This window comes from Cryobacterium sp. M91 (genome assembly GCF_002929615.1).
GTDB classification, from domain to species: domain Bacteria; phylum Actinomycetota; class Actinomycetes; order Actinomycetales; family Microbacteriaceae; genus Cryobacterium; species Cryobacterium levicorallinum.
In genome coordinates, this window is sequence record NZ_PJJT01000078.1 from 1 (window position 1) to 56,505 (window position 56,505).

The following is a 56,505-nucleotide window of genomic DNA, read 5'->3' on the forward strand; positions in this document are numbered from 1 at the left end:
CTCAGTGCGAGTATTCGGCGGAAACAACTTGACCATAAAACGCTCCAATCACTAGAGCGTTGCTACGACCATATGACTTTGCCGGCGCGAAATGGCCTGAAACTCACGGCTCGGTGAGCGGCGAAACCGGAAACTCACGGCTCGGCGAGCGGATGGCCCGACCCACCTACCAGCGCGCGCCCCGTTCGACCAGGGCGGCCCGCACCCGGCGCAGAAGTTCCTGGCCACCAGTCTTCAGGTCGTCGTCGGTGATGCGCACCATGCGCCATTTCTGATCCTCGACCCGCTCGCGGCGGGTGATATCGACGCGGAATTGCCTCTGGTTACTGCGGTGTCCGTCGCCCTCGTATTCGACGCAGACTTTGAAGCGCGGCCACGCCAGATCGACCCGGGCTACGAAGACGCCACGTGCGTCGAGGATCTCGAAGTTGACGACTGGTTCTGGAATACCCGCATCCACCAAGAAGAGGCGAGTCCTGGTCTCCTGCGGAGAGTCGACCGCCGCCCGAGCAAGAGCGGCAGCCTTCCGCAGGGCACGACACCCGCGTCTCCCGATCAGGGCCGCAGCGACCGCGCGAAGCTCGTCGGGCGTGTGCCACGGATTGCGGCCGCTGCAGAGAAAATCCGCAGCGGCCACGAGCTCAATCCGGGGAAGCAGGGGGCCGAGGTCGATCCACGTCTGGATCAAACTGGTCACCGGGAATCCGTACACCCGCTGCATCGTGCCATCCACCCCCTCGTGCCCGATGATGCCCACAACCTGCGGTGCCCGCACCCCCGGTGGCACCGAGACATGCAGTCGGCGGTCGCCTTCAAGTCGGCTGGGCAACCAGAACCCATGAATCACGGCCGCCGTCGAGTGGCTGAAGACGTGGGTGGCGGGCATCCGCTTGGAATATGCTCTGGCGAGGTCGAAAGTCGACGCCGGATGCTCGCGCTCCGCCCGCAAACGACGAAACGACAGGGCTGCACGTTCAGGTGTGATGGGCATGCAGCGATCATGACGCCAATCACGATTGCACATATTAGTTTTGCACAGGCAAACCACGATCGGCCCGGCCGTGGCCCGGATCAGCCTGGCGAGCGGATGCGGCGGCCGGGTTTTTAGGTGTGGCCTGACAGGCCACGCGGGCGCGTTGCCGAGCCGTGAGTTTCGGTCATCGACCCGTGAGTCTCAGCCCGAAAATGGCAACACATCGTGTCCAAACTCACGGCTCGGTGCGCCCGGGGTCGCGAAACTCACGCCTCGGTGAGCGGATGCCTGGGGCGGCCTCGTGAGGCGGCCGCGGGCATCCGCCTGACGAACCAGCAGCTACTGGAACGCGGAGATACCGGTGATCGCGCGGCCGACGACGAGGGTGTTGACCTCGTAGCTGCCCTCGTAGGTGTGGAGGGCTTCGGCGTCGGCGAAGACGCGGGCTATGCCCCAGGAGGTGGAGATGCCGTTGCCGCCGAACACCGAACGACCCAGTGCCACGGATTCGCGCATGCGCGCGCTGGCGGAGGCCTTGGCCATCGCGGCGTGCTCCGGCCGCAGCGTTCCGGCCTGCTGCAGCTGGGCGATGCGCACCATCAGGCCGAGCGACATGGTCGCATTCTCGAGAATGCGCACCAGCTTCTCCTGCACGAGCTGGAACGACGCGATCGGCTGGCCGAACTGCCGGCGTTCAAGCGCGTAGCGCAGCGCATAGTCGTAGGCGGCGAATTGCAGGCCCACGGACTGCCAGCCGACCCAGACCCGCGAATTGGTGAGCAGCCGGTTGGTATCGCGAAAGCTCGTGGCACCGGGCAGCCGGTCGCGTTCGGCGACCACGACGTTCCGCAGGGTGATCGTGGCGTTCTGCACAATGCGCAGGGCTATCTTGTTTTCGATCTTCTCGGCAGTGAACCCGGCCAGGGTCGCGTCGACGATGAAGCCCTTGATCTGGTCGTCGGCGGTGTCGCGCGCCCAGACCAGCACATTGGCCGCGAAGGTTCCGCTGCCGATCCAGCGTTTGACGCCGTTCAGTGTCCAGGAGTCGCCGGTGCGGGTGGCGGTTGTCTCCATATTGCGTGAGACATCGGAGCCGTGGTCCGGTTCGGTGAGCGCGAACGCGCCGATCTTGCGCAGGGAAATGGCGTCGGCCAGGAACCGGTCGCGCTGGTCATCGGTGCCGAGCTGGGCGATCGCCGCTGCGAACAGGCCGCTGTGCACGCCGACAAAGGTCGAAATGGACGCATCGACGCGGGCAAGCTCGACGGTCATGAACCCGTGGAGTAAGAAATTGTCGCCGCGCGCACACAGGTCGACGAGGTTCAGGGTGGAAAGGGCGGGGATGATTTCGAACGGGAACGTCTCGTTGTTCCAGTGCTCGGCGACGACGGGTCGAATCTCGCGTTCGAACACCGCACGGGCTGTAGCTACCAGATTCTGCTCGTCCACGGTGAGGAAGTCCTGGTAGGAGAAGAAATCGGTGGTGGGGCCGGTGTAAAACTCGGGGCTGGGCGCATCCACTTCGGTATCGCCGATCTTCGGACTCTCAACGACGGTGCTCATGGCTGGTCCTCTCTGACCGGGTACCCCTGAATTCTGCGCCTGGGAGCGGAAATGCGCAATCTCTCGCAGATTAACCGTGCAATGTGCCTAATGGATATCCCGATTGTGTCCGCAAATTGCCCCGGATGCGCGAAAACTAGCGCGCGGCGGAGGTGTTCATGGTGAGCACGTCGGTGCCGTCCAGGTCGTGCAGGCCGAGCGTCACGGTCACAACGCCGAGTGTGCCGAGCGATGCGACATGGGTGCCGCCGCAGGGGATGCGCACGGTCGCGCCGGGCAGTTCGCACACCCAGTAGCGGCGGTCCGTCAACCGGTCGCCTCCCTGGTCGATGCGTACCGCGGCATCCGTCATGGTCCACGCGAGAAGGGTCGCGTTAATGGTCGCTTCGATCGCCGCGAGCGACTCGGCGAAGCCATCGACCGAGAAGCCCTTCTTGCGCAGCGATTTGCCGAGCCGGTAGGTGTCGACCGAAGCGTTCTGACCGATCAATGATTCGTCGATGGCGAGCCCGTCGAAGTCGGGGTGGCCGAGCGCGTCGGCGCGTACCTCTTTTTTCCACCGGTCGGCGAGAGCGTCGTTCAGGGCGAGGGAGGCCAAATGACACGCGGTGTGGCCGGCGCTCGTGGCGTCGCGCAGGCCCTCGTCAACCTCGACCGTGACGGTGTCGCCGGCTGAAAGCCCGGCCGCGTCGACGACGTGCACCACGACGAAGGCCCAGCCCGGGGTGCCCTTGGCCACCGGAATGTCCGCACCGATATACAGCTCGGACCCGTCGGTGGCTCCGACGATGCAGTCCTCGACCGGCCAGAACGCGGCGCCGTGGTGCAGCAAGGCCTGGTCGGGTCCCTGGTCGGGCCAGCCGGCATCGACCGGATGCACGCAGGTCGCATCGAGCAGTACGGCTGAGCGTCCATCCGCCAACCGCTCGGAGTGCAGCACGAACGCCCGCGCGTCGACGGCGCCGCTCGGGTAGAGCACGCGGGTGTCTTCGGTGGGCAGGGTCATGGCTGGTCCTTTCACAAGCGGATGTTGTCGGTCACGCCGACGAAAGAAAGGTGCCGCCACGATCGTGGCGGCACCCGTGCTTGCTAATACTGCGCCAGATGCAGCGCGTGGTACCAGGGGCGGAGAACCCACAGCACCGAGAAGATGCAGAATCTAGCTCTTGCGGGCCCGAGAAGCGGTCTCTTCAGACTTCGCCTTCTTGTCGGCCCTCTTTTCCTTGAGGGACTTGTCGGCAACCTTCTTGGTTGCGTCCTTTTTCGGTGATTTGTCAGCCATTGTGTACTCCTTCGCGCCGAGCCGTGGGGCTCCGTCTCCTCGAGAATACGCGGGTTTGCGGCATCCGTCATCTCCGCAGCCGACCGCGCTACCGCAAATCGCCAGACCTGGTCGGAGCCCTGTGCACGGCTGCCGGTCTGTCGTATGCTGTCGCTGCAACGAACCCGCTCTCCGTCGAAAGGTCATTTCATGAGCCACAGCGCCACCTACCGGGCAGTTCTGTTTGGACCCAACCCGATTGCAGCCGGAACCGAGGTCGAATTGGAATACATCGACGGTGAGTATCAGGACGTCCTGGTGCTCGAAGCGGTTGAGGACACCGAAACGATCACCCGCACTTATAAGCGCGGCCGTGAGACCGACGAGCCCATCCCGTATCGTTTCGTCGAGGAAGAGGCCGTCGACGCCGGCGAGGCGGACGTTCCCAACTGACGCAGGCATCCGTTTGACAGCGGATGCTGCAGCGCGCGCTAAATGCGCTTGGTTGCGTCGCGGCCGAGTCGCACCGGCAGGGCCATGAGTGGTCCGACGAAGCGGCGCTGCAGCCTGCGCGCCGGGCCCCAGACGATCTGCACGACATACTGCGACAGCAGCGCGCCGGCCGCGAGGGCCATCGCGATGCCGGCAGCGGTGAGCAATGCGAGCAGCCCGTTGATATCGCCCTCGGAGAGCTGGAGCAACCCTCGAAACAGGGTGAGGCCGGGCACGAGCGGCACGAGCGCCGTCACCATAATGACGAGCGGAGGGGTACGCACGATGCGCGCCGCGACCGCCGCCAGCAGGCCGACGCCGAGGGCGCTCGCCGCCGAGGCCCCGACCAGTCCGAATCCGCCGGCCAGCGCGGCCACGAACAGAAACTCGGCGAGAGCGCCGAGCACGCAGACCACCCAGACCGCCCGCCACGGTACCTGCACGGCCAGCGCAAACCCGATGACGATGACGATGGCGGCTACGAGCAGTACCGGCAGCACGCCGATAGTCACGATCGGATTCGAGTCGATCTCGAGCAGCAGCCCGAACCGGGCCAAAAACAGGGCGGATCCCGACACCCCGGTGACCAGGCCAGCCGTGATCAGGAGGGCCTCCACCAGTCGGGCGGTGCCGGTCAGGTAAAACCCCGAGAGCGTGTCATGCACGGCACCGAACGTTGTGACACCGGCGAGAAGCATGATGATGGTGGCGACGACGACGAGCGAGGGGTTGGCCGTGGGGTCGATCACCCGCACGACCGTGGCGACGAGGGGGCCGATCGCCCCGCCGACGACCGTCTGGTAGAACAGCGGAACCTGGCGGTGGTCGAGCACCGACGTGATCCAGTCGATGATCCAGGTGGCGATAAAGGCGGCGATGATCACCGTCGGCCCGCCGCCGATCAGAACGGCGGCGCCGGCACCGACCAGGCTCCAGCCGATGCGGCGCCACTGTTTGGGCACCTGCGGTTTTGAGCTGACGATGGTCGCGAGGATCTTGCGGGCCTCGGCGACCTCGATCGGCTTCTCGATAATGTCCGCGATCAGCTCCGAGGTGGCGGTGAGCTTGGAATAGTCCAGCGTGCGGTACTTCACGTTGCGGCTGCGGATGATCGACTCGTGCGTCGACGGGTCTTCCTGGGTTAGCGTGATGGTCGTGTGGGTGATATTCGCGTCGGTGCCCTTGAGCCCGTAGGCCCTGGTGAGCGCGATCATCGCGGCGGTGGCGTCTTCGGCGCCAGCGCCGGCGGTGAAGATGACTTCGGCGAGGCGCATGGTGAGGTCGAGCACGGCCCGGGTGTAACCGGAGTGGTCGAGCGTGATGGCGGTGGTCTTGCTGAAACTCATGAGGCAGGCAAATCGAGGGGTCCGAGAACGGATGCTGCGGCGGTCGCGTGCGCGGAGTCCGCGTCGGAGGGGTGGAAGTAACCCGCGAGCACGTCGCGGTAGAGCCGGGCCAGTTCGGAGGACGCGGCGTAGGCGGAGCCGCCGGCAACCTGCACGGCGGTGTCGACGACGAACTTGGCGTTCTGGGTGGCCCGGTATTTGAGCCCGGACAGCTGCGCGAACCAGGCCGGTCCGACCGCGAATAATCGCTCGTCGACCGCCCGGGCGAGGGCGTCGATCTGCGGATAGATGCCGTCCATCGCAATGACGAGGTCCCCGATCCGCCACCGCGCGACCGGATCCTGCGCGTGCGTGCGCCCTTCGTTTGTCAGCGAGGTGCGACGGTTAGCGCCCAGGGCGGCGAGTTCGAGCGCGCGCTGGCCGATTCCGGTGTACACGGCGCTGAGCAGAATTTCAAAGTTGGCGAAGATGCCGGCGATGAGCGGGTCGCCGTTCGGGCCGATCGGCAGGCGGCGCACGACCCGGTCCGGGCGGGCGAGAGCGCCATCGAGCACGGTGCTCTGGCTCTGGCTGGCGCGCATGCCGAGGGTGTCCCAGTCATCTTTCGAGCGGATGCCGGCATCCGCTCGATCGAGAAACGCCCAGACGATCGCGGGGTCAGCTGGGGCGGAGGAATCCAGGCCGAGGGTTCCGAGCCGGGTCCAGGCGGGGGAGAGCGAGGTGAACACCTTGGTGCCGGTGAACCGGTAGCCGCCATCTTGCTGGGGGAGGGCATCCGTGTGCGAGCCGAACAGCACCAGGTCGTTGCCGGGTTCGCTCACGCCAAAGGCGAAGATTTCGCCTCGCATGGCCTCTTCGAGCACGAAGTCGAGCGAGTGGTCGCCCTGCGCGTTCAGGCTGGCGGCGACACCGGTCCAAACCAGGTGCATGTTCACGGCGAGGGCGGTGGCCGGGGCGTGCGCGGCGAGCCGGGTCTGCTCGCGCACAGTCTGTTGCAGGGTGCGGCCGAGTCCGCCGAACTGCACCGGCACGAGGGCGCGCAGGTAGCCGGCAGCGACGAGCACCTCGAGATCTTCGGTGAAGAAGGCGTTGGCCCGGTCATACCCGGCTGCCCGTGAGCGGATGCCGGCCAGCAGCTGATCAGACAGCACCGGCTCGGTCGAGGGAACAAAAACGGGCGCTGCCGGAGAGGTTTCGGGCAGGGTTAAAGCAGGGAGAAACTCGGTCACAGGGACAAGCCTATGCAGCCTTACGCCGTCGCGCCAACACCCGCACGATCACGAGCGCGATTGCCCCGAAAATCGCCAGTACGACCAGCCAGGGCAGAGCAACTCCGAGGCCGATCAGCAGGCCGCCGGCGGCGGCGACGAGGGCGGTCCAACCGGCGATAATGCCGGTCCAGAAATTGTCAGGGCCGCCGGCGGCCACGGTGTCTTCCGAAACCAATTCGAGCTGCACGGTCGAGTAATCGATCTGATCGGCGAGAAAGTCGCGCTGGGACTGCAGGCTTTCGAGCTCACCCTGCCGACTCGACAATGCGTCTTCGATGCTGATCAGGTCGGTCGTGCTCGTCGCCGAGGCCATCAGTGCCAACAACCGGTCAACCGAGGTGGTCAGAGCCGTGATGCGGGCGTCGAGGTCCTGGCTCTGCTGTGTCACGTCCTGGGCGTTGAGCGAGACGAAGTTGAGCCGGCCGAGTTTCTTGAGCTCGGCCAGGGTACGGTCGAGTTCGTCGGACGGAATACGCAGGGTGAGGGTGGCGCTCGCTGGCTGGACGTCGGTGCCCGGGTTTTCGCTGCGGCTGTCGACGCGTCCGCCGGCCTGTTCGGTGATCGTGACGGCGGATTCGCTCGCCGCGACCGGATCAGTGGCTGTGATCGACATGGACCCGGTGGTGATGACGTCCCGGTTGGACGTGTTCACGTCGCCCGTGGTGCCGGTGACGACGCTGCCGTAGGGGGCTTTGTCGACCGAAAAGTCCTGTTCCGGCGCGACCGCGCCGACGTCGCCTTCCGACGAGCCTGTGCTCCCAGAAGAGTCCGTGCTCACCGAACCACTATTCGCCGTGCATCCCGCCAACAACACGGCGGTCAGAAGGACCGCGATCACTCCCCAGGTTCGTCTCATGACTCACCGTACCGAGCGGGGTGGGGGCGCTGTCTGGGGGCAGTCTGGGAGTCGGATCACAATTGGGACTCGGCGCCTACCCCCGAAGTAAGGTCAGGGAGACGGCGAGCAGCCCGACTGCACGTTCAACCCAACTGCACACACGATCAGGAGGACAACATGGGATTCGTAGACGATGCCAAGGATGCACTCGATGCCACCGGCAAAAAGATCGGCCGGGCGGTTGATGACGCCAAGGACCGCGTCGAAGACCGGGTCGACGAGGCCAAGGCTGACGTCAAGGTGAAGAAGGCCGAGGGCGAGGTCAAGCACGCCGAGGCCGAGCGCAACGCCACCGAGACCAAGAACGACTTCAAGGCCACCCTGCGCGACGATAATTAGCACATGATCTGGTGGGCGGAGCGGATGCGCCCAGCGCGTCGGTCCCGCCCACCGCTGTTGCACGTGGCAACGGATGCGGGTACCGGCCCGGTCGTCATTCTCGTGCACGGCATCGCGTCGTCCTCGATCACCTTCTACGAGGTGATCCCGCGGCTCACCCCGAATCATCGGGTGATCGCGGTGGACATTCTGGGCTTCGGGCAGTCGCCGGCACCGGACGGCTGCGAGTACCGGCTGGAGGATCATGTCGGGGCCCTGGCCGCGACCATCCGCTCATTGAAACTGCGCGAGCCGTTCGTGCTGGTCGGCCACTCCCTCGGCAGCCTGATCAGCACCCGCTACGCCGCGATGCAGCGGCAGGGCCCGGGGGCGAGCGTTTGGCGGAGGCTGACAGGCAGCGGCACGGTGTCGCGCGTGGTGCTGGTCGGGCCGCCGGTCTATGTGTCACCGAGCGATATCGGCGACCCACGAGTCAAAGCGCGAGTCAGCGCCTACCTGCGGGCCTACGATTTTCTGCGCGCCAATAAGGATTTCACACTCGCCAACGCGTCCATCATCACGCGGCTGCTCCCCAAGGGCATCTTTGAACTGACCGAGAAAACATGGACGCCGTTCATCAAGTCGATGGAGCACTGCATCGAATCGCAGACCGTGGTGAGCGATATCGCGAGCCTCGAGGTGCCGGTCGACGTGATCTACGGTGCGCTCGACGCGTTCATCGCGCAGGGCAGCATGACCATCATTGAGCGGATGCGCCACGTCACCATGCACCGGGTCGAGGCCAACGACCACATCATCCGCCGGCGCCTGGCCCGGGTGCTGGTGAACGTGATCGACAGCTGAGCTAGACGGCCGGGTAGGTCACCCCGGTGAGTTCCTCCGAGACCGACCAGAGGCGGCGGGCATCCGCTTCATCGAGGGAACGTTTGGGCAGCCTGGCGGGAGCAGGTGCGCCGGTGAGTTCACCGAACCCGCCAGGGCCGTAGTAACCGCCGCCGGCCGCCGCGGGATTCGTCGCCGCGTACAGGGCGGGAAGAATGCCTTGGTCGACCTGCTGCCACATCCAGCCGATGCGGTGTGAGGCTTCGTTGGCGGCGAGGAAGATGCGGGCCGAGGCCCCGTTGTGGGTGGGGCCGGAGATCTGCAGGTTCGTGACTGTTGCGCCCGGGTGCGCGGCGACGCTGCGCACGCCCCAGCTCCCGACGACGCTGCGCCGGTTGAGCTCGCGCGCGAACATGAGCGTGGCCAGTTTGGAGAGTCCGTAGGCGCGGTGCGCGCGGTAACGCAGACCCTGCAGGTCGGTGAAGTCGAGGTGGCCGCCGCGGGCGATGAGGCTCGACAGACTCACGACCCTGCTGGTGCCGGCCGCCCGCAGCAGCGGAAGCAGATGCGCGGTGAGCGCGAAGTGTCCGAGGTGGTTGGTGCCGAACTGCAGCTCGAAGCCGTCTTCGGTTTCGTCGCGCACCGGCGGCATCATGAGGCCAGCGTTGTTGAGCAGAATGTCGATCGGGCGGCCCTCGTTCCTGAGCTCCTCACCGAATCCGGCGATACTCGAGAGCGACGCCAGATCGAGATGACGGATGCTGACGCTCGCCTCCGGGGACTGTTCGCTCAGGAGTTTGACGGCCGCGGCGCCCTTCTCCTCGTTGCGCACGGCGAGAATGACCTCGGCGCCGGCCCGGGCGAGGCGGCCGGTCAGGCCGAAGCCGAGGCCGCTGTTAGCGCCCGTGACGACGGCCAGCTGGCCGTGCAGGTCGGGAACCTGGATGTCGGGAATGGGTTTGCTCGTGCTGGCCGGCGCGGTCTTGGTCATGGTGCTCCCGAGTAGTGGTGGTAATTCAGCCAACCCGTTTGTGCGGGGGAAGTCACGCGTCGGTCGCGAGCCCGGGCAGATTCACGGGCGGCCGCCCTCGCAGCATTCCGGGGCAGGTGCATCTCGGGAAGCGACGAGGGGGCATCCGTTCCCGGCCGCTTAACTTTGGGGCGGGTCGCCGATGCGCTCGAGGGCGTCGACGATGAGGGCCCAGAACTTCTCGTGGTCGAGGTCGACGGCCACCTGGGTGGCGCAGTCGGCCGGGGCCGGCGCACGAAAGTCGGCCACGGTCATGCCGAGCGTGAGGGTGCCCGCCAGTTCCACGTCGAGCGGAGCCTTGCGCACGGTGATGACACTCGGGTCGATCACGTAGGCGACCGCGCACGGGTCGTGCACCGGCGGGTAGTCGAAACCCTGGGTATCCTTGTAGGTTTCCGCGAAGAAGGCGAGCAGCTCGCCGACGAACCGGGCCGGCGCTGTGCCGACGGCGGCGATGCGGGTGACGATGTCGGGGGTGGCGAGGGCCTGGTGGGTGAGGTCCAGCCCGATCATGGTCAGCGGCCACGTCTCGTTGAACACGATGTGGGCGGCTTCGGGATCGATGACGATGTTGAACTCGGCTGTGGCCGACCAGTTGCCCACGTGGTAGCCGCCGCCCATAAGCACGACCTGCTTGACCCGCTCGACGATGCGCGGCTCTTTGCGGGCGGCGAGGGCGATATTGGTCAGGGCGCCGGTCGGCACGAGGGTGATTTCCCCGGGCTCGTGCGCCATGATCGTGTCGATGATGAGGTCGACGGCGTGCCGAGCGTCGAGCTCGAGGGTCGGTTCGGGCAGCACCGGGCCGTCGAGGCCTGACTCGCCGTGGATGGACGGGGCCGTTTCAATCTGCCGAACCAGCGGGCGCGGGCATCCGGCGGCAAATGGCACTCCGGTAATGCCGGCCACCCGGGCCACGGACAGGGCGTTGCGAGTGACCTTGTCGAGGGTCTGGTTGCCCATCACCGTGGTCACGGCGACGAGGTCGATGTTCGGATTGCCGTGCGCGAGGAGCAACGCGATCGCATCGTCGTGGCCGGGATCGCAGTCGAGGATGATTTTGGTGGGCACAACTCAGGGTACGTGGTCTTCCCCTTTCCGGGCCCGGGCCCGGAAACCGGGACCATGGTAGATCATGGGCCCAGTTGCCGAAGGTGGGCCCGGCGCGCGCGGGCAGCGGCAGCGACGCGAGGCGGCGCATCCGCTCGTGCATTTCTCATGGTCCGCCCAGAGCCGCTCCGATAAGCTGGGCGCGCGGCTGTAGTTCACACCCGCCCCCGTACCGAGGAGCTTGTTCGTATGACTTTGATCGAGGAATTCCTCATGCCCGGCGGCGGCACGAGCATCAACACCCTGCCCAAGGTTTCGCTGCACGACCACCTCGACGGCGGTCTGCGTCCGCAGTCCATCATCGAGCTGGCCGACTCCATCGGATTCGTGCTTCCCACAACGGATGCCGACGCGCTCGGCGAATGGTTCTCCGACCAGTCCAATGCCGGCTCGCTCGTGGAATACCTGAAGACCTTCGACGTCACGACCGCCGTCATGCAGACCCGCGAGGGCCTGACCCGGGTCGCCCGCGAATTCGTCGAAGACCTCGCCGATGACGGCGTCATCTACGGAGAGATCCGCTGGGCTCCCGAGCAGCACCTGGCTCGCGGCCTCACCCTGAACGAGGTCGTCGAGGCTGTGCAGGACGGCATCGAAGCCGGCATTGAGAACGTCGAGCAGTCGGGCCGCAGCATCCGCATCGGCCAGCTCATCACCGCCATGCGCCACGCGAACCGCGGCCTCGAGATCGCCGAACTCGCCGTGCGCTACCGCTTCGACGGCGTCGTCGGCTTCGACATCGCCGGCGCCGAGGCCGGCTTCCCGGCCGGCAACCACCGCGCGGCCTTCGACCTGCTAGCCCGCGAATTCATGCCGGTCACCGTGCATGCCGGCGAGGCCGACGGGCTTGACAGCATCCGCGGCGCCCTCTTCGACGGCCGCGCCCTGCGCCTTGGCCACGGCGTGCGCCTCGCCGAAGACGTCACGATCGAACGCCAGGACGACGACAACACCTTCGTCACCCTCGGACCGGTGGCCCAATGGGTGCGCGACCGCGAGATCACCCTCGAGCTGAGCCCGTCCTCGAACTTGCAGACCGGAGCGGTCGCCGCCTGGGGCGAAGAACTTTTCGACCACCCCTTCGACCTGCTGTACCAGCTCGGCTTCAAGGTCACCGTCAACACCGACAACCGCCTGATGAGTGACACCACCCTCTCCCAGGAACTCGCCCTGCTCTCGGATGCCTTCGGCTACGACCTCGGCGACCTCGAGACCTTCCAGCTCAACGCTGCCCACGCGGCGTTCCTGCCGCTGGAAGACCGCGAAGAACTCGTCGAAGCCATCGAAGCGGGCTTCGGCGACGCCTAGCCCCGCCAGCCAACCAAGGACGACCCCGCATAACCGAAAGACACCATGCCACTCCCGCACCTCCCGCTTGACGCCATCACCATCGGCGCGCACGCTGACGACTGGACCGCGGCCATCACGGCCGCCGGCGACGCGCTCGTACGTTCCGGCGCCGCGACATCCGCTTATACCGAACGCATGATCGCGGTGATCCACGAATTCGGCGCCTACATCGTGATCGCGCCCGGCTTGGCACTCGCGCACGCGCGGCCGGGAGCAGATGTTCTCACCGACGGACTCTGCGTCGTCACTCTGGCTGAGCCGGTCGCCTTCGGGCACCCGCACAACGACCCGGTCAGCGTGATCGTCGGCCTGGCCGTGGCCGGCGGCGACGACCACCTCCAGTTCGTCGCCGAACTCGCCAACGTGTTCAATGACCCGGCGGTGATTCCGGCGCTGGCCGGCGCGACCACCGCGGAATTCGTGCAGAGCGTCTTCTCGTGAAGATCGTCGTGATGTGCGGCGTCGGCCTCGGCACCTCGGCCATTCTGAAGGTCAACGCCGAGCGCGCGCTCGAACGGCTTGAGATCGAGGCACGCGTACAGGCAACGGATGTCGCTGGCGTGCGTTCCGCCGCGGCCGACGCCCAGGTTATCCTGACCTCCTCGGAGCTTGTCGACGCGATCGGCAAAACCAACGCCGATGTGATCGTCATCAACAACTACTTCGACGTCGACGAACTCGTCGCCAAGCTCGACATCGCGCTGGGCTCCTAGCCCCGCCGCGTTCCGGGCCGCGTTTCTTTCCGGGCCCGGGCCCGGAAAGTGGGCCCATGATAGATCATGGGCCTAGGACCGTAAGGTGGGCCCGCCGGCGAACACACCGAGCGGCACGTCGACCGCCTGGACGGCGACGCCTCGAGCAGTGGCCCGAGCGCCCGCGACGGGCCTATGCTCAGCGCATGGGCGACAGCGTGAAGCAGGGTGCACGGGCCGAACACCGCTGGCCGGCCGTACTGGGGTTGCTGGTAGCTCTCACGCTGTATGCCACCTTGCCGAGTACGTTCCTGCCCGGGCTGCGTTACACGGTCGTCGCGATCGGGCTCGCCATGCTGATCCCGCTCCTCGCCCTCAACCCCCACCGGCTGCATCGCGAAACCCGCTGGTCGAAATACCTCGCCACCGGCCAGGCGGTCTTGCTGGTCGCGGCCAACGAAGTCGCCCTCGTGCAGCTCGTGATCCAGCTCACGTCGGGCGGTAAGGATGACGGGCCGACACTGCTGCTCGCTGCCCTGCAGGTGTGGGTCACCAACGTCATCGCCTTCGCGCTGGTCTACTGGGAACTCGACCGCGGCGGCCCGGTCTCGAGGCGTCATGCCGACCGGGCCGACTTTCCGCCAGCTGATTTTCGCTTTCCCCAGGACGAAGACCACGACGCCATCGAGGAGGTCGCCGCCAGGTCGTCGCAGCGTACCGGTTGGGTCGCTTCGTTCTTCGACTATGTCTACTTCTCGCTGTCGAACTCCATGGCGTTCAGCCCGACCGACACGATGCCGCTCTCGCTCCGGGCTAAAGCGCTCATGGGGATTGAGTCGTTCGGCGGCTTCGTGCTGCTGGCCCTCGTCATCGCCCGGGCGGTCTCCCTGCTCGGCTAGCTTCCGCAGCATCCGTTCGCCGAGCCGTGAGTCTTGAGCGATTTCTCGCGCAAAATGGCCTCAAAGTCACGGCTCGGTGATTGAAACTCACGGCTCAGCGAAGCGGATGGCCGACTCGACCCGCCCAGATCCCGCCATCGACGCGAGCGGATGCCCGCACCTACTCGATCAGCGCGCGCATTCCGCGGTCGAGCTCGTCGAGGGCGGCCTGCGCCGCGGCACGGCGCTCGACCAGGGTGCCGACCGTGCTTCGGGTGTCGATATACACCTTGAGCTTGGGTTCGGTACCGCTCGGGCGCACCATGACGCGCGATCCGTCGGTCAAACGGATGCGCAACACGTCACTCGGCGGCAGGTCACCCAGCCCCCACCGAAAGTCGTCGATCTCGTCGACGCGAATGCGCCCGACATGGGTCGGCGGGGATTCCCGTAGGCGCGTCATGACCAAGGCGATCGTGGAGACTTCGGAGACCCGCATCGAGATCTGCCCCGAGGCATAGTGTCCGAACTTCTCACTGAACCGGTCAAGGTAGCCGGCGAGGGTTGTCCCTTCCGACTTGAGGTCGCTGACCAGCGAGAGCAGGGCGACCGCTGCCGAGATGCCGTCCTTGTCGCGCACGCTGTCCGGGTTGACCAGGTAGCCGAGCGCCTCTTCGAAACCGTAGACCAGGCCCGGCACCCGCGACACCCATTTGAACCCGGTGAGGGTTTCGACGAAACGCAGGCCGTAGGCATCCGCTACCGCGTGCAGAGCCGGCGATGACACGATTGAGCAGGCGAGCGCGCCCGGGTTTGAGGCGTCAGCAGTAGCCAGGGCCGCGGCGCGCCAGCCCAGAATCGCTCCGACCTCGTTGCCGCTGAGCCGGCGATAACCGCTCGCGCTTGAGAGGTCGGGAATGGCGACGGCAAGCCGGTCGGCGTCGGGATCGTTGGCAATAATGAGCTCGGCGCTCACCTCACGCGCAGTCTCGTAGGCGAGGTCCATCGCGCCGGGCTCTTCAGGGTTCGGAAAGGCGACGGTGGGAAAGGCTGCGTCGGGCGCGATCTGCGCGTCAACCAGGGTCGGCAGGTCAAAACCGGATTTTTCGAGCACGCGACGGGTGGTGTCCCAGCCGACGCCGTGCATGGCGGTGTACACCGAGTTCACCTGCGCCCGCGGTGTGTGGGCGATGCTGGCCGTTTCGGCGATGTAGGCCTGGACAACGGTTTCTTCGGCGGTCTCGTAGCTGGCGCGCGGCAGGTGCGGCACGTGCTCGTCGGCGGCGACGCGCAGAATCTCGTCCGAGATGGCCTTGTCGTCGGGGGAGACGATCTGCGCGCCATTGTTCACGCCGCCCAGGTACACCTTGTAACCGTTGTCGTTCGGCGGGTTGTGCGAGGCCGTTACCATCACGCCGCAGCTTGCGTCGAGATGCCGCACGGCGAAGGCGAGCACGGGCGTGGGCAGCAGACGCGGCAAGAGGATGGCGCGCACCCCCGCGCCCGCCATCAGCGCCGCCGTGTCGGTCGCGAAGACGTGTGAGTTCTTGCGTCCGTCGTAGCCGATGACGACTGACGGGGTCACCCCGGGCGCAGCGTGTCGCAGCAGGTAAGTGGCCAGGCCAGCGGCGGCCTGCGAGACGAGCACGCGGTTCATGCGGTTCGGTCCGGCGGAAATCTCACCGCGCAGCCCGGCCGTGCCGAAGGCGAGCCGGGTATCGAACCGGGAATGCAGATTGGACAGCGCTGCGGTGTCGCCGTCTCCGACGGCATTGATAAGAGCGCGCAACTGTGCCTGCGTCTCCGGATCTGGGTCCTGGTTGAGCCAGGCCCGCGCGGCCTGTAACACCGTCGCGGTGCGGTCGGTCAGGGTCTCCGGGGTTTCGTGGGCCACCGGCGCGGTCGCTAGGTCGTCGATCTCAGCGCCATCGTCGGTCGTGATGGTCTGAATGGCAACCGTCGCTTCCACGGTGTCATCGTCGTTGTCCGGCACAATGGTCTGAATTGCGACGGTCGGTTCTGAGCCGGCATCGTCGCTGTCCTGCACGATCGGGAGGGCGCGGGTGGGAGTCTCGGTCTCGTCGGCCGGGTCGGCGTCGGTGACGTGCGGGGAAGCCGGCGTGCCTGGCGGGGTGACTTCGACAGTCGCATCCGCTGGCGGGCCGGAGTGACGACCGCCACTACGTTCGACCGGCTGCTCGACGTTGTCGCGATCCGGGCCGCTCACAGCGCTGCCACGATCCGCGCGAGGAGCGCACTGATCACAGGTTCGGCCAGAGCACCGGCCTCGATAACCTCGCCATGGCTGAGCGGGGTCGACTGAATGCCGGCGGCGAGGTTGGTAATGAGCGAAAGACCCAGCACCTCCATGCCGGCCTGCCGAGCGGCGATGGCCTCAAGCGCGGTCGACATTCCCACGATGTGGCCGCCGATCGCCTTGGCCATCTGTACCTCGGCGGGCGTCTCGTAGTGCGGCCCGCGAAACTGGCAATACACGCCCTCGTCGATGGAAGGGTCGATGCCGCGCGCGACATTGCGCAGCCGCTTCGAGTACAAATCGGTCAGGTCAACGAAGTTTGCGCCCTCGATCGGCGAATCGAAGGTCAGGTTGATGTGGTCGCTGATCAACACCGGAGTTCCAGGCTTCCACGATTCACGGATGCCTCCGGCCCCGTTGGTCAGGATCATCGTCGTCGCTCCGGTGGCCGCTGCCGTGCGCACACTGTGCACGACCCGGCGCACGCCGTGACCCTCGTAGTAGTGCGTGCGGGCGCCGATCACGAGCGCGCGCTTGCCGCCGGGCAGCAGAATCGAGCGCAGGGTGCCAGCGTGGCCGGCCAGCGCGGGGGCGCTGAACCCGGTGATGTCGGCGGCGGCCACGGTGTGCGTGGTCTCGCCGATGAGGTCGGCCGCCTTGGCCCAGCCGCTGCCGAGCGTCAGGGCGATGTCGTGCCGGGGCACTCCCGTGATGCCGGCGATCTCCGCTGCGGCCGACCGAGCTGCCTCAAACGGGTCAGTTTCGGGCAGGTCTAACGGGTTGATCTCGTTCGTAAACATTTCACTACTCTAGAACCCCCGCCAACCAGGCGGAGATTTTGCGCGAATTCTGCTCATCGGCGCGCCGAACCGGCAGTCTGGCGACAATACGGCTCGAATTGGGCCGATTTGGCGGACGATCCACGCGCCGCGAACATACCCACGGTTTGGCGGGGGGTGCGCAGGCCACGAGAATGGAGTACATGGCCTATGAGTTCGAACGCAAGCAACGCATCGCAGTATTAGGTGGAGGGCCCGGCGGATACGAAGCGGCCATCGCCGGAGCACAGCAGGGTGCCGATGTCACCCTCATCGAAAGCGTCGGTGTCGGCGGCTCCGCCGTGATAACGGATGTTGTCCCCTCCAAATCCCTCATCGCCACCGCCGAGGCGTCCAACTCCATCGGAGAAGCTACCGACCTCGGTGTGCAGTTCTTCGTACGCGGCGACACCGGCAAGCCCACGCGCCCCGAAGTCGCCATCAACCTGGCCGCAGTGAACAAGCGCCTCCTCGCGCTGGCGCGCCAGCAGTCCGAAGATATGAAGGCCACGCTCATTCGCGCCGGTGTGCGCTACGTGCAGGGCCACGGACGGCTCGACGGCACCACCGGTATCATCGTCGCCACCTCCGGCGACTCGACCGCGACCGACTTCGACCGCATCGACGCCGACACCCTCGTCGTCTCCGTGGGGGCCAGCCCGCGCGTGCTGTCCTCCGCACTTCCCGACGGCGAGCACATTCTCACCTGGACCCAGCTCTACAACCTCAAGGCGATCCCCGAACACCTCATCGTGGTCGGCTCCGGCGTTACCGGCGCCGAGTTCGCCTCCGCCTACCGTGCCCTCGGCGCGAAGGTCACCCTCATCTCTAGCCGCGACCAGGTACTGCCCGGGGAAGACGCCGACGCCGCCAATGTGATTGAGAACGTGTTCAAGCGCAACGGTATGACCGTGCTCTCCAAGTCGCGCGCCGGTTCGGTCAAGCGCACCAAGACCGGTGTCGTCGCTACCCTCGAAGACGGACGCACGGTCGAAGGCAGCCACTGCCTCATCGCCGTCGGGTCGATTCCGAACACCGCGAATATCGGCCTCGAGCAGGCCGGCGTGCAGATCACCGAGTCCGGGCACATTCAGACCAACCGGGTCGCCCGCACCTCCATTCCGAACATCTACGCGGCCGGGGACTGCACGACCGAGCTCCCGCTGGCATCCGTTGCCTCGATGATGGGCCGCACCGCGGTGTTCCACGCCATGGGCGACACCGTCAACCCGATTGAGATTCGCAACGTCGCCGCGAACATCTTCACGCAGCCTGAAATCGCGACGGTCGGCTACACCCAGAAGCAGATCGAAGACGGACTCGCCCAGGGCGATATCTACAAGTTGCCGCTTGCCGTGAACCCGAGGGCCAAAATGATGGGAATCAAGGACGGTTTCGTCAAGATCTTCGCCCGCACCGGCAGCGGAACCGTCATCGGTGGCGTTATCGTCGCCCCCAAGGCGAGCGAGCTCATCTTCCCGCTGGCTCTCGCGGTCGAGCACCGGCTCACGGTCGACGAGGTCGCTCGCACGTTCCCGGTCTACCCCTCGCTCACCGGTTCCATAACGGATGCCGCGCGCGCCATGCACGTCGTCCGGTAGCCCCTAAATCCCCGCGCAGTTCTCGGGGCAGCCCGCGTTCTCGACGCCCTGCCCCTGCTTTTGTGGACGGGGTTGGGGTTCCGAGGTAGGCCGCGAAAACCGGGTCATCCGCTCCTCGCTCAGACATCGCGGGTGCGTGGGAAGGGTCCGAATGCTTTTCTCGGATCCCTTCCTGAAAACCGGCATTGGTTGAGCTGAGGAGCGGTTGTCTTGTCCCCAACCCCGCCGGCAAAATCATGCGCAAGTCTGGTGTGCTGCCAGCCAATCGACGAGTGTCGAGCGGGCTACGTGGCGTCGGAGACGGTCAGCAGAACCGAACCGGAGGAGACCGTCGTGCCGACGACGGCGGCCAGGTTGCCCACGGTGCCGTCGCGGTGGGCGACGAGCGGCTGCTCCATTTTCATGGCCTCGAGCACGAGCAGCAGGTCGCCCTTGACGACAATGTCGCCCTCGGCGACCAGTAGCTTGACTATGGTCGCCTGCATCGGTGCCTTGATGGCGTCTCCGGTGGCGGTATCGACCGAGTGCAGACCGCCGCGACGCTTGGGGGCCGGGCCCACCGAGCGTGCGCTCGCGCCGCCGGGCAGCAGACGCGTCGGCAGGGTCACCTCGATGCGGCGTCCGTCCACCTCGACGACGATGCTGTGGCGTTTCTGCGGTCCGACGGCGTCTTCCATGCTGCCGGTCCACGGTTCGATGTCGTTGTCGAACTCGGTCTCGATCCAGCGGGTGAAGACGCTGAACGGCTGGCCGTCGGTCGGAGCGAAGGCCGGGTCGCGCACGACCTTGCGGTGAAAGGGCAGCACGGTCGGCAGGCCGGCAACCTCGAACTCGTCGAGGGCGCGGCGCGAACGCTCCAGGGCTTCCTCGCGAGTCGCGCCGGTGACGATGAGCTTGGCAATCAGGGAATCGAAGGAGCCGCTGATCACATCGCCGGACTGCACGCCGGTGTCGACGCGCACGCCGGGGCCGCCGGACGGCTTGAACACGTGGACCGGACCGGGCGCGGGCAGAAAACCGCGGCCGGCATCCTCTCCGTTAATGCGGAATTCAAACGAGTGAGCGGATGCGACGGGGTCGCCATAGGTAAGCTCGCCGCCCTCAGCGAGGCGGAACTGTTCGCGCACGAGGTCGATGCCGGTGACCTCTTCGGAGACGGTGTGTTCGACCTGCAGACGGGTATTGACCTCGAGGAACGAGACGGTGCCGTCCTGGCCGATGAGAAACTCGCAGGTGCCAGCGCCGAGGTAGCCGACCTCTTTGAGGATGGCCTTGGACGCTCGATACATCTCGGTCGTCTGTGCTTCGGTGAGGAAGGGCGCCGGCGCCTCTTCGACGAGCTTCTGATGCCGGCGCTGCAGCGAGCAGTCGCGGGTCGACACGACGACGACGTTGCCGTACTGGTCGGCCAGGCACTGCGTTTCGACGTGGCGGGGGGAGTCGAGGTACTTCTCGACGAAGCATTCGCCTCGACCGAAAGCCGTGATGGCCTCGCGGGTGGCGGAGTCGAACATCTCGGCGACCTCCTCGCGGGTGCGGGCGACCTTGAGGCCGCGGCCGCCGCCACCGAAGGCGGCCTTGATCGCGACGGGCAGACCGTGCACGTCGACGAAGGCGAGTACCTCGGCGGCGTCGGTGCAGGGGTTCAGGGTGCCGGGCGCCATCGGCGCGTTGACCTTTTCGGCGATCTTGCGGGCGGAAACCTTGTCGCCGAGCTGCTCGATCGCCTCGGGCGACGGCCCGATCCAGATCAGTCCGGCGCCGATCACGGCGCGGGCGAAGTCAGCGTTCTCGGCCAGAAAGCCGTAGCCGGGGTGCACGGCGTCAGCGCCGCTCCGGCGGGCGATCGACAGGATCTTGTCGATGACCAGGTAAGTTTCAGCGCCGCTGGTGCCGTCGAGACCGTACGCCTCGTCGGCGAGACGGGCGTGCAGGGAATCGCGATCCTGGTCGGCGTAGACGGCAACAGAGAGAATTCCACTGTCCTTCGCGGCACGGATGACCCGAACGGCGATCTCGCCTCGGTTGGCGATGAGGACCTTCGTTATGAGTGACACAATCACTTAGCCTATTGGGCCGCACCGCATCCATTTTGGTTCTCTCCCACAAAAAGACCGGCCAGATTCTTGCGGATGCCTACAATGACAGCGCTCCGGGGCGATTCCACAGCGTCGGCCACTCGTGCCCGAGGCCGCGCACCAGCCGTCGAAGCGTCGGCAGCGACAGTCCCACCACGGTGGACGGGTCGCCGACAATGCTCGTAATAAAGGGAGCGCCGAGGCTGTCGATCGTGAACGCTCCCGCGACATAGAGCGGTTCGCCGGTCGCGATATAGGCGTCAAGCTCGGCATCGTCGAGGTCGTCGGCGAAGGTCACTTCGGCCACCGCAACCGCACCGACCGCGTCGCTCGGCACTCCGGCTGTCAGCTCGATCAGCCAATGCCCCGAGTACAGCGTTCCGGTGCGCCCGCGCTGGCGCTCCCAGCGTTCCCGCGCCGCTTCGGCGGTATGCGGCTTGCCGTAGATGACCTCGTCCAGCACGAACACCGAATCGCCGCCCAGCAGTAGCCCGTTCAACGGCTCCGCGAGCAGAACGGATGCCGCCGCCTCAGCTTTCGCCCGCGCCAGCAGCAGCACGAGATCCCGCGGCGCGAGCGCGGCTCCGGCGGCAGCCTCGGTCTCGGCGACGACTCGTGCTTCGTCGACGTCAGGGTTGATCAGCACCGGTTCGATGCCGGCCGCCCGGAGCAGGGCCAGCCGGGCCGGAGATGTGGAGGCCAGATAGAGGCGCATGCTTGTCCTTCGCAGTTTCGGTGACTCCATTCAATCAGGCTCGATCGAGCACGAGAGGAAGGGGGGGGGTGTGGGATCATCAGGGAATGAGCAATTCGAGTCACCAGCCCCAGGCCGCCGCCAGCCTCCNCGAGTCACCAGCCCCAGGCCGCCGCCAGCCTCCCCTCCGAAACGGTCGGCAGCGAGCTCGAGCTTGACATCACCAACATCGCGCACGGCGGAATCTTCATCGCCCGCCACGAGGGTCGCGTCATTTTCGTCAGCGACACCGTGCCCGGTGAACGGGTGCGCGCGCGCCTTACCGAGGCCAACCACAAGAGCTTCTGGCGGGCTGAAACGATCGCCGTGCTCGACGCCGCACCGGAACGTCAGCCGCACATCTGGAGCGCAGCATCCGTTGATCGCGCTCCCGAAGACCGCGCGGGCGGTGCCGAATTCGGGCACATTGAGCTCGGATTTCAGCGCGAACTCAAACGCCAGGTGCTCGCCGACGCGCTCCAGCGCATGGCCGGGATCGACAGCGACGTGGTCGTCGAACCGGTCGCGGTCAGCGCCAAGGCCAGCCCCGGCGACGCGATGGACGGCACCGGATGGCGCACCCGGGTGAGCCTGCACGTGGCCGCCGACGGCACCATCGGCCCGTACGCTGCCCGCAGCCACCGCGTGATCCCGGTCGACGATCTGCCGCTCGCCGAACACGAACTCGAGCTGCGCGCCCCGCTCGACACCCTGTTTCACAACGCCGCGAAGGTTGACCTGGTCGCACCGAGCAAGGGCGATGTGCAGGTGCTCGTCTCGGCCAAGGATTCCAACGGCAAGCCCAAGCGGGTGCCGCACGGTCTGATTCACGAGGTTGTCGACGGCCGCGAGTTTGAACTCGACCGGTCCGGATTCTGGCAGGTGCACTCCATGGCCGCCGACACGCTTTACCACGCGGTGCAGAACATCATCGACCCCGATCAGTTCGACCCGCGCGCCTCCAACCTCGACCTCTACGGCGGTGTCGGCCTGCTCGCCGCGGCCGTCGGCGACAAGTTCGGCGCGTCGACCCGCATCACCTCGGTCGAAAGCGACCCGGAAGCGGTCGCCTTCGCCGCCCGCAACCTCAAGGAATGGGCGGGCGCCACCGCCGAGGCCGACCGCGTCGACCGCTATCTGCAGCGTCTGCTACGCGAGGCGGATGCCGCGGAGCGCGCCCGCCTCGCCGCCGCCACCGTCGTGCTCGACCCGCCGCGCTCCGGCGCCGGCACCGCCGTCGTCGATCAGCTGGTGGCCCTGGCACCCCGGCAAATCGTCTACGTGGCCTGCGACCCGGTGGCCCTGGCCCGCGACGTTGCGCTGTTCCAGAAGCAGGGATACCAGCTGCGCACACTCCGAGCCTTCGACCTGTTCCCCAATACCCATCACGTCGAGGCCGTCGCACTGCTCAGCAAATAGCTATCCTTAAGACGAGCCAACGAGAAGGACAGCGACACCGTGAGCCACGCACTACCTGATCCCACCCCAAGCACCCCCGAGCAGTCCGTTCGCGTCGGTATCGTCGACGACCACGAATCGGTGCGACTGGGACTGCAGGCCGCCTGCGAAAACTCCGGCTACGAGGTGCTGTTCGCTGCCGCGACCGCTCAGGCCCTTGTGGACGGCCTCGCCGGACGAGCGTGCGACGTGATCGTGCTCGACCTCTCGCTCGGCGACGGTTCGCTCGTGACCGACAATGTGCACCTCGTCGCGAGCACCGGCTCGGCCGTGCTCGTGCACAGCATCGCCGACCGGGTTGCCTCGGTGCGTGAGGCACTCGCCGCCGGCGCCGCTGGAGTCATCCCCAAGTCCTCGCCGACCACCACAGTCATGGCCGCCGTGGCATCCGTTGCCCGGGGCGACGTGCTCAACAACCTCGAGTGGGCCACCGCGATCGACGCCGACCGCGACTTCGCCAGGGCTCAGCTCGGTCGCCGTGAACGCGACGTTCTGCACTTGTACGCCTCGGGCCTGCCACTGAAGATGGTTGCCCTGCAGCTAGGCATCGCGCACTCCACGGCGCGAGAATACCTGGACCGAATCCGGGTGAAGTACGTCGAGGTCGGCCGCCCAGCGCCGACCAAGGTCGACCTGCTGCGCCGCGCCGTCGAAGACGGAATCCTGCCAGGACTCGACGCCTCCGACGGTGACCGCGGTGTCTAAACGGGCCGCCCGCCCGGGCGCCCTGGTGTCAACCGATACGGCCGCGTTCGGCGCGGTCAATCCGGCCGACTTCCAGGACGACCTGTTCGGACGGCCCCGGCACCCGCGCAATCCGATCAGTCACGCCCAGATCGAGATCGTCCTGTCCCGTTCGGTGGCCGGTGTCGCGGTGGTCTTCGCTCTCCAGACGCTGCCGTTTATGCTCGGACAGCTGGAAAGTCGCAAACCCGGTTCCGCCGTGCCCATCGGGATCGCCCTGGGCCTGTCAATTCTGGTGTTCGTGGTCGCAACGCTGGTTCGGCGCGGCATTCGCACTACGGCCGGCATTATCGCGGCCGTCTACCTCATCGCCCTCATCGTCTGGCCGCTCGTTATGCGCGACCCCACGGTCGTTCTCGACAGCAAACCGTGGCTCTGGTACTTGTGCACCGTCGCGACCTCGTGCGCGGCGATCGCGTTTCCGTTGCTCTGGGCCATCATTTACACGGTCGTCACGCCCGTCGTCTTTGGACTCGTGCGGGTGTTGCCCTCCGGCGGTGAGGCCGAAAACCTGCTCGCCGCCCTCGATACCTGCTACGCCATGCTGCTCGGCGGTGTCGTGCTCATCATCATCTACGTGCTCCGCGACGCGACCGACAAGGTCGACACCGCCCAGTCCAATGCCCTGGCAAAATACGCCGTGGCGGTGCGCCACCACGCGACCGAGATGGAACGCGTCGAGGTCGACTCGATCGTGCACGACAGCGTTCTCGCGACTCTGCTCTCGGCCGCCGGTGTGCGCAATTCCAAGGGAGCCGTGCTGGCCGCGGCGATGGCTCGCAGCGCCATCATCCGCTTGCAGGAGGCCAATGGCGAACGAACCCTCGACGATGCGACGACCGACGTGAGCCGTCTGGTCGACCGCCTTCGTGGCGCCGCCTTGAACACCGGCGCTTTCACCATCACCGAGCGGGGGGTCGACGGCCTGAGCATTCCGGAGTTCGTCGCTGAGGCCCTGTACGCGGCGAGCGTGCAAGCCATGGTCAACAGCGTGCAGCACGCCGGCCCAGCGCAAATGCGCAGCCTGACGATTTGCGGCAACGGTCAAAGCGGATGCCGCATCGAGATCAGCGACACCGGCTGCGGCTTTGATCCGACCAGCGTGGCCAGTGCCCGGCTCGGCGTGCGAGTCTCTATTCGCGACCGGATCGCCAGCGTGGGTGGCGTCGCCGTGGTGAACTCAAGCCCCGGCCAGGGCACGACCGTGGTCATCAGCTGGCCGCGGGTTGAGGTCTCCGCCGACAGCGAAACGGATGGGGGCAGCGACGCGGGGCTTCGAGTGGCGCCCGCATCGGTCGAGTATGCCGTCACCAGTCTCGACGCCGACCGGGCGGGTGATCGCTGATGACCAGCGTTGTCAGGGTGTCGCGCACGCTCACCCTCGTCGTAGCGGCTCTGTTCTCGGGCTATCACGTGATTCTCGGGCTGTATTCGATCCAAGAGCCGGCGTCGTCGGTGCCGATCCTGGTCGCCATGGGCCTGTATGTGGGGGCGACAATGGCGAGCCTCTGGCCGAGCAGCCCGATGCGCATGTCGTTGCCGCTGGCGCTGTTCAACGTCGCGGTCAGCGTGGCACTCCCACTGATCGTGGGCAGCCAGCTTGATGGCTCTTCGGGTAATCTCGGCTACGCCACCTGGTACGTCGCCGCCATCGGCACGCTGATGACCATCACTGCCACCCGCAAGCGTCCCCAACTAGCCCTGCTGGGTGTGGCCGTGCTCGTCATCCACAGTGTGATCTGGGCCGGAGTCGGCGAACTCGGGGGACTGGGCGTCATCGGAAGCGTGGTCTGGGTGGTCGCAGCCGCGGTGCTCTCCCGTGCCCTGGTCAAGGCCAGCCGGGACGCCCGCCAGTATGCCCGAGCCGAGCGCGAGTCGAGCGGATGGCACGCAGCCCAGGAGGCTCACCTCTACGAGCGCCAGGTGCGTCTCACTCAGACCATGCGCCTTGCCATGCCGATGCTGCGACGCATCAGCGAGAGCAACGGTGAGCTGACCGCAGAGGAACAGCAGGAATGCCGGTTTCTCGAAGCGGCCATTCGCGATGAGATCCGCGGCCGCCGCCTGCTCAACCACGCGGTGCGGGAACAGGTCATGGCTGCCCGGCGTCGCGGAGCCAGCGTTACGCTCCTCGACGAGGGCGGTATCGACGATCTGGGCGGTGTGGCCCTCGACGACGTGCTGGGCACCATCGCCCTCGCCCTCGAGCAGACGAGCGCCGACAAGATCATTGTGCGTACCGCGGCCGACAGCGCGACCGTCGCGGTGACCGTGGTGGGGCTGTCGAGCCCTGACCCGGCGGTGAGTGCCCTCGGGCCGGACTCTGCGGGTGACGATGAGGTCAACCTGTGGCTGGAAATCCCCCGTCAGATCACGCCCTAATCAACCAGCTCCCTGTTCGGGACCCTGGGTACGCGAAAGGGGACCAGCCGAAGCTGGTCCCCAACCGTTTATTCGAGAAAGGACGACAACCCGAATGCCATCCGTTCTCGCCCCCAACACATTCGCTCGCTTACCCTAGTCAGCGAATGATTGGTGGTGAAACTCCAGGAGTTGCACCGAGCAATCCCCAGTCTGCACTAATCTTCAAATTCTCGCTGTCGGCATTTAGGAGGACAGACGCGAGGTCGGTTCTACCCCCGTCTGGGCCCACCTTGTGAACCGATGCCCAATTTCTAAACTGGGCCCGTGGACGGGGCCCCGTCCACGAAGAAGGTGGGGCGCCGGAGGGGGTCAGCCGGCGAAGCCGCGCCAGCGACCGGCGCCGGGGTGCACCGGCTGGCGGATGGCGCGCTGGCCCTGCTGCCAGGCGCTCCGGTGCTGTACGGGAGCCGCCCGACGCTCGTCGGATTCCTCCCGCAACAGCCCACGGATGATGGCGCTCACCGCCGACACCTCGACGTCGCTGACGTGTCCGGTGACGAAAATGAGCTCCGAGGGATCGAACTCTGAGGGCTTGGGCATTAGAGGGGGATGTTTCCGTGCTTCTTCGCGGGCAGGGTGGCCCGCTTGGTACGCAGGGCGCGCAGGGCCTTGACGACCGACACGCGGGTGGCGGCGGGCTCGATGATGCCGTCGAGCTCCCCGCGCTCCGCGGCCAGAAAAGGGCTCGCCACATTGTAGGTGTACTCGTTGGCCAGGCGGGTGCGCACAGCGGCGACGTCTTCGCCGGCCTGCTCGGCTGCCTTGATCTCAGCGCGGTAGAGAATGTTCACGGCGCCTTGGCCGCCCATGACGGCGATCTCCGCGGTCGGCCAAGCCAGGTTGGTGTCGGCACCGAGCTGCTTGGACCCCATCACGATGTACGCGCCGCCGTAGGCCTTGCGCAGAATGACGGTGACCAGCGGCACGGTGGCTTCGGCGTAGGCGTAGAGCAGCTTCGCCCCGCGACGGATGATGCCGGTCCATTCCTGGTCGGTGCCCGGTAGAAAGCCGGGCACGTCGACCAGGGTGAGGATGGGAATGGAGAACGCATCGCAGAACCGCACGAACCGTGAGGCCTTCTCACCGGCCTCGATGTTCAGCGTGCCCGCCATGGCGTTGGGTTGGTTGGCGACGATCCCGATCGACCGGCCCTCGACCCTGGCGAAGCCCACGACGATGTTCGGGGCGTACAACGGCTGCGTCTCGAGAAACTCGCCGCGGTCCACGATGTGCTCGATGACCGTTTTCACGTCGTAGGGCTGGTTGGGGGAGTCGGGGATGATCGTGTTGAGCCGACGGTCAGCATCCGTTGTCTCAAGCTCCACCTCGCTGTCGAACACGGGCAGCTCGGCCAGGTTGTTGTCGGGCAGGTAGCTCAGCAGTGCGCGGGCAAAGTCGAGCGCGTCGGGCTCATCGCTCGCGAGGTAGTGCGATACCCCGGAGACCTTGTTGTGGGTGAGGGCGCCGCCGAGCTCCTCCATGCCGACGTCTTCACCGGTGACGGTTTTGATCACGTCGGGGCCGGTGACGAACATCTGGCTGGTCTTGTCGACCATGATCACGAAGTCGGTCAGCGCCGGAGAGTAGACCGCGCCGCCGGCGGCCGGGCCGCAGATGATCGAGATCTGCGGGATGACGCCCGAGGCTGCCGTGTTGCGGCGAAAGATTTCGCCGTACTTGCCGAGGGCCACAACGCCCTCCTGAATGCGCGCTCCGCCGGAGTCGAGAATGCCGATGATCGGCACCCCGGTCTTCAGGGCAAGGTCCATCACCTTGATGATCTTCTCGCCGGCGACCTCACCGAGCGAACCGCCGAAGATCGTGAAGTCCTGGGAGTACACGGCCACCTGGCGGCCGTGAATCGTGCCGGTGCCGGTGACGACGGCGTCGCCATACGGACGCTTCTTTTCCATGCCGAAGGCCACGGTGCGGTGCCGCACGAACTCGTCGAGCTCCACGAAAGAACCCTGGTCGAGCAGTAGGTCGACGCGCTCGCGGGCGGTCATCTTGCCCTTGGCGTGCTGCTTCTCGATGGCGGTGGCCCCGCTGGCGGTCACAGCCTCGTGATAGCGCAGCTTGAGGTCGGCGAGTTTTCCCGCCGTCGTATACAGGTCGGGTGCCGCGGCGGGCGTCTTGTCAGTCACCATTTCACTCTACCGGCACCCCCCGACCGCTCCTCGTTGACGATGTTCTACAACTTTGCCCCGCAACACTGGTTCTTTCCCCCTCCGTCGGGTCCCTCGGACTGCAGAAACCGGACTTCCCCGTGCATAACTCCTGCAATTTCTTCAGAAACTACCCGAAATAGGTGTTTTGAGGCCAGATTCGAGAGAATTGTAGGAGTTATGCACACGAGAGGGTAGGCACGATGGATTTTTCGCTCAGCCGCAACGAGGTGAGCCGGTTCGAATACCGTGCAGAGGCCTCCTCCACCAACGATGTGCTCAAAGATCTCGCCAGTGCTATTGGTTTATCTGAGGCGGATGCCGCAGCCTGGCCCGACCTCTCGGTGGTCGTCACCGACAACCAGACTCAGGGGCGTGGCCGGCTCGGTCGTATCTGGTTGGCCCCGACCGGCAAAGCCCTGGCCATCTCCGTACTCATTCGCCCGGAGTTACCGTCGCACAGCCTCGGCTGGTTCCCCCTCCTGGCCGGCGCCGCCATGACCCGCGCCGTGCGCACCATCGTTGAGGCCTGCACGCCGCCGGTGCACGACGTAAACCTTAAAGAGGCCGAGGATCCCCGCCACGACACGACCCTGAAGTGGCCCAACGACGTGCTCATCGACGGCTACAAGGTGTGCGGCATCCTGTGCGAACTCCTGCCCGACGGCAAGGGCATCGTCATCGGCGCCGGCCTCAACCTCTCGCTCGATGAACACAACCTGCCCACCCTCACCTCGACCTCTCTCCTGCTAGTCACCCGCACCGCGCCCGACCCGGACGCAGTACTCGCCGCCTATCTGCACGAGCTCGTCACCCTGTATCGGGCCTTCGTCGAAGCCGACGGTGACGCACAGGAGAGCGGTCTCCACGCGGAAGTGTCGAGACTCTGCGGCACCCTCGGCAGCGTCGTGCGGGTGGAACTGCCCGGCGGAGTCGACCTGGTCGGCACCGCCACCGGCATCGACGCCGAGGGACGGCTCAGAGTCGTCAACCAAGCCGATGGCGAAGAACGGTCTGTCGCCGCCGGCGATGTCACCCACCTGAGGTATTAATAGAAGTAATGAAACCGAAGAAGACAGAGACCAACGAGACCGAACCCTCCGGTTACGCCCGGGAGAGTCGGCCTGAGGAGGTCGTCGCCCGCTTGCGCCCGCACGCCCGGGTGCTCCTCTGGCCTACACTGCTGCTCTTCGCCGTGGCCGGCGCCACCGGTTACTTCGCTGGCAACCTGCCCGAACCCTGGCAGAACGCTGCCCTGCTGCCGGGCGTCATCGTGCTGGCCGTGCTGGGCTGGCTGCTGCCGCTCGCCGCCTGGCTGACCAAGCGCTACACGATTACCTCCCGGCGCATCATCTTTCGCCACGGATTCTTCGTGCGCACCCGGCAAGAACTGCTGCACAGCCGCGGCTACGACGTGAGTGTCCGGCAGAACTGGCTGCAGGCCGGGTTCCACTCGGGCACGGTGCTGATCAATTCGGGGCTGGAGCATCCGCTCATCTTGAAAGACATCCCCAACGTCGACCTGGTGCAGAGCGTGCTGCACGACCTGATGGAGCAGTCGGTGACCGTCATGGGTTCCCGTCGGCAGGAGCAGTCGGCGCACGCCGACGAGTCAGCGTTCTGGGGCCGCCGCTAGCGCAATCGCGCCACTGCGAGTGTCCGCATGGGTAACGGATGCCGACGCGCCGCTGCGACTCGGCGCAAACACCCAGTAGCGGTACAGCGTGAAGCGAAACACCGAGCCCAGAAAAAGACCCACCACATTGCCGGCGATATTGTCGGCGAGAACGCTGGTGTAGCCGAGCACATAGTGGCTGAACCACAGGCATCCGATGCCGATGCCCATACCGACCAGGCTCACCGCGAGAAACTCCAGACCCTCGCGTACCGTATGGTTTTGGCGATTCTTCCTGAAGGTCCAGTGCCGGTTACCGAGCCAGTTCACCAGAATAGCCAGCACGGTCGAGATGATCTTGGCGTAGATGGGGCCGGCGTGCACGTCGGTCGAGTCGAGCACTGTGGTGCGCAGCAGGTTGAAGACAGTGAAGTCCACCACGAAGCCGAGGGCGCCGACGGTGCCGAACTTCAGGCCCTGGCTCAGAAAATTGAGCAGGCGCTGCTTCAGTGTGATCGACATGCGTCCGTCCGCCGTTCGGTAAAGTGGAACTAGGAATGCAGTGAAGTCTCGCAGTCTACGGCGTGCGGAATTCTCCGGGCTGAGTACGAACGTGCGTTTAGCTGAACGCTTGCACAGAAAATGGTGAACAGATGGCTTTGACCGTCGGTGTGATTGGCGCGGGCCAGCTGGCCCGCATGATGATTCCCGCGGCCGTGAACCTCGGCATCGACCTCAAGGTACTCGCCGAAGCCGACGGTATGTCCGCCGACCTGGCCGCCGTCAGCGTCGGCGACTACCGCGACCTGCCCACGGTGCTGGCCTTCGCGAAGACCGTCGACGTGATCACCTTTGACCACGAGCACGTGCCGCAGGAGATTCTGCGCGAGCTCGTCAGCGCCGGCGTCAAAGTACATCCCGGCCCCGACGCGCTGCTGTACGCGCAAGACAAACTGCTCATGCGCGAGAAGCTGGCCGAGCTGGGCTTGCCCGTACCCGATTGGGCGCGCATAACGGATACCGCCGGCCTCGCCGAATTTCTGCAGGCGCACGGCGGCCGCGCCGTTGTGAAGACCGCCCGCGGCGGCTACGACGGCAAGGGCGTGCGCGTCGTCAGCCACGAACACGACGTTGACGACTGGTTTCTGGCGCTCGCCGAAGACGGCAACGGCGGCGCCCTGCTGGTCGAAGAGCTCGTGCACTTCAGCCGGGAACTCGCCCAGGTTGTCGCGCGCCGCCCGAGCGGGGAGATCGCGGTCTGGCCGGTGGTGGAGACCGTGCAGAAAGACGGTGTCTGCGCCGAGGTGATCGCGCCGGCCCCGCAGTCTGCAGGCCGCCTCGCCGACGTCGCCACCGACATCGCGGTGGCCGTGGCCAAGGGAATCGGCGTCACCGGGGTGCTCGCCGTCGAACTGTTTCAGACCACGAATGAGCGCCTCCTCATTAACGAGCTCGCCATGCGTCCGCACAACAGCGGCCACTGGTCGATTGACGGCAGCACGACGAGCCAGTTCGAGCAGCACCTGCGGGCCGTGCTCGACCTGCCGCTCGGGGCGACGGGCGCCCGTGACCCGTGGACGGTCATGGTCAACATCTTCGGCGGGCCCTCGGAAGGCTCGCTCGGCGACCGGTATCAGAGCGCCCTCGCGGAGCATCCGCTGGTGAAAGTGCACAACTACGGGAAGGCGTCACGGCCCGGCCGAAAGGTCGGCCACGTCACCGCGGGCGGCGACGATCTCGACGAAGTTGCCTACCAGGCGCGTGCCACTGCACAAATCTTTCAGTCTTGAGCAATAGGATCATCTGCGTGCCAGACAACATCGAGCCTTCCGCTGTGCCCATAAACGCTGTGCCCATTAACAGTGTGCCCGTGAACTCCAGCGCGCCGCTCGTCGGCCTGGTCATGGGCAGCGACTCCGACTTCACCGTCATGAGTGCCGCCGCGCAGACCCTGAAAGACTTCGGGGTGGCGCACGAGGTGCAGGTCGTCTCTGCGCACCGCACCCCCGAGAAGATGCTCGACTATGGTCGCAACGCGCAGGCCCGTGGCCTCAAGGTGATTATCGCCGGAGCCGGAGGAGCAGCGCACCTGCCCGGTATGCTCGCCGCCATGACCACGCTGCCCGTGGTCGGGGTTCCTGTTCCGCTCGGCCTGCTCGACGGCCTCGACTCGCTGCTGTCGATCGTGCAGATGCCGGCCGGCGTGCCGGTCGCGACCGTGTCGATCGGCGGGGCCAAGAACGCCGCGCTCATCGCGATCAAGATTCTCGCCACGAGCGATGACGCGCTGCGCGTGAAGCTCGAAGACTATTCCGTCGCACTCGCCGACCTGGTCGAGCAGAAGAACCGGGACCTCCAAGAGCGATTATGAGCAGTGTGACTGACCCGATCCGGCACCCGAATTCCGGCTCCACGCGCATCATGACGACGCGTGCGTGGTGGTTGGTCGTACTCAATTTCGTTCTGCCCGGTTCGGCGCAGGTACTCGCCGGCAATCGACGACTCGGCCGGTTCGGCCTCGGCGCCACGCTCATCCTGGTGGCCTCGGCAATCGTCGCCGGGGCTGTCTACCTGTTCTGGCCCGAGGCCGTGCTCACGGTGTTCACGAGCACGATCGGCCTCTGGGCCGCCGCCGCAGTGCTCGCGTTCTACGCGCTCACCTGGCTCGTGCTCACCGTCAACACCCTCAGCCTGATCAACCTGCTGAAAGCCGCGCCCGGCGCCCGCCTGCTGATCGCCGCCTTCTCCGCGGTCCTCATGGTCGTCGTCTGCGGCACGGCTGGCTATGGCGCGTTCGTCGCGACCTCGGCGAGCGGATTCCTCTCCTCCGTCTTCGTCGCCGGTCCGAGTGAACCGCCGGTCAATGGCCGCTACAACATCCTGCTGCTCGGCGGGGACGCCGGTGCTGACCGGGACGGCCTGCGCCCCGACAGCCTCTCCGTGGTCAGCATCGACGCCACGACCGGCCAGGCCACGACCATCAGCCTGCCGCGCAACCTCGAGGACGTGCCGTTCTCGGCCGGTTCCTCGCTCGGCGCGCTGTACCCCGAGGGATATGGTTCGATCGACGGATGCGACGTGTCGGCGTGCATGCTTAACTCCATTTTCACCGAAGCCGAGCTCAAACGTCCCGAGTACTACCCGAATGCCGTGGCCGAGGGCAGTTCCCCGGGCATTCAGGCCACCCTCGAGGCCGCGCAGGGCATCACCGGACTCACCATTCAGTACTACGTGCTGATCGACATGCAGGGGTTCTCCGACCTCATCGACGCCCTCGGCGGCGTCGACATCGACGTGCAGAACCGCGTTCCCGTGCACACCGACGAGAGCTTCAGCGAGGTTCTGTTCTGGTTCGAGCCGGGCATGCAACACATGGACGGCTACCACGCCCTCTGGTATGCCCGCTCCCGCCACGGCACGAGTGACTACGACCGCATGCAACGCCAGACCCAGATGCAGGAAGCCCTCCTCGCGCAGGCCAGCCCCGCCAACGTGCTCACCAAGTTTCAGGGCGTCGCCTCCGCCAGCAGTCGCGTCGTGAAGACCGACGTGCCGCAGGGCATGCTCGGCTACTTCGTGAACCTGGCAGCGAAGACCAAGGAACTGCCGGTCGTGTCGGTGCCCCTGATCCCCGAAAACGGTATCGACCCCGAGAACCCCGACTACGCCGCCATCACCGCAATGATCGCCGCAGCCCTGGCCCCCGCGCCCACCGCCACTCCCGCCCCGTAGCCCTGAGGCTGCTCCTGCGCGCCGTTGTGCGTGCGGATCCTGCATGTGCGTCCAAACGTTGCGCGCGCGTGGCGCGCTGCTAGCGCCAGCATCCGCTGTCCGCTCCGGCAGCTTTCGCCCGCGCGACCGCCCTTACCAATGCGCGCATTGCGAAAGCTGATGCCAACGCGCGCTAAATGACGATCACTTCGGGGCCACCAAGGTCTGACAAGACCTGGAAATCGGCGTCCTGGGTGTAGACGGTGAGCGAATGCACGAGTGCCGTGGAGGCAATCCACAGGTCGTTGACGTTGAGCCGACGTTCGCTCTCGCGAAGTTTTTGCCGCAATCGAGCCCAATGCGCGGCCACTGCCTCATCGATATTGAGCACCGTCGCGATTGACACGGTGTCAAGGGTCTGCAGTCGGGCTCCCCGTGTGTCGGCGTCCCGCGCTGCATGTACTCCGGCGTACAGCTCACCGAGCGTCACGGCGCTGACAAACTGCTCGTCTGGCAATCTGTCGAACTGTATTGCACGATTTGTCTCGAGCCCCACGAACACGCTGGTGTCAATCAGGCCCCGTGAGGGGGTCACTGGATGGGGCCCAGATCGTCCGTTGTCTCGTCGGGTTCCTCGTCGTCGTAGTATTCCGCGATCGGATCGCCGGGACGTCGCACCAGGCGTTGCATATCGGCTTTCGTGAGAAACGCCTGCTTGCCTGAACGGATCGGCACCAGCGTCGCGATTGGAACGCCGTTGCTGGTAATTGTTACTTCTTCACCCTGGCGCGCGCGCTCGATCACATCGGCGGTGTGATTGCGCAATTCTCGAACCGGAACCAAGCTCATGCGCTGAGTGTAGCCGGGAGTCGCACGCTGTAGCAAGCATCGCTCCCGCACGAAAGCGGATGCCTACGAGTGCGTCAACTGGTTCACTCGCTGCGTCGAGAGCCTGAGTATGAGGACGTGGATGCTGTCAGCCCTTTCACTCACCACTGCGCCGAAACGAAAACTTCTTGTGCCCGAAGAAGCTCAGCAGCGTCGTGACCACGAGAATCACCAGTTGGGCGAGCAGCGGCGGCACCCCGGCGACCTCAACCAGCAGCGGCAACGCCGCCGCATTGATGCCGATCGCCACCAGATACACGCTCACGAACCGGACAAAGTCCCGCAGCACGTGGCCACGCACCACAAACACGAATCGTCGGTACAGCACGAAGGCCAGGGAAATGCCAACCACGTACGAGAGAGCGAGGCTCAGCAGATAGCCGAGGTAGACATCCGCGAAGACCCAGAGTGTGAATGCCGAGAAGACCAAGTACCCGACGAGCGTGTTTGTCGCGCCGACCGCGAGAAACCGCACACGCTGGTCCTGTAGATAGCTCGCCATGGCCTACAGATCCGCGTGCAGCTGCCAGACGCGCTCGGCCGAGTCCCGCCAGCTGAACGCCCGCGAGCGGTCCTGACCGAAGACGCTCATGCGACCCCGCAGCACGCTGTCGCCGAGCACCCGGTTCACCGCGTCGACGAGCCGCGAGGGATATTCCTTCGCGTTCGATCGCTCCACTGCGACGCCGGCGTCTCCGGCCGCTTCGAGCAGTGCCGGGGCGTCGGAGTGCACGACCGGGGTGCCGAGATGGAACGCCTCAATGATCGGCAGGGCGAAGCCTTCTTCCAGGCTCGGATACACAAACACGCTGGCCCGGGCAATAACAACGGCCAGGTCGGAGTCGCTCAGCCCGGAGAGAGCGCGAACGCGCCCCGGCTCGAGCCCGGCTTCATCGGCGACCGAGGCCAGGTCGAGCTCGCCCCAGGTGTCCGGGCCGAGCACGATCAGCGGCAGGTCCGGCGCGCCCGGCAGACCGAGCGCCGTGATCAGCGCAGTGACCGCCTTGCGCGGATCGAGCGACCCCGAGGTCAGAATATACTGCGACGGCAGGCCCAGCGCCTGTAGGCGCTCTTCCACGAGGGGAATGGTCGGCAGCACGAGCCCCCGACCCACGGCGCCGCCGATCACGCGCACCCGGTCGCCGAGGTCCATGATCTCGGTCAGCTGGTTCGCCACGGCGTGGCTCGGCACGACAATGGCGTCGGCGTGCTTGCGGGCGCGCTTAAGCATGCTCTTGGTCCAGGCCACGGTTGTCGGCGTCAACGATGACGGATGCGTCCAGGCCAGCACGTCGTGCAGGGTCACCGCAATCTGGGTGCCGTCTACGGCCCGATCGTGGCGGCGCAGCGGGGCCAGTAATCCCGGCGCATGAATCAGGCCAGTGCCCGACGACGCGGTCACGCCAAGCGCCCAGGCCGTGGCCAGCTCGCGGCGGGCCAGCGTCGTCTTGAACAGGTTCGCCAGACCGGGCAGCGCGGCCTCAATGAGTTCATACTGTGCGGGCGGTGAGGACGAGACGATGCCCTCCACCGCGCATTCGGCCGGAGCGGTCGCAATTAGCGCACGCGTGAGTTCCTCGGTGTAACGCCCGACGCCACCCGGAACCGGGGCGACCATCTGGTCGACGACTACCCGCAGAGTGATCATGCTGTCTCGAAGACTCCCGCGGCGAAAGCTTCGGCCTGGGCCGACTGCCAGCTGCGCATCGGCTCAAGCCCGGCGGCCGCCCAGTTGGCGTGGCCGAGCACGGAGTACGCGGGCCTGGGCGCCGGCAGTACAAACGCCGAGCTGTCGGTCGGCAGCACGCGTTCCGGGTCAAGTCCGGCCAGGGCGAACACGTCGCGGGCCTGGTCGAACTTCGACGCCACCCCGGAGTTCGTGCCGTGGTAGATGCCGGCGGGCGCGTCGGAGTCGAGCAGCAACACGATCTGCGCGGCGAGGTCGACCGTCCAGGTGGGCTGTCCGACCTGGTCGTTGACGACGTTCAACGTGTCGCGCGTGCCAGCGGCCTTGAGCATGGTCTTGGCGAAGTTCGGACCGTTCTTGCCGTACAGCCAGGCCGTGCGCACGATGTAGCTGCGGGCGCCGTTCTCGGCGAGCGCGAAGTCTTCACCGGCGGCCTTGGTGCGACCATAGGCTGAGATCGGGCTGTGCGGCGTGTTCTCAGCGTAGGGCGTGGTCGCACTGCCGTCGAAGACGTAGTCCGTCGAGAGCTGCACGAGCTTCGCCCGCAAAGCGGATGCTGCCAGCGCGAGATTGCGCGGCCCCACCGCGTTCACGGCGTAGGCCGCGTCTTCGTTTGTTTCGGCGTCGTCGACCTTGGTGTACGCGGCGCAATTGATAATGACGTCGTGCCCGGCGACTGCGGCCGTGACCGCGTTGAGGTCGGTCACATCGAGGTCGCTCCGGCCGAGCGCCGTCACCTCGCGACCGGCCAACGCCGTCTGCAGGTCGCGCCCCAGCATGCCGGTGGCCCCGGTGATCAGATAACGGGTCATGCTAGTTCAGCGCCGCCCGAGCCTTGAGCGGTTCCCACCACTGGCGGTTGTCGCGGTACCACTGCACCACGTCGGCCAGGCCCTCTTCGAACGGAACCTCGGGCGCGTAGCCCAGTTCGGCCTGAATCTTGCTGATGTCGACCGAGTAGCGCAGGTCGTGTCCGAGACGGTCGGCGACGCGGTCGACGTACGACCAGTCCTTGCCGGTCGAGTCGAGCAGCAGCTGGGTGAGCTCCTTGTTGGTGAGTTCGGTGCCGCCGCCGATGTTGTAGATTTCGCCGGCGCGACCGCCGACGAGCACCATGGCGATGGCGCGAGTGTGGTCGTCAACGTGCAGCCAGTCGCGAATGTTGTTGCCCTCGCCGTAAAGCGGAACGTGCAGGTCGTCGATCAGGTTGCTGACGAACAGCGGAATGACCTTTTCGGGAAAGTGGTACGGGCCGTAGTTGTTCGAGCAGCGCGTGATCGACACGTTCAGGCCGTGCGTGCGGTGGTAGCTGCGGGCGAGCAGGTCACTGCCCGCCTTCGACGCTGAGTAGGGGGAGTTGGGCTCCAGCGCCCGCTCCTCGTTCCAGGAACCTTCGGCGATGGAGCCGTAGACCTCGTCGGTGGAGACGTGCACGAACCGGGCCAGCTTGTGGCGGAGAGCCGCGTCGAGCAGCTGCTGGGTGCCCAGCACGTTGGTCTCGACGAAGATGGTCGAGTCCATCACGGAGCGGTCCACGTGGCTTTCGGCGGCGAAGTGCACGACCGCATCGAGCCCGGGAAAGAGTGTGTCGAGCAGCTTGCCGTCGCGAATGTCGCCGTGCACGAAGGAGTAACGGGGCGAGTCGGCGATCGGGGCGAGATTTTCGAGGTTGCCCGAGTAAGTCAGTGCGTCGAGCACGACAACTTCGGCGCCTTCGAGGCCCGGGTACTTGTCTTCAATCGTGCGTCGAACAAAGTTGGAGCCGATAAAACCGGCGCCGCCGGTGACGAGGATCTTCATATAGGAGTAACCGTTCCGTTCGCTTCAATGGCCTCCGCGATTCTACCGGACCCCGATTGGTAGACTGCCGACCGTGCAGATTCGCGAACTCTCTATCCCCGATTCATTTGAAATCACCCCGAAGCAGTTTGGTGACGACCGGGGAGTGTTCCTCGAGTGGTATCGATTCGACAAGCTCGAAGAGAAGGTCGGGCACAGACTCGACCTCGCCCAAGCGAACACTTCCGTGTCCAAGCGCGGTTCGGTGCGCGGCATTCACTTCGCGGATGTGCCGCCGAGCCAGGCAAAGTACGTCACTGCGGTGCACGGTGCCGTTCTGGACTACATCATCGATATTCGGGTCGGGTCGCCCACGTACGGGCAGTGGGACAGCGTCTTGCTTGACGACACCGGTCGTCGCGCGGTCTATATTGCTGAAGGACTCGGGCACTGCTTCGTGGCATTGACCGACAACGCCACCGTGAGCTATCTCGTGAACAGCACCTTCAGCCCGGGCCGCGAACACGGCATCAGCCCGCTCGACGAAGAGGTCGGCCTGGTCTTTCCGCCTGAAGCCGGGGAACTGCTGCTGTCTCCCAAAGACACGGATGCCCCCACTCTCGCAGCAGCCGCTGCCGCCGGCCTGCTCCCCACCTGGGACGCCGCCCGTGCCTACTACGCCACCTTGAACGACAGGAACTAACGCTCATGCGCGGAATCATCCTCGCCGGCGGCTCAGGCACGCGCCTGTGGCCGATCACCAAAGGCATCTCCAAGCAGCTCATGCCCATTTGGGACAAGCCGATGATCTACTACCCCCTGTCGACGCTCATGATGGCGGATATTAAAGAGATCCTGATCATCACCACCCCGGAGTACAACGAGCAGTTTCGGGCGCTCCTCGGGGACGGATCTGATTTAGGCATCCGCATCGAATATGCCGTGCAGCCTTCGCCGGACGGCCTCGCCCAGGCATTCATCATCGGCGAAGAGTTCATCGGCGATCACAGTGTTGCGCTGGTCCTCGGCGACAATATCTTCCACGGCGCAGGCCTGGGGGCGTCCTTGCGTGGAAATGCTGAGATCGAGGGCGCGCGTATTTTCGCGTACCACGTCAGCAACCCCACGGCCTATGGTGTCGTCGAGTTCGATGAGTCGGGCACCGTGGTGTCGATTGAAGAGAAGCCGACGAAGCCTAAAAGTAACTACGCCGTTCCTGGTCTTTACTTCTACGATAATTCCGTTGTCGCCATCGCCAAGACGATCGAACCGAGCGCCCGCGGAGAGCTGGAAATCAGCACCATCAATGAGCACTACCTCAAACAGGGCAAATTGCAGGTGCAGGTGCTCGACCGGGGCACCGCCTGGCTCGATACCGGAACTTTCGAGTCCATGATGCAGGCATCAGAGTATGTGCGCGTCATCGAAGACCGCCAGGGGTTCAAGATCGGCTGCATCGAGGAGATTGCCTGGCGGGCCGGTTGGATCAGCGACGCCCAGTTGGCCGAGCTGGCAGCCCCGCTGGTGAAGAGCGGGTATGGCAAGTATCTCCAGGCCATTGTGCAGGCGGATTAAGACGGTGTGATCGCCGCTACCCGCGGGTAGCCCACCAGGATCGAATCGACAGGGTTCCTCGCAGTACCCACCGCACGGGCGCGAGATACCACGACCGGTACTTACGGGAAAGGAAAAGGTAAGCGCTGTCGTGGTGCGCCGCGATCATACGCAACGAATCCGTGCTGGTGGAGTGAGCGCCGGTGTGCGTCACGATTGCGTCGGGAACGTACAGGTTCTGCCATCCTGCCTGACCAAGCCGATAGCCGAGGTCAACGTCTTCGAAGTACATGAAGAAGGCCTGGTCGAAACCACCAATGTCGTCGAAGGCAGAGCGGCGAATGAGAAGGCACGCCCCGGAGAGCCATCCCACTGGCCGTATTTCGGTGCCGGTCGCGTTCTCAGAGCGGTACGACCGAGTCCAGGGGTTGGACGGCCAGATTCGCGAGAAGATCGCATGCCCGACCCCGGTTCGTAACGACGGGATGCGGCGGGCCGAGGGATATGTCGTTCCATCCGAATTCAGTACCCGTGGCCCGATCGCAGCGGCCTGCGGATTGGCCCGCATGACCTCTTCCAGGGTGCTGATGGCTCCGGGGTGCACAAGTACATCCGGATTGGAAACCAGTACGAACTCGTACGACAGTGGCACCGACCGCACGGCCGCGTTGATGGCACCGCCGTATCCGAGATTCCTACCCAGTGACAGCACTGTCGCGCCGAATTCGGCGGCGATTGCACGGCATTCGTCGATGTCAGCCGAAAGATTGTCGGCAATGGTCACGGGCGGTGGGCTCGGCTCGCTGACAATAACCGAATTCAGAAATGGGCCTAGGGCGGCGCTGGAATTGTAGGTGACGGTCACAACAGCAGTGCGAACTGCCGGTGAGAGTGGGTTGCCGTGCATTCGTACCATCATACGAGAACGCCGACAGAGAGGCTGCCAGTAGACGGGAGTCGCTGGCCGGGCAATGTATCCTTAGTGAACCCTGCGCCCGGTGGGGCCAAACGTCATTCAGGATGGATCTGTGGCTGTATCAAGCGAGTTCAAGCGGTCACGTGAGCTATTTGTCAACCTGACGCAGCGTGAGCTGAAGGGCAAATACAAGCGAACCGTCCTCGGCCAGTTGTGGTCCCTGGCCAATCCACTCGCCCTGATGCTCGTATACACCTTCGTGTTTGCGTTCATTTTTCGCATCACACCGCCGGTTGGTTCACCGAGCGGGCTCGACGCTTTCCCGCTGTGGTTGCTCTGTGGTTTGTTGCCGTGGATCTTCTTCTCGAATGTGGTGCAGCAGGGCATGGGCGTGCTCCTGGCCAACGAGGGCCTCATTAAGAAGGTCTACTTTCCCCGCAACGTGCTCATCTTCTCCAGTGCCGCCTCACTCTCAGTGAACTGGGCCATTGAGATGCTCGTTCTGGTGGTAGCACTGACGATTGCCGGGGCGTACGGCGTCATCCTGTGGCTGCCCGTTCTCGTGTTTTTCATGTTCCTGTTGGCGGTCTTTGCTGTCGGCATCGCGCTGATGCTCTCCATCGCGAACGTGCACTTTCGGGACACCCAGTACTTTGTCGGAATCATTTTGCAACTGGGCATGTACCTCACGCCCGTCATCTACCCCATCACGCTGGTGCAGACTCAGTCGGATCGTTTTGGCAATGTGTTCGGCTCGATCACTCTCGTTGATCTGTATCGGTTGAACCCGATGGAGAGTTTCCTCAGTGCGTTCCGCAGCGTTCTGTATGACAACACGTGGCCTGCCATCGGCGACACGGTCGCTTGCATTCTCATATCAGCGATCGTTTTCGCCCTCGGCTGGATAGTCTTCCGCCGCAATGAAAGAAAGCTTGCTGAAATCCTGTGACCGATGTAGCAGTTCAAATAGATCACGTGTCGAAGAAATTCCGTCTGTACAAGGAGCGCAACCAATCCTTGAAGTCGGCGATCATGCGCGGCCGCAAGTCCGTGCATGAAGACTTCTGGGCCCTAAAAGACATCTCGTTCGACATCAACAAGGGCGAGACCTTTGGCCTCGTCGGTGACAACGGTTCAGGCAAGTCGACGCTGCTGAAGTGCATGGCTCAAATTCTCTACCCCGACAAGGGAAACATCGCCATGCAGGGCCGCGTTGCCGCGCTCCTCGAGGTGGGTTCGGGCTTTCACCCGGAGCTGTCTGGGCGCGAGAATATCTTTCTCAACGGGTCGATCCTCGGAATGGCCAAGCAGGAGATCGTGAAGAAGTTCGACTCGATCGTTGATTTCTCCGGCGTCAGCGAATTCATCGATCAGCCCGTCAAGAACTACTCGTCGGGAATGTACGTGCGGCTGGGCTTCTCGGTGGCGATCCACGTCGACCCCGACATCCTCCTCGTCGATGAAGTGCTCGCGGTCGGCGACGAAACATTTCAGCAGAAATGTGCCGATAAGTTTGTGGAATTCCGTCGCGAAGGCAAGACTGTAATCATCGTCAGTCACGCACTGGGCACGATGATGACGATGTGTGACCGACTAGCTTGGTTGAGCCATGGGGAGCTCCAAACAGTTGGGAATCCCGAAAGCGTTGTCGCTAAGTATCGCGGTGTCGCCAAGTAGAGAACGACCAGCTGCGCTCAAGCGCACTGACATTTATGACAAGACCCAAAGGTTTCACATGATCAGCGTCACCGCTCGACCGTCAAAAGCTCGCCGCAAACCTCTCCTCGTGTGGGCGCTGGCGGTTGCTTTGGTCTCCTCCTTCCTCGTGGTGGCGGCGCCGGCCGCCCCTCCGGCCCAGGCGTTGTCGGGTTCGGAGTTTGATCCAGGCAATATCATCAGCGATGCAAATTTCTTCACTCGCAGTGCGATGACAGAAAATGAAATTCAGGGTTTCCTTGACGCCACGGTCGGAACGTGTCTCAATACGAACTGCATGAACGTCTTTCAGATGGCCACGTTCACCCGCGCCGCTAAGGAAGATTGTCGGCAGTACGTGGGGGCAGCGGTCGAGCGCGTTTCACGAATCATCTTCAAGGTGCAAGAGGCGTGCGGCATCAGCGCCAAGGTCATACTCATCACCCTGCAGAAGGAACAGGGGCTGCTAACGAGCAAGCAGCCGTCGGCAGGTGTCCTCCGGAAGGCCATGGGAATGGGCTGCCCGGATACGTCTGTCTGTGATTCCGCTTACTACGGTGTTTACAATCAGATATACAGCGCCGCGCTGCAGCTGACCAGGTACACCAAAGGTTCATTCACCTACTTCCCAGTCGGTAGCCCGTCTCAAATCAAGTGGCACCCAGAGAGCAGCAGATGCGGAGCAGGCACTGTTACCGTAGCCAACCGAGCGACGGCCGCACTTTATTACTACACGCCGTACCAGCCCAACGCGGCTGCGCTTGCCAACCTAGGCGGCAGCGGCGACACGTGTTCCTCGTATGGAAACCGCAACTTCTGGGTTTACTACAACAATTGGTTTGGTTCTACGCAGGCCAGCCCCGCACCACTGGGCGCCTTTGAATCCATCAGCGCAACCGCCGGGCGAATAAACCTCAAGGGCTGGGCCTTCGACTACGACACCCAAGACTCGATCGCTATCCACGCTTACAGTGGGTCAGCGTTTGTCGGCGGATGGGTCGCGAACGGGTCGCGAGCGGATGTCCAGGCCGCCTACCCGTCGCGCGGCCTGCTGACCGGTTTCAGCGAAACCTTTGCCGTGAACCCCGGGTCGCGACAGATCTGCCTCCACGCCATAAATAATGGCGCGGGTAGCAATACGGCGTTGGGGTGCAAGACCGTAACGGTACCCTCGACCGCCCCGGTGGGCTGGTTTGATTCCGCCACGGCAACCTCGACAGGCGTAGTCGTGCGTGGTTGGGCGCTGGACCCCACGACCGCGACATCGACCAGCGTTCACGTTTACGTTGATGGAGCGTTCTCGGCAGGCTTCGCGGCCGGCAACACTCGCTCCGACGTCGGCAGCATGTATCCCGCCCTCGGGTCCCAGCACGGGTACTCGTCAACGATCACATTGAATGCCGGTAGGCACTCGGTCTGTGCCTACGCACTGAACGTTGCGGGCTCGCAATCCACCAGTCTTGGGTGCAAAACGGTCACTGTTGCGGCCGCGGCCGCGGCCGTCCCACGAGGGAATCTGGAGTCCGTCACGGCCACGCTGACCGGAGCGAATCTGGCTGGGTGGGCCTTCGACGCCTCCACTACCGCGTCAACGGACGTGCATGTATACGCTGACGGCCGCTTCGTTTCTGGTTTCTCGGCCAACGGAACTCGCACAGATGTGCAGCGGGCGTTCCCCAGCCAGGGGAGCCGGCACGGTTTCACCCAGGCGATCTCGCTGAGCGCTGGTAGGCATTCAGTCTGTGCCTTTGCGTTGACCGCATCAGGTTCGTCGTCAGCGGCGTTGGGTTGCAGATCAATCACGGTAGCGTCGTCGGCCCCGCGCGGATACCTCGACTCTGTGCAGGGGGTAAGCGGCGGCGCACAGGTTCGCGGCTGGGCTCTCGACCCGACGACCGCAGCGTCGACCGCAGTGCATGTCTATGTGGACGGTCAATTCAGCTCGGGCTTTTCCGCCAGCGTTGAGCGCAGCGACCTTCTCAGTGTGTACCCGAACCTCGGTGCCCGGCACGGATTCGATTCCCTGGTGTCGTTGACGCCAGGATCGCACCGCGTCTGCGTGTTCGGACTGAACGCGACCGGTAGCGCTTCGGTCGATCTCGGCTGTTCGACGGTCACGACGACGTAGGGTCGCACGGAGGGTCCGGTGACGGATCCCTGATCGGATGGGTAAAGGGCAAATGCGGGCTGAGTAACTCAGCCCGCATTCTGCTTTCGCAGCGCTCTTTTAGGTGCGTGCTCGTCTAGGTGCGTTCAATGTCGCGCATCTGCAGCGCCGCCCCGGGGTTTCGCCCGCGACCGACAACACGGCCGAGTGGTCCGAGAACGCGTGCAACGCTGAGTGACAGACGATATTTCTGACTGTTCTTGATCTCGGTGAGTTCGTGCAGGTAGAGCGCCGTGCGCTGCAGCAGGTCGTCGGTCACGATGGTCATCGTTCTGACGGCCGAGTGGCGTCGACGCAGACGGTCCTGGTCGATCGGCGCGTCAAGGGTGGCGAGTACCTGGCCCCAAAAGTCCCTGTTGTAGTCAGCCAGGGTGCGTAACGCTGGGGCGCTCGACGTGACCAGCGGTTCGGCGTCGTAGGCCGTTTGAACGCGAGCAGTCAATTCGGAGAAGAGACTGAAAAAGCTCACGTTCTCTTCGAGAGCCAGTGCAGTGGTGACCTCTCGAGCCACCGCTGTATCGAAGACGACGATGCGCTTATTGAGCTGCGCAGCCTCGGGAACGGGTAATCCGAATCCTTCGTACGCCGACGGGAAGACCACCACACGCGCTCGCGAGTAGACGGTCCCCACCTCGGCATCGGTGAGGGTGCCGCCCGGCAGAGCGTGCATCATGGGGAATTCTCGTGCGATATCCGGGCTTCCGAGAATGACAATGGGCAATGCACTACTGCGCAGCGCCTCCAGGGCAGACCGAACTTGCTTGTGCGGAAATGCATTCCCGATGACGAGAACGTAGTTGCCGCGAGCGATGACTTCAGCACAGGCCGGGGTGATTGCCGCAGAGAAATGGTTGACTTCCGTGACATCCGCTGGCAAGCCGGAGCCCTGGTGCAGAACGGCCGTTCGAGAACGCAAGGTCTGCAGATCGGGAAAGAAATCCATGGCGTCATCGAGCGTGGCCTCGCTGATCGCGACGACACTGTCGGCATAGGCCAGTGCCGCATGCACGATTTCGGGCTTGTACGGCACCATGAGCCGCAGCCCCCAGGAACGCAGTGCGATGACATCGAGGTAGGAGACCACCCACTTTGCGCAGAACCGGTTGAGCGACGTTATCTGCCCCAAAGAGGTGACCGGCGCTATCGCGACGCCGACATCGAAGACCTCATCGATATCTCCGTAGGGGATCACTCGCAGATCCGACGAATGTAGGTCGAAAAAGTCGATGACGTCCTGGGGAGCAGCCACGGTCACTGCTATCGAACCAGGGTCGACGTTTTCCTTGACAAACTGCAGAAAACTCAGAGCATTCTTCGTGGATCCGTCGAAGGCTAGTGAGAGGTGGTGCAGGTCGATCAAGACCTTCTTGCCCGGACCATCCGGGTGCGCAATGATGTCCGCAAAGCGGTCGAGCACCGAGTACTCGTTCTTGATGAAGTTACTCACGGCGGCCGGATAAAACGGGTACCGGGCGTGCAGAATCTTGGAGTTCTCTGCCTCGAGCATCGCACGCTGTTCAGTACCAAAGCTCGTGCTTCCGACGTGGTAAACCAACGCATGGTTCGCGATGAGTGACGAATAGCCGAGGGCGTTGAGGCGCAGGCAGAAATCGTTCTCCTCGTTGTAGCCCATTCCGAATACCTCGTCAAAGAGGCCATTGTTGGCGACCAGGGAGCGACGGATCAGGAAACAGAATCCGATTGCGACCGGTGTTATGTAGTAGCGGGGAAGACTCGGCGAGATGGCATCAAACACACGTGCTGTGCGGGCCTCGTCGCGGTCCGCAAAACGGTCGCGCTGGTAGAAGGGCAGGGTCGCGATGGTGGCATCGTTGCTTCGCGGGCAGACGACCGCGTGGCGTTCGGAAAGGTTGAGCACCCGGCGCATTTCATCGAGCGAGCCTGGCGTGATGCGGGTGTCGCTGTTGAGCAGCAGAAGGTCGTTGCTCGTGCGATCGAGCTCGAAGGCAGCACGATTGCAGGTGCGGACAAAACCGAGATTCGAAGGATTGCGCTCGTATCGAAAGTTGGGCAGCCCGAAGATCATGCCCAGCAGGCCAGCCTCAATCACATCGGCGTCGGGCCCACAGTCATTGACGATCAGAACGTCGTAACTGTCGGCAGGTGCGTGTTCGATGAGAGCGGCAATGCAGCTGCGCAGGGATGCCCAATCTCCGTAGACCGGGACCACAATCGTGACGCGATTTAGATTCTTGTCCGCAGCGGGAGCCTGTGTCGAGGCGGAAGTCGCGGTGTCTTGTTCCTGAGGAGCGGGCATCCACTCAGCCTACCGGCGGGATCAATGAGGTCGGAAAGCTAAGGTTGTTCAGTGAGAGTTCTCTTGTTGTCGCATAGTTCCGCCGTCGAAAATCTGGGCGGCGCGGAATTGTCAATGTTGCAGATGATCGACAACTGGAGAATCTACGACCCGTCGGTAGAAATCATGGTCGTATCGCGCACCCCTGTGGGTCTTCTGCAGCCCGAACTCGAGCGGCGCGCCGTTCCGTGGCTGAACCTGGAATTTGGATCGTGGGTACTCCCGAAGCTGATCGTTGCGCCGGAGGATGTGTACCGAACCGCGCGTCACGACTTTTTGGCCACGAAGGCATTGGTGCGGTTGATTCAGGAGTTGGCACCGGACGTCGTTGCAACCAACACGATCGTGGCTCCCTGGGCGGCCCTCGCGGCGAAAATGGTGGGCGTTCCGCACATTTGGTTCCCCAGCGAATACGGCGACGATCACGAGTTTGCGATCGGAGTCGACCACACCTTTGAAGACTTGGGAGCGCTGTCCGACCTCGTCGTCGCGAACTCGGGGGCGCTGAAATCGTACCTGTCGCGCTGGATTCCGGAAGAAAAGATGGCCGTCTTGTATCCCGCACTGGACTTTTCTGACATTGCAGATCGCGTGAAGGGGAACGCAGAGTGGGTAAATCCCTTCTCGGACGAACCCGAGACCCTCCGCGTGGTTTGTGTTGGCAGAATTGCGCCGTCAAAAGGGCAGGCGCGGCTGGTGCGCGCCGTGTCCGCGCTCCTAGAGCGCAACGTTCGCGTTGAGGTGGCATTGGTAGGGAGCGGCAGGGACGGTGACCTTGCCAGCATCCGTTCGCTGATTGAGGAGCTGGGCGTGGGCGACAGGATCACCCTCACCGGCGAGGACGCAAATCCCTTTCCGTATATTGCCGCAGCCGACGTCGGCGTCGTTGTCTCGGTCAGTGAAGGGTTCGGGCGCGTCACCGTTGAGTACCTCGCGACCGGAAAGCCGGTCGTCGCGGCGCGGGTCGGAGCGACACCGGAACTGGTCGCAGACGGTCGCACCGGGCTTCTCTACGACCCCACTGACGAATCAGCGCTGGAACGGGCGCTGCTTACCTATCATCAAGACCCGACGTTGTTGGCAGCCCACGGCGCGGCCACCCGGGCAGCGGCTGCTGAGATTGTGAACCGCAACACCCTGCCCGCGATCGTGCGGCAGATCGAGAGCTGCATTGTGGCCGGGTCTGCTCCCATCGAACGGATGCCCCACCTGGTCCTGTCGTGGATGACCCTGCCGGCTGCCGCGCAACAGATGTTTCGTGACGTCGGAGCGTCGGTCGATCCGCACGACTCGATTACTTGGACTGTAGGAAACACTCTGGCTCGGCCGCTACGCATTGGCCGTCGAACGGCTGCGCGCTTGGCTCGGCGCCTATTGCCACGCAGCATTCGGAACGGATGGCACTCATGAAGGTATTTATTCTCTCGCACAGCTCGGCGGTTGAAAATCTCGGTGGCGCCGAGCTGTCGTTGCTGCACCTGATCGACGCCTGGGCGAAAGATGATTCCGAGGTGACATTCTCGGTCGCGGCGCGCGGCCCGGTGGGACTGTTGCAGCCTGAATTGGCGGCTCGCGGCGTGACCACCCACACCCTGGATTTCGATGCCTGGGTGCTCCCGCTCGTGCGCACAGACCCCGCCGACATTCTCGACACAGCCCGTAGAAACTCCGAAGCCGTCTTGGCCATCGTTGAGCTCCTGCGGCTCGAAACCCCCGATGTCGTCATCACCAATACGATAATTTCGCCGTGGGCAGCACTCGCAGCGCGGCATCTCGGCATTCCGCACGTTTGGTTCGTGCATGAGTTTGGCGATCTGGACCACGGCCTGCAGTTTGAGATATCGCGCGCATCCACTTTTGAAGATATCGGCATTCTCTCCGATCTGGTCGTCGCCAACTCGCGTGCCGTTCACGAGCACATAGGCCAGTGGATTCAGGCAGACAAGCTCGCGATCGCCTATCCGGTCATCGACCTGGCGCGGGCCCGCGAGCTCGTCGGCCGGGCGCCTGCCGAGCCGATCCTGCCGCAGGTTCAGGCCAGGCTCACCGCGGTCATGGTCGGGCGCTTGGCAGCGTCCAAGGGACAGTGGCGCCTTCTGAACGCTGTGGCGGCGCTGCGCGATGAGGGCACGATCATCGCCGCGATTCTTGTCGGTGGCGATCAGGGCGACGACGCCGATGCGGTGAAACAACGCGTTCACGACCTGGCGCTCGACGACCAGGTTGTGTTCGTGGGCGAGACCGACAACCCGTTCTGGTACATCGACCGCGGAGACTTCGGAATCACCGCATCCACCAGCGAAGCATTCGGTCGCGTGACCGTGGAATACATGGCCCTGGGTAAACCGGTCATTGCAGGACGCAGCGGCGCGGGTGCAGAACTGGTGCGTGACGGCGTTACGGGGCTGCTCTTCGACCCCAACAGCCCTGATGATCTCGTGCGCGCCCTGCGCTACGCCGTTGACCATCGGAATGATCTCAGCGCAATGGGGGAGGCGGCTCGCAGGTCGGTCGCGGACATCTCTGTGGCCTATCCGCTCGCGACCATCGTCACGCGGATCGAAGCCTTGGTCACTGAAGGACCGGGAACGATGCCGCGACTGCCGAACGCGCTCAACCTCTGGCTCGACCTGCCGGCCGCCGTCGAGGGCACGGGCCGAGCGCTCCACGCCCGCAACACGGCCGTTCTCTCCTCGGCGTCGTGGCGGCTGGGAACGTATGCCCTGAAGCCCGCCAGACTGCTCAAGAGAATCACTCGACGATTGGTACGACGTGCACGCCGCAAGTAGTCGAAGGGCCCGCGCGGCTGAATTGATTCCCGCCTTCCCTCAGATTCACGGCGAGCGGTCGCGCCTGACGCAACCCCTACTCGCCCTAGTCGTCGCCTTCGCTTTTTTCCTGCTCTTTCCGCCCGTGGGCTTCGACAGTCGGTATTCACTCCTCGAGCTTTCCCTCCTAATCCTGGCCGCAGTGCTTCTCATTACTGCGGCCGGCCGAGTAGCCGTTCGTGGATTGACCATTCCCACCGCTCTTGTCGCGTTGGTTGTTCTCATGTGTATGTCGGCAGCTTGGAGCTTCACCTCATGGGAGAGCGCGAGGGATGCGCTGGCATTTGCTGTGCTCGCCTTGGCAGCGGCCTGTATCGTTCGCTCCGCCCGCATCAATACAATCCTGATTGGAATTGTCGCCGGCGGTCTTCTCGCGCTCGGCGGTTCCCTGGTGCTCATTGTGCTGGCTCCTGAGCAGGCGTTTTACCACACCGGCGCCATCCAGGGCTTGTACGGAAACCGCAACGGTTTCGGTTACGTCATTCTGATGGCCTTCCCCGCAGCCATTGCTATGCGCCTAAATTTCCGCGGTGGAGTTTGGCTGAAGATTGCCGTTGCCGTGGCCCTGGCGGTAGGCGTTGTCGCCAGTGATTCCAAAACCTCGATCTTCGCGATGACGCTCGTGTTACTGGTCTGGATTGCACTCGTGCTGCTCAGGCGCAGCTGGATCTATGTGGCCGTTTTGGCGGTGGGAACCGCGGTTGTGGGTGTCGTGGTCATCGCCAACTTTGATCGCGTGCTCGAGTTTCTTGGCAAAAACGCGACCCTCAACGGCCGGTCGGAAATTTGGAACGCGGTGCTGTCGGTTGTGCCACAGAGTCCGGTGATCGGTTTCGGTTGGTCGCGATCCTGGCCAATCGGCTCGCCGCATAGCCGGGCCGTCGTAGAGGCCCTAGGCGGCCACGCCGTATTTCACGCTCACAATGAACTGTTGAACTGGCTCGTGACCCTCGGTGCAGTCGGCGTTATCGTCGTGATGGCGCTCTATGCCTTCGTGTTGTGGGGAGGAGTGCGCATTTATCGCAACAGGGGAGTCATTGGCGGCATCTGGATCCTCCTGGCGGGCGTGATGCTCATTGGGCGTGGCTTCACTGACATCAGTGAGACCTCACCCCAGGGATGGTTCATGCTCGTGCTGGTGGCTTGCGCCGCGGCAAAATACTGGTCCGGCGATTCAGCGAAGCCAACTTCACGATGGTTGCTCCTCCGCCTGCCGCAGCGTCGAGGCGCACCGCGACGTGCTGAACGCGAAGAAATGGTAACTTCAGAGTGATGATAAACCGCACACAGACCGTTGTAGTAGTTGGCCAAGGATACGTAGGGCTCCCCGTCGCAATGCGGGCAGTTGAGCAGGGATACCGGGTTGTTGGCGTGGATGTCGACACACGACGCGTTGACAGTCTCAAGGCTGGAGTCTCGTTCGTCGATGACATCACGGCCGAACAGCTCAGCGCGGCGCTCGAATCCGGTGCGTACCTGCCGACAACGGACTACGCGGATGCGGCCCAATTCGATATTGCGGTCATTACCGTTCCCACGCCTCTGCGCGAGAGCCTGCCTGACCTCACCTTCATTGAAGACTCGGCGGCTTCCCTCGCTCAACTGCTAAAGAAGGGTTCCGTCGTCGTTCTAGAATCGACAACGTACCCAGGCACGACAGAGGAGCTTCTGGTTCCCATCCTGGAGAAGGGGTCCGGACTCGTCGCCGGTGTTGACTTTCACGTTGGATACAGCCCTGAGCGCATCGACCCGGGCAACAAGACCTGGGGCTTTGTCGAGACACCGAAGGTCGTCTCAGGCATCACCCCGGCGTCCCTCGTTGCGGTCCAGTCCTTCTATGACAGCCTGGTCAATCAGACCGTTCCGGTGAGCACTCCGAAGGAAGCCGAACTCACCAAACTGCTCGAGAATACTTTTCGACACGTCAACATTGCCCTGGTCAATGAGCTCGCAATTTACGCCCACCAGTTGGGTGTGAATGTGTGGGAGTCCATTGAGGCTGCCAGCACGAAGCCGTTTGGTTATATGAAGTTCACTCCTGGGCCGGGCGTCGGCGGTCATTGCCTGCCGGTGGACCCAAGCTATCTTTCCTGGCAGGTGCGGCGCAAACTGGGCCAGAATTTTCGTTTCGTTGAACTTGCCAACGACATCAACGATCACATGCCTGACTATGTCGTTCAGCGGCTGATGATGATGCTGAACAAGTTGGGCAAGTCGGTCAATGGGTCGCGAATTGTGCTTGTGGGCTTGTCGTATAAGAAGAACACTGGTGATATCAGGGAATCCCCGTCGCTGCGCCTCATCGACATCCTTACTGAGTATGGCGCGACCGTCGTAGGTATTGATGAGCATGTTGAGGCGCACCGTTGGCCTTCGAGCGTGGAAAAGGGCGCGCTCGACGCGGCCACGCTCGATGGAGCCGACGTCATTGTCATGGTCACCGACCACGACGACTTCGACCTCGACGTGCTTCGTGCAACGACCACCGGGATCCTCGACACGAAGAACAAGCTGTCCGGAGAGCATGTCGAACGGCTCTAGCGGGGTTCTGGGGTGGTCTAGAGGATGGCCGTTGTGAAGTCGTCGCTCCCGACGCTCGCGAACGCGGCATCTGTTCTGGCTGTGCAACTGTTCGCACTGGTAACTTTGGCCCCGGCGAACTTCGGGCTCTTTTCCGTTCAGTACCTGCTGTTCGCCTTCGGATCGTCGCTGTCGCTGTCGCTGATCAGTGAGGCCTGGTTGCGGGCTGACCTCCAAGGTCGGGGGAGGGCTGAGTGGCGCGCCTATTCCTCGGTGACGCTCTATCTGTCGGGGGCAGCCGGGGCGGTTACCTTAGGCCTTTCGCTCCTCATCGAACCTCTGCGTTCTGTGGCGTGGTTGGGCGCAGTGGCCGTGGCCGCGGCCGTCTATCGAAGCTCAGCTCGCTACTATTCCGTGCGCATGGGGGAACGGCGGGGCGTGATCTCCGGTGACTTGGCGGGACTGGGTGTGGCATCGCTGGTCTGGGTCGTCTTGTTCTCGGCCGGTCTTCGTGATCTCTGGATCATGACGGCGGTTTGGGCTGCCTCGGCTGTGGCCGCAGCGGCGTTGTCCAAACGCCCGAAAATTCTCAGGCCTCAGTCTCTCGGGGAGTGGAGGCGCGGGCATGCACAGCAGATCCGTCCGCTGCTTCGAGACTCGCTGCTGATGGACGCAGGCTCCATCGGCACACCATATTTGTTGGCCCCGGTTCTCGGACTGGCCGGCTTTGGTGTCTATCGCGCAATTTCTAATGTTGCCGCACCCGTTCGCCTCGTTCTGAACCCGATCCGACCTCAGCTGGCATCGGCGGCCATAGAAACACAGCGATCCGGAAAACGCGTGGGGATCGTTGTAGCCGCGAGCGTCATCTTCGGCGGCGCAGCCTACCTAGGCGTCTTGTTGGTAGGAATGCTCCCGGTTAGCCTCGGTTCTCTCAGCGAGATTGTCACCTTCGCCGTCCCCGCGGCAGTGTTCGTCAGCGCTAGTTTTCTTGGGCACTACTTCTATATCGTTGCCCGTTCCCACCTGAGCGGGCGACGGCTGTTGGCGGGCCGAATCATTCAAACTGGTCTAGCCATCATCGTGCCAATCGCTGGTGTGTTGCTCGGGGGCCTGTCCGGAGCAATCTGGGGGTACGCCGGCTGCACCGCATTCTCTGCCCTGGTCTGGATGGCTTTGGTCCTGCGGCCCTCAAGAGCGTGAGGCGATCGTTCGTTCCCGGGACGGTCAGGCGGCTCGGCCAAAGTGTCTGCTGAGGATCGGTTGGGAGATAGAATCCTCCTATCGCCACTTTTCCGCACTTGAGCGTCAGGGCGGAAGAAGTGGAAACGGTATGAGCAGGCGAACGGTCGTCGGGGGCGCATACCCAGCGGCACAAGTCGAGCCGGTGAGGATCGAGCACCAGCTGCCGCGTCGGCGCGATATTCAGGGCCTTCGCGCGGTAGCTGTGATGTTGGTGGTTATTTATCACTATTTCCCTCAGTACCTGTCCGGTGGTTTCATCGGCGTCGATGTCTTTTTTGTAATTTCCGGATTCCTCATTTCCTTGTTGTTGTTTAAAGAGATTGAACGCTCAGGGCGCATCTCGTTGTCCGCATTTTATGCACGTCGAATACGGCGGCTCTTACCCGCGGCGTTTGTGACGATGATCGGGACGGCGATGGCGGCGGCGCTGATCGTTGGTCCTGTTCAACTGGTCGCAGTCCTTCAGGACATGGCCTGGACTGCCGTCAACTTGGCCAATTTCCACTTTCAACAAGCGACCACGGGTTATTTTGATACGTCAGAGCCGTCGCCATTCCTACACTTCTGGTCGCTCGCGGTTGAGGAGCAGTACTATCTTGTTTGGCCGCTGCTCCTTACCATCGTTCTTTTCGTTTCTCGAAACCGGAAGGGCATCTTCATTTGGGTCCTTCTGGCCATTATCATCGGTTCTCTGTCCGCTTCCATAGTTGCCACGAATGCGGGGGCCCCCGAAGCATACTTCTCACTGGGGACTCGTGCATGGGAACTCGCAATCGGCGGTGTGCTCGCCTACGTCATCCTCCATCGCCGTTTCGTTATCTCAGGGCGACTGAGAACGGGCTTGAGCTGGGTCGGGGTTTCGGCGGTTGCGGGGTCGGCTCTCTTCTTCACTGACGTGACGCCTTTCCCCGGATGGACTGCGGCCATTCCCAGTATTGGCGCGGCGTTCATCCTGTGGGCCGGATCGTATGGAGCAGGGGGCGCGGTCAACCGGCTCTTGGCGCTCCGACCGGCTCAGTTCATAGGGAACATTTCTTATTCTTTGTACTTGTGGCACTGGCCTGTTCTTGTGCTCGGATCTGCCTTTTTTGAAGACGGCCCCGGGAAGCTGCAGCTGCTGGTGCTCGCCTTCATCTCATTTGTCCTGGCCATTGGGAGCTACTTCCTTGTCGAGCGGCGGCTTGGCCGAATCAGGGGCTTCGCTCGTTCCCGTCGCGTTTTGGTCGTAGGACTGGCGGTGACTTTGGTCGCGTCCTCGACCCCTTTGGTAGCCTCGGCCTTTGTGCCTCAGTCGTCCGGCGAAATCATCGCTGAAGAAGGTCCTCCGAATATCGCCCTTTCGTCGGCGAATAGTCCGATTACCTTTGACGCTCAAGGCCCCGGTATCGTGCCCAAGGTCGTCCCGGCCAATCTGCGCATTCCGCTTGATGAACTCGGTAATGACCTTGCGGAGGTATTCACGAATGGTTGTTATGCGGCAACGGTGACCGTTTGCGAAGGCGGCGACCCCAATGGCAAGACAAAGATCGTACTTGCCGGAGACTCTCATGCTGGTCAGTGGTGGCCAGCTGTTGAACGGGCGGCTCGAGACAACGGCTGGAAGCTCTATATCGTAGGCAAGAACGGGTGTCCGCTAGCCAACGTTGAAATCAGTCAGGGAGCGACGAGCGACGAATGGCCCCAGTGTGCAATGTGGCAGAGGGATGCTCCGAGTGCAATTCTCGCTCTCGAACCGGATCTCGTTGTTGTCGCAAATCATGCACAGGGATACCGGACGAGCAAAGCTAGCCTCAAGCGCGGGTTCACCGACAAATGGCGTGGGGGCGCCGCGTCAATGCTCCAGGAACTGTCAGCAGGCAGCGGTGTACTTCTCATAGGACAAACTCCCACGCTTCTGGCGGACCCGGCCACGTGCCTATCTGAAAATATTCTCGATGTCAGCGCTTGCTCCACTCCACTTGACGGGGCGGTCCCTCCCGATCTTCGGGGCTTAAATGAGAGCCTTGCTGCACAACAGCATGTGTCGTATTTCGACCCGCTCCAGCTGGTGTGTTTTGATGACGTGTGCCCAATGATTACCAGCAATGTTGTAATGTACCGCGATTCATCGCATCTCTCGGCAACGTATTCGACGCAGCTGAGCCCTAAAGTGGCTGCGGTGATTTTGGCTGCACTGGCTGAACACCGTTAGGGCAGGAACGGCGTCTGACGTGCCAGAAAAGATTACTCAAATTAGGGCCTCTTCACGCACAGGTCGTGGGACAGCCGGGCCCGGGTTGAACGCATCGGACAGTGACGTCAACAGGTGGACCGAAGCCTTCTGTCCACGGTGTAGGCACGAATAATTGAAACTGATCCCTGATGTCACGACCTTGTCGGTTCGGCCCTGACCTGTCGTACGTATTCAGGTCAGACCGACGGCCTTCCGGAATGTGGCTTCCCATCCGGCGAAGCTGTAACTTCGCTCGACCGCATCGCGTCCAGCCGCGCCCCGAGCGGCACGGCGAATCGTCGACTCCTGCAGGATGGATTCAATGGCTGATAGCCAGTCGTCAGCGGAGGAAGCAGCGAGCCCTTCGGCAGCCTTGAGTACGGCCGCGTTTGATCCGACAGGACTCCCGATCATCGGCAGTCCAGTAGCGCCATATTGAAGAAGTTTGTAAGCGCACTTCCCACGCGTCCACTCGGTGTCATCGAGGGGCATGATGCCGAAGTCTGCGGCTGCCAGATGATGCGAGAAGGTCGAAGGGTGCCAGGCGACGCGGTCGACCATCGGGCCGAGAGAACCGAGGTTCCCTTCGCCTGCGCTGATTACGGTTATGCGAAGTCCATTCATGCGGTGGAGGGCGAGCAGCGGCTCAGCGACAAGCCGTAGGTATGATTCAGTACTCGGCGATCCGAGCCAGACTGCACGTGGAGTTGACTGCAGTTCATAACTCTTTTTTGTCGTGTACTCGTTGGGATTGACGCAGCTGGGTATCACCACGACATCCTCACTATGTACCGAGGCCTCGTTGGCTAGAAAGTCATTACCGGCTATGACGATGTCTGCGGCGAGAACGGCGCGTCTCCAGACCCGGCTCTTCGACCAGAGTTTGTCCAAGCGACCGCTCGGTGAGTGCATCAGCGCATCATCGAAATCATAAATGCCTCGTGCAGAGTTGCCGAGCAGACGAGCCTCGATACGGCCATTGCTAAATGGACTGGCCTGGCGGGAAAGCAGAAGCGTTTCATCACCGACGGAACTGGCGAGTTGCCTCAACTTCAGCTCTGAGTTGAG

General features: G+C 64.0%; 52 protein-coding genes and 1 pseudogene (1 of these 53 only partly in view). 28 read left to right on the forward strand and 25 right to left on the reverse strand.

Translation table 11 applies throughout. The features are described from left to right. Positions 1 to 166 precede the first annotated feature (166 nt). The 4 genes from CXY80_RS06020 to CXY80_RS20430 all read right to left on the reverse strand — a co-directional run bounded on the left by CXY80_RS06020 (position 167) and on the right by CXY80_RS20430 (position 3,818). Positions 167 to 991, reverse strand: coding sequence for a hypothetical protein (locus CXY80_RS06020; protein ID WP_146070687.1), 825 nt, complete (start codon positions 989 to 991; stop codon positions 167 to 169). A gap of 321 nt (positions 992 to 1,312) precedes the next feature. After that, a complete protein-coding gene (locus CXY80_RS06025; protein WP_104131953.1) occupies positions 1,313 to 2,536 on the reverse strand; it encodes an acyl-CoA dehydrogenase family protein in 1,224 nt (407 codons plus the stop codon). A 136-nt stretch (positions 2,537 to 2,672) separates the two neighbouring features. Continuing rightward, a complete protein-coding gene (locus CXY80_RS06030; RefSeq protein ID WP_104131954.1) occupies positions 2,673 to 3,542 on the reverse strand; it encodes a metal-dependent hydrolase in 870 nt (289 codons plus the stop codon). A 153-nt stretch (positions 3,543 to 3,695) separates the two neighbouring features. Then, positions 3,696 to 3,818, reverse strand: coding sequence for a hypothetical protein (locus CXY80_RS20430; RefSeq protein ID WP_255408738.1), 123 nt, complete (start codon positions 3,816 to 3,818; stop codon positions 3,696 to 3,698). Between the two features lie 189 nt (positions 3,819 to 4,007). Here CXY80_RS20430 and CXY80_RS06035 point away from each other — a divergent pair, with 189 nt between their 5' ends. Further along, positions 4,008 to 4,250, forward strand: coding sequence for a hypothetical protein (locus CXY80_RS06035; RefSeq protein ID WP_104131955.1), 243 nt, complete (start codon positions 4,008 to 4,010; stop codon positions 4,248 to 4,250). A gap of 38 nt (positions 4,251 to 4,288) precedes the next feature. Here the strand turns inward: CXY80_RS06035 and CXY80_RS06040 are convergent, their stop codons facing one another. Genes CXY80_RS06040 through CXY80_RS06050 form a run of 3 tightly spaced genes read right to left on the reverse strand, consistent with a single transcriptional unit; the run spans position 4,289 to position 7,762 of the window. Then, a complete protein-coding gene (locus tag CXY80_RS06040; RefSeq protein ID WP_092452356.1) occupies positions 4,289 to 5,635 on the reverse strand; it encodes a threonine/serine exporter ThrE family protein in 1,347 nt (448 codons plus the stop codon). Then, on the reverse strand, positions 5,632 to 6,837 hold the full coding sequence (locus tag CXY80_RS06045; protein ID WP_170851595.1) for an acyl-CoA dehydrogenase family protein: 1,206 nt from the start codon (positions 6,835 to 6,837) through the stop codon (positions 5,632 to 5,634). Before CXY80_RS06045 ends, CXY80_RS06040 begins: the two co-directional genes overlap by 4 nt. Before the next feature lie 37 nt (positions 6,838 to 6,874). Next, a complete protein-coding gene (locus tag CXY80_RS06050; protein ID WP_104131956.1) occupies positions 6,875 to 7,762 on the reverse strand; it encodes a DUF4349 domain-containing protein in 888 nt (295 codons plus the stop codon). A gap of 159 nt (positions 7,763 to 7,921) precedes the next feature. Here CXY80_RS06050 and CXY80_RS06055 point away from each other — a divergent pair, with 159 nt between their 5' ends. Then, positions 7,922 to 8,143, forward strand: coding sequence for a hypothetical protein (locus tag CXY80_RS06055; RefSeq protein ID WP_092452350.1), 222 nt, complete (start codon positions 7,922 to 7,924; stop codon positions 8,141 to 8,143). 3 nt (positions 8,144 to 8,146) lie between these two features. Beyond that, positions 8,147 to 8,986 carry an alpha/beta fold hydrolase gene (locus CXY80_RS06060; protein WP_104131957.1) on the forward strand — a complete coding sequence of 280 codons (840 nt, stop codon included), beginning with the start codon at positions 8,147 to 8,149 and terminating at the stop codon, positions 8,984 to 8,986. A gap of 1 nt (position 8,987) precedes the next feature. On the opposite strand, the gene CXY80_RS06065 is transcribed toward CXY80_RS06060, so the two are convergent. Together CXY80_RS06065 and CXY80_RS06070 are read right to left on the reverse strand one after the other, a co-directional pair. Next, positions 8,988 to 9,956, reverse strand: a complete 969-nt coding sequence (locus tag CXY80_RS06065) for an SDR family oxidoreductase (protein WP_104131958.1) — start codon at positions 9,954 to 9,956, stop codon at positions 8,988 to 8,990. A gap of 159 nt (positions 9,957 to 10,115) precedes the next feature. Then, the gene (locus CXY80_RS06070; RefSeq protein ID WP_104131959.1) at positions 10,116 to 11,066 is read right to left on the reverse strand and encodes a nucleoside hydrolase; all 951 of its coding nucleotides are present in this window, start codon (positions 11,064 to 11,066) and stop codon (positions 10,116 to 10,118) included. A 228-nt stretch (positions 11,067 to 11,294) separates the two neighbouring features. On the opposite strand from CXY80_RS06070, the gene CXY80_RS06075 reads away from it, so the two are divergent. The 4 genes from CXY80_RS06075 to CXY80_RS06090 all read left to right on the forward strand — a co-directional run bounded on the left by CXY80_RS06075 (position 11,295) and on the right by CXY80_RS06090 (position 14,046). After that, positions 11,295 to 12,413: an adenosine deaminase gene (locus CXY80_RS06075; RefSeq protein ID WP_092452338.1), complete on the forward strand. Its 1,119-nt coding sequence runs from the start codon at positions 11,295 to 11,297 to the stop codon at positions 12,411 to 12,413. A 45-nt stretch (positions 12,414 to 12,458) separates the two neighbouring features. After that, on the forward strand, positions 12,459 to 12,896 hold the full coding sequence (locus tag CXY80_RS06080) for a PTS sugar transporter subunit IIA (protein ID WP_104131960.1): 438 nt from the start codon (positions 12,459 to 12,461) through the stop codon (positions 12,894 to 12,896). Beyond that, entirely contained in the window at positions 12,893 to 13,168 is a 276-nt protein-coding gene (locus CXY80_RS06085; RefSeq protein WP_092452332.1) for a PTS sugar transporter subunit IIB, read from the forward strand. Before CXY80_RS06080 ends, CXY80_RS06085 begins: the two co-directional genes overlap by 4 nt. Positions 13,169 to 13,353: 185 nt before the next feature. Then, on the forward strand, positions 13,354 to 14,046 hold the full coding sequence (locus CXY80_RS06090; protein ID WP_092452329.1) for a DUF1345 domain-containing protein: 693 nt from the start codon (positions 13,354 to 13,356) through the stop codon (positions 14,044 to 14,046). Positions 14,047 to 14,206: 160 nt separating this feature from the next. Here the strand turns inward: CXY80_RS06090 and CXY80_RS06095 are convergent, their stop codons facing one another. Next, positions 14,207 to 15,919, reverse strand: coding sequence for a phospho-sugar mutase (locus tag CXY80_RS06095; protein WP_369828646.1), 1,713 nt, complete (start codon positions 15,917 to 15,919; stop codon positions 14,207 to 14,209). A gap of 329 nt (positions 15,920 to 16,248) precedes the next feature. Beyond that, entirely contained in the window at positions 16,249 to 17,082 is an 834-nt protein-coding gene (locus tag CXY80_RS06100; RefSeq protein ID WP_092452326.1) for a purine-nucleoside phosphorylase, read from the reverse strand. 182 nt (positions 17,083 to 17,264) lie between these two features. Here CXY80_RS06100 and CXY80_RS06105 point away from each other — a divergent pair, with 182 nt between their 5' ends. Then, complete coding sequence (locus CXY80_RS06105) at positions 17,265 to 18,701, forward strand: NAD(P)H-quinone dehydrogenase (RefSeq protein WP_092452323.1); 1,437 nt, start codon at positions 17,265 to 17,267, stop codon at positions 18,699 to 18,701. Positions 18,702 to 18,985: 284 nt separating this feature from the next. Here the strand turns inward: CXY80_RS06105 and CXY80_RS06110 are convergent, their stop codons facing one another. Together CXY80_RS06110 and CXY80_RS06115 are read right to left on the reverse strand one after the other, a co-directional pair. Further along, a complete protein-coding gene (locus CXY80_RS06110) occupies positions 18,986 to 20,758 on the reverse strand; it encodes a biotin carboxylase N-terminal domain-containing protein (protein ID WP_104132018.1) in 1,773 nt (590 codons plus the stop codon). A 79-nt stretch (positions 20,759 to 20,837) separates the two neighbouring features. Beyond that, positions 20,838 to 21,494: a nucleoside triphosphate pyrophosphatase gene (locus CXY80_RS06115; protein WP_092452320.1), complete on the reverse strand. Its 657-nt coding sequence runs from the start codon at positions 21,492 to 21,494 to the stop codon at positions 20,838 to 20,840. Positions 21,495 to 21,662: 168 nt separating this feature from the next. Here CXY80_RS06115 and CXY80_RS06120 point away from each other — a divergent pair. The 4 genes and pseudogenes from CXY80_RS06120 to CXY80_RS06135 all read left to right on the forward strand — a co-directional run. Continuing rightward, positions 21,663 to 22,931 (forward strand): annotated as a pseudogene (locus tag CXY80_RS06120) (class I SAM-dependent RNA methyltransferase); the annotation flags it as partial. Positions 22,932 to 22,970: 39 nt separating this feature from the next. Continuing rightward, positions 22,971 to 23,675, forward strand: a complete 705-nt coding sequence (locus CXY80_RS06125; RefSeq protein WP_104131962.1) for a response regulator transcription factor — start codon at positions 22,971 to 22,973, stop codon at positions 23,673 to 23,675. Beyond that, positions 23,668 to 25,059 (forward strand): sensor histidine kinase, encoded by a 1,392-nt coding sequence (locus CXY80_RS06130; RefSeq protein ID WP_146070688.1) that lies wholly within the window; start codon positions 23,668 to 23,670, stop codon positions 25,057 to 25,059. Before CXY80_RS06125 ends, CXY80_RS06130 begins: the two co-directional genes overlap by 8 nt. Then, positions 25,059 to 26,096: a hypothetical protein gene (locus tag CXY80_RS06135; protein ID WP_104131964.1), complete on the forward strand. Its 1,038-nt coding sequence runs from the start codon at positions 25,059 to 25,061 to the stop codon at positions 26,094 to 26,096. The genes CXY80_RS06130 and CXY80_RS06135 overlap by 1 nt, the downstream gene beginning before the upstream one ends. 351 nt (positions 26,097 to 26,447) lie before the next feature. Here the strand turns inward: CXY80_RS06135 and CXY80_RS06140 are convergent, their stop codons facing one another. Both CXY80_RS06140 and CXY80_RS06145 read right to left on the reverse strand, forming a co-directional pair. Further along, the gene (locus CXY80_RS06140) at positions 26,448 to 26,678 is read right to left on the reverse strand and encodes an acyl-CoA carboxylase subunit epsilon (RefSeq protein ID WP_092452307.1); all 231 of its coding nucleotides are present in this window, start codon (positions 26,676 to 26,678) and stop codon (positions 26,448 to 26,450) included. Then, a complete protein-coding gene (locus CXY80_RS06145; RefSeq protein WP_092452304.1) occupies positions 26,678 to 28,285 on the reverse strand; it encodes an acyl-CoA carboxylase subunit beta in 1,608 nt (535 codons plus the stop codon). The genes CXY80_RS06140 and CXY80_RS06145 overlap by 1 nt, the downstream gene beginning before the upstream one ends. Positions 28,286 to 28,506: 221 nt before the next feature. Here CXY80_RS06145 and CXY80_RS06150 point away from each other — a divergent pair, with 221 nt between their 5' ends. After that, positions 28,507 to 29,355, forward strand: a complete 849-nt coding sequence (locus CXY80_RS06150; RefSeq protein WP_104131965.1) for a biotin--[acetyl-CoA-carboxylase] ligase — start codon at positions 28,507 to 28,509, stop codon at positions 29,353 to 29,355. 8 nt (positions 29,356 to 29,363) lie between these two features. After that, entirely contained in the window at positions 29,364 to 29,939 is a 576-nt protein-coding gene (locus tag CXY80_RS06155; protein ID WP_104131966.1) for a PH domain-containing protein, read from the forward strand. Here CXY80_RS06155 and CXY80_RS06160 read toward each other — a convergent pair. Beyond that, positions 29,916 to 30,440, reverse strand: coding sequence for a GtrA family protein (locus CXY80_RS06160; RefSeq protein WP_104131967.1), 525 nt, complete (start codon positions 30,438 to 30,440; stop codon positions 29,916 to 29,918). The genes CXY80_RS06155 and CXY80_RS06160 overlap by 24 nt on opposite strands. Positions 30,441 to 30,571: 131 nt before the next feature. Here CXY80_RS06160 and CXY80_RS06165 point away from each other — a divergent pair, with 131 nt between their 5' ends. The 3 genes from CXY80_RS06165 (at position 30,572) to CXY80_RS06175 (ending at position 33,650) form a co-directional block, all read left to right on the forward strand. Next, positions 30,572 to 31,708 (forward strand): 5-(carboxyamino)imidazole ribonucleotide synthase, encoded by a 1,137-nt coding sequence (locus CXY80_RS06165; protein WP_104131968.1) that lies wholly within the window; start codon positions 30,572 to 30,574, stop codon positions 31,706 to 31,708. Positions 31,709 to 31,821: 113 nt separating this feature from the next. Next, positions 31,822 to 32,289 carry a 5-(carboxyamino)imidazole ribonucleotide mutase gene (gene purE, locus CXY80_RS06170; protein WP_092452378.1) on the forward strand — a complete coding sequence of 156 codons (468 nt, stop codon included), beginning with the start codon at positions 31,822 to 31,824 and terminating at the stop codon, positions 32,287 to 32,289. Further along, entirely contained in the window at positions 32,286 to 33,650 is a 1,365-nt protein-coding gene (locus tag CXY80_RS06175) for an LCP family protein (protein WP_233195053.1), read from the forward strand. The genes purE and CXY80_RS06175 overlap by 4 nt, the downstream gene beginning before the upstream one ends. A 172-nt stretch (positions 33,651 to 33,822) precedes the next feature. Here the strand turns inward: CXY80_RS06175 and CXY80_RS06180 are convergent, their stop codons facing one another. The 6 genes from CXY80_RS06180 to rfbB all read right to left on the reverse strand — a co-directional run bounded on the left by CXY80_RS06180 (position 33,823) and on the right by rfbB (position 38,004). After that, complete coding sequence (locus CXY80_RS06180; protein WP_158251581.1) at positions 33,823 to 34,224, reverse strand: type II toxin-antitoxin system VapC family toxin; 402 nt, start codon at positions 34,222 to 34,224, stop codon at positions 33,823 to 33,825. Further along, positions 34,221 to 34,478, reverse strand: coding sequence for a type II toxin-antitoxin system Phd/YefM family antitoxin (locus CXY80_RS06185; RefSeq protein ID WP_104131970.1), 258 nt, complete (start codon positions 34,476 to 34,478; stop codon positions 34,221 to 34,223). Before CXY80_RS06185 ends, CXY80_RS06180 begins: the two co-directional genes overlap by 4 nt. A gap of 136 nt (positions 34,479 to 34,614) precedes the next feature. Further along, the gene (locus CXY80_RS06190; RefSeq protein WP_104131971.1) at positions 34,615 to 35,019 is read right to left on the reverse strand and encodes a GtrA family protein; all 405 of its coding nucleotides are present in this window, start codon (positions 35,017 to 35,019) and stop codon (positions 34,615 to 34,617) included. 3 nt (positions 35,020 to 35,022) lie between these two features. Then, the gene (locus tag CXY80_RS06195) at positions 35,023 to 36,165 is read right to left on the reverse strand and encodes a glycosyltransferase family 1 protein (protein ID WP_104131972.1); all 1,143 of its coding nucleotides are present in this window, start codon (positions 36,163 to 36,165) and stop codon (positions 35,023 to 35,025) included. Next, positions 36,162 to 37,016 (reverse strand): dTDP-4-dehydrorhamnose reductase, encoded by an 855-nt coding sequence (gene rfbD, locus CXY80_RS06200; protein WP_104131973.1) that lies wholly within the window; start codon positions 37,014 to 37,016, stop codon positions 36,162 to 36,164. Before rfbD ends, CXY80_RS06195 begins: the two co-directional genes overlap by 4 nt. A 1-nt stretch (position 37,017) precedes the next feature. Continuing rightward, positions 37,018 to 38,004 (reverse strand): dTDP-glucose 4,6-dehydratase, encoded by a 987-nt coding sequence (gene rfbB, locus CXY80_RS06205; protein WP_092452278.1) that lies wholly within the window; start codon positions 38,002 to 38,004, stop codon positions 37,018 to 37,020. A gap of 73 nt (positions 38,005 to 38,077) precedes the next feature. Here rfbB and CXY80_RS06210 point away from each other — a divergent pair, with 73 nt between their 5' ends. After that, positions 38,078 to 38,686: a dTDP-4-dehydrorhamnose 3,5-epimerase family protein gene (locus CXY80_RS06210; protein ID WP_104131974.1), complete on the forward strand. Its 609-nt coding sequence runs from the start codon at positions 38,078 to 38,080 to the stop codon at positions 38,684 to 38,686. Between the two features lie 5 nt (positions 38,687 to 38,691). Further along, entirely contained in the window at positions 38,692 to 39,558 is an 867-nt protein-coding gene (gene rfbA, locus CXY80_RS06215; RefSeq protein WP_104131975.1) for a glucose-1-phosphate thymidylyltransferase RfbA, read from the forward strand. A gap of 16 nt (positions 39,559 to 39,574) precedes the next feature. Here the strand turns inward: rfbA and CXY80_RS06220 are convergent, their stop codons facing one another. Then, positions 39,575 to 40,402 carry a glycosyltransferase family 2 protein gene (locus CXY80_RS06220; RefSeq protein WP_233195056.1) on the reverse strand — a complete coding sequence of 276 codons (828 nt, stop codon included), beginning with the start codon at positions 40,400 to 40,402 and terminating at the stop codon, positions 39,575 to 39,577. 133 nt (positions 40,403 to 40,535) lie between these two features. On the opposite strand from CXY80_RS06220, the gene CXY80_RS06225 reads away from it, so the two are divergent. From CXY80_RS06225 to CXY80_RS06235, 3 genes are all read left to right on the forward strand, one after another. Beyond that, positions 40,536 to 41,402 (forward strand): ABC transporter permease, encoded by an 867-nt coding sequence (locus CXY80_RS06225; protein WP_233195062.1) that lies wholly within the window; start codon positions 40,536 to 40,538, stop codon positions 41,400 to 41,402. 26 nt (positions 41,403 to 41,428) lie between these two features. Beyond that, on the forward strand, positions 41,429 to 42,130 hold the full coding sequence (locus CXY80_RS06230) for an ABC transporter ATP-binding protein (protein ID WP_233195068.1): 702 nt from the start codon (positions 41,429 to 41,431) through the stop codon (positions 42,128 to 42,130). A gap of 250 nt (positions 42,131 to 42,380) precedes the next feature. Further along, complete coding sequence (locus tag CXY80_RS06235) at positions 42,381 to 44,276, forward strand: hypothetical protein (RefSeq protein ID WP_146070689.1); 1,896 nt, start codon at positions 42,381 to 42,383, stop codon at positions 44,274 to 44,276. A 115-nt stretch (positions 44,277 to 44,391) separates the two neighbouring features. On the opposite strand, the gene CXY80_RS06240 is transcribed toward CXY80_RS06235, so the two are convergent. Beyond that, positions 44,392 to 46,593 (reverse strand): glycosyltransferase, encoded by a 2,202-nt coding sequence (locus CXY80_RS06240; RefSeq protein WP_104131978.1) that lies wholly within the window; start codon positions 46,591 to 46,593, stop codon positions 44,392 to 44,394. A 114-nt stretch (positions 46,594 to 46,707) separates the two neighbouring features. On the opposite strand from CXY80_RS06240, the gene CXY80_RS06245 reads away from it, so the two are divergent. The 6 genes from CXY80_RS06245 to CXY80_RS06270 all read left to right on the forward strand — a co-directional run bounded on the left by CXY80_RS06245 (position 46,708) and on the right by CXY80_RS06270 (position 55,416). After that, positions 46,708 to 48,042 (forward strand): glycosyltransferase, encoded by a 1,335-nt coding sequence (locus CXY80_RS06245; protein ID WP_104131979.1) that lies wholly within the window; start codon positions 46,708 to 46,710, stop codon positions 48,040 to 48,042. After that, positions 48,039 to 49,421, forward strand: a complete 1,383-nt coding sequence (locus tag CXY80_RS06250) for a glycosyltransferase family 4 protein (protein WP_158251582.1) — start codon at positions 48,039 to 48,041, stop codon at positions 49,419 to 49,421. The genes CXY80_RS06245 and CXY80_RS06250 overlap by 4 nt, the downstream gene beginning before the upstream one ends. Before the next feature lie 223 nt (positions 49,422 to 49,644). Beyond that, positions 49,645 to 50,733: an O-antigen ligase gene (locus tag CXY80_RS06255; RefSeq protein ID WP_146070690.1), complete on the forward strand. Its 1,089-nt coding sequence runs from the start codon at positions 49,645 to 49,647 to the stop codon at positions 50,731 to 50,733. Then, complete coding sequence (locus tag CXY80_RS06260; RefSeq protein ID WP_104131982.1) at positions 50,733 to 52,001, forward strand: nucleotide sugar dehydrogenase; 1,269 nt, start codon at positions 50,733 to 50,735, stop codon at positions 51,999 to 52,001. The genes CXY80_RS06255 and CXY80_RS06260 overlap by 1 nt, the downstream gene beginning before the upstream one ends. 33 nt (positions 52,002 to 52,034) lie before the next feature. After that, entirely contained in the window at positions 52,035 to 53,183 is a 1,149-nt protein-coding gene (locus CXY80_RS06265; protein WP_146070691.1) for a hypothetical protein, read from the forward strand. Positions 53,184 to 53,313: 130 nt separating this feature from the next. Then, the gene (locus CXY80_RS06270) at positions 53,314 to 55,416 is read left to right on the forward strand and encodes an acyltransferase family protein (protein ID WP_104131984.1); all 2,103 of its coding nucleotides are present in this window, start codon (positions 53,314 to 53,316) and stop codon (positions 55,414 to 55,416) included. A gap of 213 nt (positions 55,417 to 55,629) precedes the next feature. Here CXY80_RS06270 and CXY80_RS06275 read toward each other — a convergent pair whose 3' ends face one another. Further along, positions 55,630 to 56,505: the 3' portion of a glycosyltransferase gene (locus CXY80_RS06275; RefSeq protein WP_158251584.1), read on the reverse strand. The gene runs 180 nt beyond the window's last position; the window shows 876 of its 1,056 coding nt (coding positions 181-1,056); its start codon lies off the right edge, out of view; the stop codon is at positions 55,630 to 55,632.

What these genes read in the sequence shown, in the direction of transcription:
- CXY80_RS06090 (WP_092452329.1), top strand. Translation starts at nt 13,354, where the DNA reads ATGGGCGACAGCGTGAAGCAGGGTGCACGGGCCGAACACCGCTGGCCG.
- CXY80_RS06080 (WP_104131960.1), top strand. Translation starts at nt 12,459, where the DNA reads ATGCCACTCCCGCACCTCCCGCTTGACGCCATCACCATCGGCGCGCAC.
- CXY80_RS06270 (WP_104131984.1), top strand. Translation starts at nt 53,314, where the DNA reads ATGAGCAGGCGAACGGTCGTCGGGGGCGCATACCCAGCGGCACAAGTC.
- CXY80_RS06150 (WP_104131965.1), top strand. Translation starts at nt 28,507, where the DNA reads ATGGATTTTTCGCTCAGCCGCAACGAGGTGAGCCGGTTCGAATACCGT.
- CXY80_RS06145 (WP_092452304.1), bottom strand. Translation starts at nt 28,285, where the DNA reads ATGGTGACTGACAAGACGCCCGCCGCGGCACCCGACCTGTATACGACG.
- CXY80_RS06030 (WP_104131954.1), bottom strand. Translation starts at nt 3,542, where the DNA reads ATGACCCTGCCCACCGAAGACACCCGCGTGCTCTACCCGAGCGGCGCC.
- CXY80_RS06105 (WP_092452323.1), top strand. Translation starts at nt 17,265, where the DNA reads ATGGCCTATGAGTTCGAACGCAAGCAACGCATCGCAGTATTAGGTGGA.
- CXY80_RS06160 (WP_104131967.1), bottom strand. Translation starts at nt 30,440, where the DNA reads ATGTCGATCACACTGAAGCAGCGCCTGCTCAATTTTCTGAGCCAGGGC.
- CXY80_RS06100 (WP_092452326.1), bottom strand. Translation starts at nt 17,082, where the DNA reads ATGTTTACGAACGAGATCAACCCGTTAGACCTGCCCGAAACTGACCCG.
- rfbD (WP_104131973.1), bottom strand. Translation starts at nt 37,016, where the DNA reads ATGACCCGTTATCTGATCACCGGGGCCACCGGCATGCTGGGGCGCGAC.
- CXY80_RS06155 (WP_104131966.1), top strand. Translation starts at nt 29,364, where the DNA reads ATGAAACCGAAGAAGACAGAGACCAACGAGACCGAACCCTCCGGTTAC.
- CXY80_RS06175 (WP_233195053.1), top strand. Translation starts at nt 32,286, where the DNA reads ATGAGCAGTGTGACTGACCCGATCCGGCACCCGAATTCCGGCTCCACG.
- CXY80_RS06250 (WP_158251582.1), top strand. Translation starts at nt 48,039, where the DNA reads ATGAAGGTATTTATTCTCTCGCACAGCTCGGCGGTTGAAAATCTCGGT.
- rfbA (WP_104131975.1), top strand. Translation starts at nt 38,692, where the DNA reads ATGCGCGGAATCATCCTCGCCGGCGGCTCAGGCACGCGCCTGTGGCCG.
- CXY80_RS20430 (WP_255408738.1), bottom strand. Translation starts at nt 3,818, where the DNA reads ATGGCTGACAAATCACCGAAAAAGGACGCAACCAAGAAGGTTGCCGAC.
- CXY80_RS06035 (WP_104131955.1), top strand. Translation starts at nt 4,008, where the DNA reads ATGAGCCACAGCGCCACCTACCGGGCAGTTCTGTTTGGACCCAACCCG.
- CXY80_RS06040 (WP_092452356.1), bottom strand. Translation starts at nt 5,635, where the DNA reads ATGAGTTTCAGCAAGACCACCGCCATCACGCTCGACCACTCCGGTTAC.
- CXY80_RS06195 (WP_104131972.1), bottom strand. Translation starts at nt 36,165, where the DNA reads ATGATCACTCTGCGGGTAGTCGTCGACCAGATGGTCGCCCCGGTTCCG.
- CXY80_RS06055 (WP_092452350.1), top strand. Translation starts at nt 7,922, where the DNA reads ATGGGATTCGTAGACGATGCCAAGGATGCACTCGATGCCACCGGCAAA.
- rfbB (WP_092452278.1), bottom strand. Translation starts at nt 38,004, where the DNA reads ATGAAGATCCTCGTCACCGGCGGCGCCGGTTTTATCGGCTCCAACTTT.
- CXY80_RS06165 (WP_104131968.1), top strand. Translation starts at nt 30,572, where the DNA reads ATGGCTTTGACCGTCGGTGTGATTGGCGCGGGCCAGCTGGCCCGCATG.
- CXY80_RS06075 (WP_092452338.1), top strand. Translation starts at nt 11,295, where the DNA reads ATGACTTTGATCGAGGAATTCCTCATGCCCGGCGGCGGCACGAGCATC.
- CXY80_RS06025 (WP_104131953.1), bottom strand. Translation starts at nt 2,536, where the DNA reads ATGAGCACCGTCGTTGAGAGTCCGAAGATCGGCGATACCGAAGTGGAT.
- CXY80_RS06065 (WP_104131958.1), bottom strand. Translation starts at nt 9,956, where the DNA reads ATGACCAAGACCGCGCCGGCCAGCACGAGCAAACCCATTCCCGACATC.
- CXY80_RS06115 (WP_092452320.1), bottom strand. Translation starts at nt 21,494, where the DNA reads ATGCGCCTCTATCTGGCCTCCACATCTCCGGCCCGGCTGGCCCTGCTC.
- CXY80_RS06240 (WP_104131978.1), bottom strand. Translation starts at nt 46,593, where the DNA reads ATGCCCGCTCCTCAGGAACAAGACACCGCGACTTCCGCCTCGACACAG.
- CXY80_RS06050 (WP_104131956.1), bottom strand. Translation starts at nt 7,762, where the DNA reads ATGAGACGAACCTGGGGAGTGATCGCGGTCCTTCTGACCGCCGTGTTG.
- CXY80_RS06245 (WP_104131979.1), top strand. Translation starts at nt 46,708, where the DNA reads ATGTTGCAGATGATCGACAACTGGAGAATCTACGACCCGTCGGTAGAA.
- CXY80_RS06135 (WP_104131964.1), top strand. Translation starts at nt 25,059, where the DNA reads ATGACCAGCGTTGTCAGGGTGTCGCGCACGCTCACCCTCGTCGTAGCG.
- CXY80_RS06185 (WP_104131970.1), bottom strand. Translation starts at nt 34,478, where the DNA reads ATGAGCTTGGTTCCGGTTCGAGAATTGCGCAATCACACCGCCGATGTG.
- CXY80_RS06020 (WP_146070687.1), bottom strand. Translation starts at nt 991, where the DNA reads ATGCCCATCACACCTGAACGTGCAGCCCTGTCGTTTCGTCGTTTGCGG.
- purE (WP_092452378.1), top strand. Translation starts at nt 31,822, where the DNA reads ATGGGCAGCGACTCCGACTTCACCGTCATGAGTGCCGCCGCGCAGACC.
- CXY80_RS06060 (WP_104131957.1), top strand. Translation starts at nt 8,147, where the DNA reads ATGATCTGGTGGGCGGAGCGGATGCGCCCAGCGCGTCGGTCCCGCCCA.
- CXY80_RS06235 (WP_146070689.1), top strand. Translation starts at nt 42,381, where the DNA reads ATGACAGAAAATGAAATTCAGGGTTTCCTTGACGCCACGGTCGGAACG.
- CXY80_RS06140 (WP_092452307.1), bottom strand. Translation starts at nt 26,678, where the DNA reads ATGCCCAAGCCCTCAGAGTTCGATCCCTCGGAGCTCATTTTCGTCACC.
- CXY80_RS06260 (WP_104131982.1), top strand. Translation starts at nt 50,733, where the DNA reads ATGATAAACCGCACACAGACCGTTGTAGTAGTTGGCCAAGGATACGTA.
- CXY80_RS06190 (WP_104131971.1), bottom strand. Translation starts at nt 35,019, where the DNA reads ATGGCGAGCTATCTACAGGACCAGCGTGTGCGGTTTCTCGCGGTCGGC.